This is a genomic window from uncultured Porphyromonas sp. (assembly GCF_938039215.1).
In the GTDB taxonomy this organism is placed as follows: domain Bacteria; phylum Bacteroidota; class Bacteroidia; order Bacteroidales; family Porphyromonadaceae; genus Porphyromonas.
Window position 1 is genome coordinate 1 of record NZ_CALHVI010000021.1, and the last position, 50,381, is coordinate 50,381.

The following is a 50,381-nucleotide window of genomic DNA, read 5'->3' on the forward strand; positions in this document are numbered from 1 at the left end:
GTCGAGGGATTCGCTTTCGCTCATCGGGGATATCATCAAGGGAATATAAGGGGAGGGAATCGGAGAATTAGGAGGAACAAAGATACCGATTTTGCATCAGGGGAGGAGCTTCCCCTTCGGACGAAACTTGCTGGGACTAGCAGAGCCAAGTATAGGGAAGACCAACTAGTGGCGCTACTGCTGCCTCTTGGGAAGCACTACTGTAGCCTCCGAGGAGGAAGCAGTAGTGCCTCTTGGTAGTTGAGCCTTCTCCCACGGCACTGGGGATGCTCCTTGCGGGTACTCTGAGCTACTTCGGAGGGAGAGCATGCGCTAGGTGTAGTAGAAAAGCAGTTTTCTTCGTAACTTTGTGTATTATACACCCTTTAGGGCTGGCGATGAGACCGCCCGCGATTTATTTAGATGCAAGACCTAGATATCCGAGGAGCACGAGTGCACAACCTCAAGGACATAGATGCACATATCCCCCGCTACTCACTGACCGTCTTCACAGGGCTCAGTGGGAGTGGTAAGTCTTCCCTAGCGTTCGATACGATCTATGCCGAGGGACAGCGTCGGTATATCGAGACTTTTAGTTCCTATGCACGAGGCTTCCTCGGTGGAGGGATGGAGCGTCCCGATGTGGATGAGATCCGTGGGCTTGGTCCCGTGATCTCAATTGAGCAAAAGACAACGAACCGCAACCCACGCTCCACGGTGGGTACAGTGACGGAGATCTACGACTTCTTCCGTCTGCTCTATGCCCGAGCAGGGGAGGCGATCTCCTATCTCTCGGGTCGCCCGATGGTGCGCTATACCGAGGAGCAGATCCTTGAGCTTCTGCTCCAGCGCTATGAGGGCAAGCGGGTGATGCTCCTCGCTCCCGTGGTCAAGCAGCGCAAGGGACACTACAAGGAGCTCTTCGAGCAGCTCCGCAAGAAGAGCTTCCTCACCGTGCGTGTCGATGGAGAGCTCCGAGAGATCACCTATGGCATGAAGCTCGACCGCTACAAGCTCCATAGCGTCGAAGTCCAGACCGACAAACTGACGATCACGAAGAAGAACGAAGATCGTCTCCTCGCTAGCCTTCGCCTTACGCTCAAGGAGGGGGATGGCGTGATGATGCTTCAGGATCTGGACTCAGGAGAGATCGCTTACTTCAGTCGCCATCTGATGGACCCCGAGACGGGGCTTTCCTACAATGAGCCCGCCCCCCACAACTTCTCATTCAATTCTCCCAACGGTAGCTGTCCCCGCTGTAAGGGGCTTGGGGACGTACAGGTCATTGACCTCGATAGCATTATCCCCGACCGCACCAAGAGTATTTATGCTGGGGGGATCCTTCCCCTAGGGAAGTATCGGCGCACGCTGGTCTTCGCCGAGATCGAAGCCCTCTGTGCCAAGTACGAAGTATCCATCAAAGATCCGATCCAGTCCCTCCCAGAAGATCTGCTTACAGAGATCGTCGAGGGAAGCGAGGAGGATCTAGTGATCGAGGACGAGCGCTTCTCGAGCCTCTCTGGTGTCCCCCTCTCCTACGATGGACTAGGAGCCTATCTCATGGCTCAGGCAGATGAAGAGGAGACACGTAAGGATTCGGAGAAGTGGATGGCGCAGTTTACCCGTGCTGAGGTCTGCCCCGAATGCTCGGGAGGTCGCTTGAACAAAGAAGCCCTGCACTACTTCGTCGGTGGTAAGAATATCGGGGAAGTGGCCTCGATGGAGCTTACCCACCTTGCCTCTTGGCTCGAGGGCTTGGAGGATAGGATGAATCCCCAGCAACGCACGATCGCTACCGAGGTGCTCAAGGAAATCCGCACCCGACTCTCCTTCCTTCTGGATGTCGGGCTAGGCTATCTCTCGATGAATCGTGTCTCCGCCTCACTCTCCGGAGGCGAAAGCCAGCGTATTCGCCTGGCTACTCAGATCGGGACTCAGCTCGTCGAGGTACTCTACATCCTCGACGAACCGAGTATCGGACTGCATCAGCGAGACAACGTCCGTCTCATTCACTCGCTCCAGCGCCTCAGAGATCTAGGGAATACGGTCATCGTCGTCGAGCATGACAAGGATATGATGCTCGAGGCTGACCACATCATCGATATGGGCCCCAAGGCGGGTCGTCTCGGTGGAGAAGTGGTCTTCTCGGGTACGCCTGAGCAGATGATGCGAGCAGGCACGCTGACGGCTAAGTACATCAGTGGGGTGGAGACGATCGAGATAGCTGCACTTCGCCGACCTATCACGGAGCGTGTCCTTCGCCTCACGGGGGCTCGGGGGAATAACCTCCGTGGGATCGATGTCACCTTCCCCCTAGGGATGATGATCTGTGTCGCTGGAGTCTCGGGAAGTGGCAAGAGTACCCTCATCAATGAGACGCTCCTTCCGATCCTAAGCCAGCACCTCTATGCCTCGCTCAAGGATCCCCTGCCCTATGACAAGATCGAGGGACTGGAGTATGTCGATAAGGTCGTCGCTGTAGATCAGTCACCGATCGGGCGCACTCCTCGCAGCAACCCTGCTACGTACACGGGTGTCTTCACCGATATTCGTAACCTCTTCGTAGGTCTCCCCGAGAGTAAGATGCGAGGCTACAAGCCTGGCCGCTTCTCTTTCAACGTCTCGGGAGGACGGTGTGAGACCTGTTCGGGCAACGGCTATAAGACGATCGAGATGAACTTCCTGCCCGATGTCCTTGCCCCCTGCGAAGTCTGCCATGGCCGCCGCTACAATAGAGAGACGCTCGAGGTGCGCTTCAAGGGTAAGTCTATCGCTGATGTCCTCGACATGACGATCAATGCTGCGGTGGAGTTCTTCGCCCACGTCCCTCATATCCTCAAGCGCCTACAAGTCCTGCAAGAGGTAGGCCTCGGCTATATCAAGCTCGGGCAGTCCTCTACGACACTATCGGGAGGGGAAAGTCAGCGTATCAAGCTCGCCTCAGAGCTCGCCAAGCGTGATACGGGGAAGACCGTATATATCCTCGATGAGCCCACTACGGGTCTTCACTTCGAGGATATACGTGTCCTGCTTGGCATCCTTAATCGCCTCGTCGAACGAGGAAATACCGTGATCATCATCGAGCACAACCTTGATGTACTCAAGAGTGCAGACTATATCATCGAGATCGGCCCCGAGGGAGGTAAGGACGGAGGAGCTCTCCTCTTCGAAGGAACTCCCGAGGATCTTGCCAAGGTGAAAGACAGCCCGACGGCTCCCTTCCTCGCTCACGAACTCAAGCTCGCTAAGGGAAGCAAGAAAGCAAAGAAAGAACTAAACACACATATCTAGTCTACTTAACGCCAACGCACATGAAACTAGGAAACCGCCTGTCAAACAAGATTTGCCCCGACAACATGACTATCGAGGAGTGGCAGGTAGCCCTCCGTCGAGAGAATGCCCGAGAGAGCGACTTCTCTGTCGAGCATCTAGACAAGAATCGTATCTGGGGAGATTACTTGGTCTGTAGCGCTACGGGCCGCTATCGTGTCGCCTTCCGTGGCGTACAGAGTGACCGCAACTTCTGCTCCTGCTTGGACTTCCGCACCAACGGGCTCGGCACCTGTAAGCACCTCGAGGCTGTAGCCCTCTACCTCCAACAGCATGTCCCAGGTTACCCCTGGGCAGGCCTTAGCTATGCCGCCGAATACTCCTCCATCTATGTGAGCTACAAGGGGGGGAGAAGCATCCGTATCCGTGTCGGCGATGCTTATAGAGCCGAGTACGAGCGACTCAAGGAGAAGTACTTCACGCCCGAGGGGATCTTACCCGAGACGAACTATTATCTCTTAGAGCAGATCTGCCAAGAGGCGGTAGCCATCTCCACCTCCTTCCGCTGCTACGAGGATGTGCAGGAGTTCGTCAATGAGAGCCTAGCGCTCCAGCAGTGGAAGACCGAGCTCCAGAATGCTTATCCCGAGCAGGCTATCCCTTGGGATAAGAAGGCTCTTACCCCTGCTTATGCTGATGTAGAGCGTCTCTTGTACCAGCTTTGTCTCAATGGCTTTGGCTTCATCGTCGGGCTCAAGCATCCCTTCTACATGCACCTCATCGCCCGGCTTGTCGAGGAGGTCTACCAAGGGGAGGTCGTCCGTGAGAAGGGCTACGTCATCGTCAATACCGATACTGATGTGCTGCTCTGGCAGTCCGTGCTCCTCGAATACAGTGAGTACATTCACCTGCCCGTACAAGTCATCTCTCAGCAGAACTTCCTCAAGCAGCAGATCCAGCAGGGTGCCAAGGCAACCTTCGTCTACGTCAATGATGCTGACTGCCTCAAGGAATGGAAGAATCCCCTCTCCCTTGCCATTAAGCGTCTTGAGGTGAAGCACCTCTATCTCCATGTAGAGACGCTCCAGCACTTCACCCCTGTGCAGCTATCGTCGATCCTGCAGCATATCAACCCCTTCATCATCGGGCCTTTCTATAAGTTCATCCATACGTACCGCCCGATGTTCCCGCTGAAGGAGCGTACGGACTTCCTTCCCCCCGAGATGCAGGACTTCACGATCTTCGTGACGCAGGTCCTCCTCACGGCTCCTGTCTTGCCCAAGGGGGATGGCCCTTCTACGGCTCCGATCCCAGTAGAGGAACTCCTGACTCCAGAGAATAGAGTGTCCCGATTCCTTGCCCTTCTTGGCGAGATCCTCGATGATCCAGACTCGGCAAAGCTCTTACGGGAGCGCATCGGGCAGATCTCAGGGCTCAGGTAGCTTGCCTAAGTAGTCTAATTAGATTACCTTTGCACACAATTTGTTAGGGGATTTCCCTTGAGGTCGGAGGCCCTCCTCCGATACCTACGATCAAAGCATAGTATACATTAAATAATAAAAGACGAATGGCTGTATCGATTAAGCAGACCTCCGAAGTAGCAGCTGTCATCACTGTACAGGTGAACGCAGCAGACTACCAACCCCAAGTAGATAAGGCACTGAAGAACTACCAGAAGAACGCTTCTATCCCAGGCTTCCGTAAGGGACACGCTCCTCTGGGACTTATCAAGAAGCAGTTCGGTACCTCCACCAAGGTCGACGAGATCAACCGTGCTGTCGTCAACGCTCTCTTCGGCTATATCGACCAGGAGAAGCTCCAGATCCTCGGCAGCCCTATCCCTGTAGAGAATGAGAAGGAATACGACTTCGCTACGACCGAAGACTTCGAATTCTCCTACGACGTAGCTCTCGCTCCCAAGATCGAAGCTAAGCTGGATAAGAAGGACAAGCTCACCTACTACCGCATCGTCGCTACCAAGAAGATGGAGGACGAGCAGATCCAGCGCATGCTCGACAATGCTGGTAAGCAAGTCGAAGCTGATGCTGTCGCTGACAACGATGTCGTCTACGGTCGCATGATTGAGCTTGAGAACGGTCAGCCCAAGGCTGGCGGTATCGAAGCCGAGCAGGCTCTTATCCTGCCTCGCTTCGCCAAGAACGAGGCTGAGAAGGCTAAGCTCATCGGTGCTAAGGTCGGTGACACGATCTCACTCGAGCCCTTCGCTCTCTATGGTGGCGAAGCTCCTGAGATCGCATCGCTTCTGAACATCGAGAAGGAGGCAGTCCCCGCTCTTGAAGGGGTAGCCTTCTCCTATCAGATCCACAAGATCTCTCGCCGTGAAGCTGCTGAGCTCAACGATGCCTTCTTCACCGAAGCCTTCGGCGAAGCTAGCGAGATCCGCAGCGAAGAAGCGCTACGTAAGAACATTCAGGACAGCTTCTCTGAGCAGTTTGCTACGGAGAGTGACTTCAAGTTCACCCGTGACCTCCGTGCCCTTCTCCTCAAGAAGGCTGGCAAGGTAGCCTATGACGAAGCACTCCTCAAGCGTATCTTCGTCGCTCGCAACAAGGATGTCAAGGCTGAAGAGCTTGACCGCGATATGCCTAAGATCCTCGACGATATCACCTTCGACCGCATCAAGGCTCAGATCCTCGAGGCAAACAATGTCAAGATCGAAGAGGAAGATCTCAATAAGTTCGCCCTCATCGTAGCGAAGAACCAGTTCGCTATGTACGGCATGACCAGCGTACCCGACGAACTCCTCGAGAACTATGCTCAGAGCATGCTCAAGGACGAGCGTACGAAGGAGAACCTCATTGACCGTGTAGCTGACAGCAAGCTCGCTGCTATTGCCAAGGACGCTATCAGCGTCGAGGAGAAGGAGATCTCTCCTGAGGAGTTCAATGCCCTCATGGCAGACGGTGCCGAGGCTTAGTACACGCATCTCTCATCCGATGGTCTCTCCTCAGGGTCTTAGCTCTGTGGAGAGACCTTCGTTTTGCTCCTGAGCTCGCTTTTGTAGCTCCCTCTGTCCCTCCCGATGAGGGACGATTTACCCACAAGAAACAATAGACTAGCGATATGATCACAGTTAGCGATCTCTCTGTGCAGTTCGGCAAGCGCATCCTCTTCCAGGATGTCAACCTCAAGTTCACGCCAGGGAACTGCTACGGCATCATTGGTGCTAACGGAGCTGGTAAGTCCACTCTCCTGCGCACGATCAGTGGTGCCCTTGAGCCTACCCGTGGCTCGATCACTCTAGGTCCTGGTGAGCGCCTCTCGGTACTCAGTCAGGATCACCATGCCTTCGATGCCTTCACCGTCATGGATACGGTCCTGATGGGACACAGCGTCCTCTGGGCGATCATGGAGGAGAAGAACGCCCTCTATGCTAAGCCCGACTTCAACGACGAGGACGGCAATCGTGTCGCTGAGCTTGAGGACAAGTTCGCCGAGATGGAAGGCTGGAATGCTGAGAGTGATGCAGCGATGCTCCTCAGCGGTCTTGGTATCAAGGAAGACCTTCACTATAAGCTCATGAAGGAGCTTAGCGGTAAGGAGAAGGTGCGTGTCCTACTGGCTCGTGCCCTCTACGGTAAGCCCGACAACCTCCTTCTCGACGAGCCTACCAATGACCTTGACTTAGAGACCGTCACTTGGCTGGAGAACTATCTCTCCGAGTACGAACAGACGGTGCTTGTCGTCAGCCACGACCGTCACTTCCTCGACTCCGTCTGTACACACACCGTAGACATTGACTTCGGTCGTGTCCAGCAGTTCGCAGGGAACTATAGCTTCTGGTATGAGTCTAGCCAGCTAGCTCTGCGCCAACAGCAGCAGCAGAATAAGAAGGCTGAAGAAAAGCGTAAGGAACTGGAAGAGTTCATCCGTCGCTTCAGTGCTAACGTCGCTAAGAGTAAGCAGACGACTAGCCGTAAGAAGATGCTGGAGAAGCTCAATGTCGAAGAGATCAAGGCCAGCAGTCGCCGCTATCCAGGGATCATCTTTACTCCCGATCGTGACCCAGGGAACAAGATCCTCGAGGTCAAGGGACTTACTGCTTATGCCGATGATGGTACGCTTCTCTTCCGTGATCTGAACTTCAACGTAGAGAAGGACGATAAGATCGTCTTCATCAGCCGTGACCCACGTGCGATGACTGCGCTCTTCCAGATCATCAACGGCGAAGAGAAGCCAGCAGAGGGTACCTACGAATGGGGTCAGACGATCACCGAAGCTTACCTACCTCTGGACAATACCGCCTTCTTCAACACGGATATGAACCTCGTCGAATGGCTGTCTCAGTTTGCAGCAGATACCAATGAGGTCTACCTCAAGGGCTTCCTCGGTCGCATGCTCTTCTCTGGTGAAGAGATCTTGAAGAGTGCTTCCGTCCTCTCTGGGGGTGAGAAGATGCGCTGCATGATCTCCCGTATGATGCTCAAGAATGCTAATACGCTTGTCCTCGATAGTCCGACGAACCACCTTGACCTGGAGTCCATCCAGGCCTTCAATAATACGCTGAAGACCTTCAAGGGTAATGTCCTCTTCACGAGCCATGACCACGAGTTCATTCAGACGGTGGCTAACCGCATCATCGAGCTAACGCCTGGTGGTATCATCGACAAGATCATGGACTACGATGACTACATCGTCGATCCTACGGTCGCAGAGCTCAAGGCTAAGTACTACGGTGCTTAATCAGCTCTTTAGCTAAGGGTGAAGGGACAGCTTCCCGAGCCCATACAATAGAACTAGCAGGGGTGCACTCTTTTTCGGAGTGTGCCCCTAGTAGTTTCTTCTCCCCCTAAGAGTATCCAAAAGAAACCTATGGTGGGTCGCTCTGGCGACCTACCGTAGGTCGTCGAGACGACCCACAGTAGGTTTTTAGAGCGACCTACCATAGGTCGCTTTTTTCAGTTTCCGTATAGCGTGCTCTGAGCTTGTTAGTAGAGCCTCTTATTGCTCGACGCAGGAGCTAGGAAGACGATGCCCTGAAGGGCAACCAGTATTTGGGTATTCTTACCAGAAACTTGTACCTTTGAAGTGGTCCTTGCTTATCTAGGACCTAAGTTTCATTCTTACATATAAAACACATCAACATGCTGAAAAACTTTCTTAAAACAGCTCTGCTAGGCCTCGTCTCAGTAATAGGTCTTGCTTCCTGCGACTCTTCTGCTAAGCAAGCTGAAGACTTCGATGCTCTTCGTCCTACGCTCCTCGGAGGTGTCTACTTCTACCGAGGCTATGGCGGGGTAGATGATGTCGCTAGCCAAATCAGCTCTGCGGGTGTCTCTCAGATCGATGGCTACAAGGAGCTCTTCCTCAATCCTTATGAGAATGAGTCTGTCAGCAACATCAACACCATGCTTGAGAGAGACTGGGGGATCACTGATGCTGCTGGTCTCAAGGAGAAGCTGGAGAGCCTGAAGACGGCTGCTAGCGAACACAAGGCTTGGGACTGGGCTCGTGGTGTCAATATCGCTTGGGCTGGCCTGAAGGCAGACTTCCTATCTCGTGAAGAAGTCGACACCTACCTTAAGTCGCTCGTTCCACTAGCACAGGCTAAGTTCGCAGACTGGAATGCTTATTACAAGGACTTCCTCGATGGACGTACGGCTTGGGATCCTCAAGATGAGTACGGCGGTAAGGAAGAGCTGGAAACTACGGTCAAGGATCTCCTTGATAACTCAGCTTCTATCTATAAGGTAATTCCTCTGAAGTAGTTCCCATGGGCTGAAGAAGGATATCAATCAGATTCCTTTCTTTAGATCCTTGAGATGCAAAGTCGAGGGGCAATACGATCAGCTGATCGTATTGCCCCTCGACTTTTATTGCTAGCACGCTCTATGATCACTTTGCTACTGTAGCTCTGATGCAATGTGCACACCCTTCCCGAGTAGGTGCGTACATATCTCTCTCCGCTTGCGCTCAGATCGATCTCACAGAAGGGGTGGAAGGCAGGTGGTAGGGGGGTATCATAGGACGTGCAGTAATCGAAGGACTAAGTGAGGTATCGTTCTCTAGAGAGTCTACATCACCTAGAATTGCCAGAGGGTTCCTTGGACAAGGCTATATGTATTCCTATACTCGTAGTGCTAAGGGACAAAAGCTGTGGGGCGATACGCTTGATCAAGCGCATCGCCCCACGGCTTTTAGCAAGAGTGTTATACCTTATTTAGGAGTCGTACCCTTGACCCAGTAGTTGCTGGAGTTGGCTACCGAGCTGATACGCACATAGCCATCTTCGCCTTCTATTGGCTCGACCTTGTAGGGCGAGTTGTACACGAGCGACTGGAGATACCAGTCGAAGGCACGGTGGCCAAAGAGCCAAGCGAGGTCCTTCTGGATGATCCGCGTCATGTGGAACTGATTGGGCTCCCCATAGATCGAGGTGTAGTCCACATAGTAGCTTCCCCATGAGTCGTAGAACCAATAGTTGATCAAGAATTGTAGGGTGATCTTAGGCATCTCATCATCATATGAGCCCCAATAGACATCGTTCCCGAAGGTCCCTGGATAGACATCTCCCTGCTGTGTCTGCTGAACCTGTAGGAAGAGATTATAGGCATCCTTCCCTGTCTGACCCTCTGCATAGGTGATCTGGGTCGACTTCTCCGTCAGGTCATATGTGCCAGCGAAAAGCGTGAGGGTCTGCTTACCATTGTCAGTCGTCACTGCAGTCTTATCTGCATTGAGCTCAAGGGTGCGCAGCGTGTCTGTACCGATGGCTAGCGGGGTGAGTAGACGAAGCCCCTTGTCGGTGAAGACGATGGGAAGCATACGCTTCTGGTCATCGTAGCGTACCCAGAGCTGGCGGGCATTCCCGAAGACCGAGACCGCTACTTCCTTCCCTCCGAGTTGGAGTGGAGAGAGCGCCTTTGCCTTGAGGGCAGCTTGGCTCTCACTGATCTTCTCGAAGTAACTCTTGGGATCTTCATCGATACGTAGAAGCGTCATACGGTTCTTCGTACGTCCTCCACGAAGGGTGATGGTCCGCTTGTCGTCACTGACCTTCTCGATGACGAAGTCAAAGTCCCCGTTGTATGCTTCGGGCACGCCCCACTGAGGATTCGAGTAGTGGTGCAGAGCTGCATTGAAGGTGTCGAAGGTCAGGCGTACCCCTCCATTGTGTGAGAAGTGGTAGGTCGAGCTATACTCAGTCTTGTAGACGGGCTTCTTCCCCAGCTCAGGCTTATTGGGATCGATGAGCACGGAGTCTACAAGTTCCTTATAATCCTCGGAGAAGATCTTAGCTTCGTTCTTTGAGGCGAACTTGACACAGAGGTTGTGCCCCCCATACTCACCTGAGCTAGGTATCAGGGTGAGTAGCCATCCATGTTCGCTCGAGCGCAGGAGTTCCTCTATTGCCTTGGTCTTCTCTGCGATGTATGTCGTCGGATAATTGCTGTCATCGGGCATGTCCTCATACTGTCGGCAGGAACCGAAGAGGACGGCAAGCCCGAGAGCAAGAATATGATAGTAGCGCATAGTTAGTATCCTTTAGGGTATTGGGTGAAGTCCATACTTGCGACCTTCGCAAGTCTCGTCTGAGCTTCAGCTCGGATCTTATCAAGGTCAGCCGAATATTCGGATCGAAGGTAGTCCTTCATGATCTTCAGCTTCTTCTCGATGATCTCACGTCCGGTGAAGGTGGCTTCGCTACGGTTCTTCCCTTCAGCCTTCTTCAAGAGCTCCTCCCACTCGGTATCGGAGTAGAGGACATAGTAGGCAAAGAGCTCGGCGAAGTCTTCGTCGGCATCGGTGCTGGCATAGTCACTGACGAAGCCTGCATAGTTCGCACTCTGTCCCGTACGCCACCAGTAGGAGAAGGCATCCTGCTTCTGGTACTCGAGCGAGGAGAGTTTGTCGAACTCTGTGGGGTAGGCTCGCTCCTCATGCAGGGTATGTGCCGACTCGTGGAAGAGCACGCTCACATAGGACTCGCGCACCGTGCTGGTGTATTGAGTGTTCAGCTCGTTGATGTTGTAGATCCAGATCATCCCTTGGGGAGCTGCCCCTGCCATACGACGGTCGATCGCATAGCCCGAGGAGCCGAAGAGATTGAGGTACTTCACCGTGTGGGTCTGCAGATAGCCCTCGGGTGTAGAGGCTTCGTAGACTTGGAAGAATAGGTAGTCAATGAGGTTGAGGAACTCTAGTGCCTTATTCTCCATGACGGGAGCCAAGAGGTAGCGGCGGTCCGTGACTCTATCGTCGTAGCGGTAGCTGATGTCTACGTTGTACTTCTTGGCAAAGAGCTTCTGTATATATTGGTCGAGGCGAGTCATCTCCGACATAGGCTTCTGTGTGAAGACCTGACGATTTGCCTTGACGGAATCAATGTCCGAGGAGCATCCCATGAGGCCACTCAGTGCGAGAGCTGCTAGGGGAATGAATAACTTCTTCATAGCTCGTAGTCAGATTTAGTTGGTGGGGTTCTGCACGATCTTCCCCTTGATGGCTTGGCTGGGAAGCTGGAGCGCTTGGCGAGGGTCACGAGCAGGGAGTGTACTCTGGACGACATAGCGGTAGCCATCATTCAGCCTGCGGTAGATGGGTATCCCGTATCGCTTGATATCCTGCCATCTTAGTCCTTCGTGCATGGTGAGGATACGACGGCACTGGAGGAGGTGCTGGAGGAGGGCATTCGCATCGCTGCTGGCGATGGTGAAGTGCGGATTGAACTCCTTGCGTATCGAAGCCTTCTCCTTGCTGTCTAGAGCAAGGGCGTTGTAGAAGGCGATGACCTCTGCCTTGGTGAAGCTCTTCTGACGATCATTCTTCTCCCCATCATTGAGGTAGTTCGAGGTGAAGAGATTGATGTCGTCGAGGGCAGAATCATAGTTGGCAGCACCCTGATGGATCTTTGCTTCGGCACGTACAAGTAGGGTCTCGTCAGTGGTGAAGGGAGTCTCCATCGTCTGGATACTATTGCTTGGATAGGTGGGGTACTTGGGTTGTACGGTCTTATTGATATTCCCTTCGGTATAGATGAAGGGCTGGAACCAATAAGGGTCCTTACTTCCCCAGATATTCTTAGCGAAGAGTGTCTCGGTGAGGGTCAACTCCTGCGACTGAGTGAAGCGGGTATTGTAGTAGCTTGTCCCTCCTGTGATCAGCCAAGGATAGTAGCTGTAGGTCGAGAGTGTAAGCAGATTCGCTGGGTTAGCAACATCGTAGTAAGCTAGGGCGAAGGCTGCGTCGGTACGGGGGACGTTGTAGAAGGCCTTCCAATTACGTAGCACCAGCGAAGGGTTGGATCCGAGTACCTTGTCGGCATGCTCGATGGCCTTATCCCACTTCTGATAGTAGAGGTAGAAGCGTGCTGCGAAGGCATGCCCCGAAGCCGCCGTGAAGTGGAACTTCTTGTACTTGTCGCTGTAGGTGGAGTACTTCTCTAGGAGAGGTAACCCAGCCTCAATGTCAGCGGCTATCTGCTGGTAGGTCTCAGCGAGTGTCCCTCTGGAGTAGTTGGGGAGCAGGCTCACGACACGCTCCTTGAGATAGGGTATCCCAAGATCCGTGCTACTCGTCTGTGGGTCGAAGGCAAGGCAGAATGCATTGGCCAGCTGGAAGTGTCCCCAAGCTCGAGCCAAGAGTGCTTCTCCCTCAGCAGCTCGGTATTCGTCACCATGCTCACCTGTCTCCTTGATGTCCTCAAGGGCTTCGTTGGCATGGGCGATAGCGTAGTAGGTCGTCTCCCAGATCTCATACGGTGCATCGTAGAGATTATCCGAGTTCACGATCTTCTCCCAGTAAGCAGCACCCTCACAGAACTGATTCGTATAGGGATTGCCCGTACCATCATCATGGATATTGTCCGAGGAGAGCTCGGTGAGGTAGCTGATGGAGCTCGTAGAGTAAGCGCTATTGAGTAGCTTCTGGATCTTGCTTGCGTTGTCTGGTTCGACAAGGTCCGAATAGGGGTTCTTGTCGAGGAACTTATTGCACGATGTCATCGAGAGGGCGAGGATGACACCTAGTCCGATGGATGTAAGTGGCTTCATTGTTCGTTCGTATTTCGATGACTAGATACCCACTGTGCAGGTGAAGATGATCGAGTGGGGGCTGTAAGCGTAGGGTAGGGCTCCATTGAGCTTCTTGTCTGAGTAGATCAGGAAGAGGTTCGATGCTTGGAGCTTGAGATCTACCGAGCTAAGGAAGGTCTTAGCAAGTGCAGCCTTAGGTATGGAGTAGCCCAGCGAGATGTCTCGCAGCTGGATGTAGTCACATCGGGCGATACGTACATCGGAATAGTTGTAGGTGCTGTAGGCACGGGAGAGGTTAGGATAGCTATTACGCTGACCACTCGTAGGGATGGATGGGACGTTGGTGTGCTCTTCGTCACCTGGAGCACGCCAGCGGCGGTTGAACTCATGCCCGAGGACTTGGTAGTCGTAGTAGCTGGAGCTGAACTGTGTAGGCAGACGCTTCACGCTCCCGAAGGAGTAGAGTACGTAGACACTTAGCGAGAAGTTCTTCCAGCGGAAGCTATTGTTCAGCCCGCCTTGGTCGGTAGGCTGGAGAGTACCTGAGTACTTGAGGTAGTCGAGGTTCTCCGTAGCACTGAAGTTGATATTGTCTCGCTCGATGGAGCCGTCATAGTTGTAGAAGAGGGGGAACCCTTCCTTGGATAGCTTGTAGAAGGGGATCGAGAAGATCGAAGCAAGGGGATAGCCCTCACGAGCTGCACCATTCGATGAGCTGACTAGAGTCGATACGTCGGGATGGGAGTTGAGCTTCGTGACCTTATTCGTGTTACGAGAGTAGGAGAAGGTCGTCGTCCAAGAGAACTGCTTGCTCTGGATGTTCTGTGTCGTCAGTGATAGCTCCACGCCCTTGGCTTCCATGGAGGCTACGTTGCCATAGGGCTTGAAGAAGCCACCAGTACCTTGGTTGTAAGCCACATCAACGAGGTCTCGGCCTTGGCGGGAGAAGAGGTTGAGTGAAGCGCTTATCCGTTCGTCCCACAGACCGAAGTTGAGGTTCCAGTTGAGCTCATACATCTTTTCGTAAGTCAAGTCATGGTTCGCTGGCTCACTGAGGTAGAGTCCGGGCTCGATCAGGTCATTGGGGCGGAAGGGAAGGAAGGGCTTGATGCGCTGGTAGGAGTTGTAGACGAAGGGGAGTGTCCCTGTCATCCCGTAGGAGATCTTCGTGGAGAGCGAAGAGAGGGGCTGTAGGCTTGGGAAGAAGGCTTCGCTCGAGACATCCCATCCTAGAGCAGCGTTCCAAGTGGGGATCCAGCGTACAAGGCGAGACTTACCGAAGCGGTTGGTCCCTTCGTAGCGGAGCGACCCGTCGAAGGTGTAGCGTCCGAGGAAGCTGTAGGAAGCATTACCAAGGAAGGCTACGTTGCGGTCGATCGTAGTCTTGCGTGTGTAGTACTTGCGGTTCCCTTCATGGAGCCACTTGAAGAGCAGGGGATCGAAGGTGCTGAGTTCACCGATCTCGAAGTTGACCCCGTATTCATCGTGCCAACCGCTCTTCTCTAGATAGTCGAAGAGGTCCATCCCGCCGACAAGTGTCAGAGCGTGCTTCCCATCGCCGAAGGTATCAATGTAGGTAGCACGAGCCTGCAGGTCAAAGCGTCGTGAGGAGAAGTCCTGTATGGTGCGATAGCCCCCATGAGGCATGACTACCTTGGGGACAGCGTAGACGTCATCAGCGGGCTTGTATAGGTAGCTATTGCGGTCTCGGATGAGGCGCTTGTTCATGGCACGGAAGCGCTCTGACACGTTGGACTTCTCGGTGCGGATGAATTCTGAGATCAGTCCGTAGTATTGGATCGACCCAAGGAGTGAGGCGTTGAACTTCTGTGAGGGGCGATAGGCGATCGAGGCTTGTAGGCGGAGGTTGATCGCATCGTCGTCCTGATAGTTCTGCTTCATCTCTTCCTTGAGGTTGAGGGGAGCGAACTCGTAGAGATAGTATTGATCGGGGTCGAGTGTGCGGGAGAAGCTCTTTGCAGAGGTGAGCGGATTGAAGTCTCCTCCATCATGGCTCTGGGAGTAAGAGGCATTGACGATCGAGCCGAAGGTCCAATATCTATGAGGCTTGAAGGAAGCATTGAGATTGAAGAAGTAGGTGTTCTCTGATTGGACTTTAGCCCACCCTGGATCGATCGTAGCACCGAGAGAAGCGTAGAAGTTCGAGACCTGCGTCCCAGAGGCTAGAGATACGGTGTGCTGGTGGCGGATGCTGTTCTGGAAGAGCTCCTTGAACCAGTCGGTATTTCTTCGCTCAGCAGCAGCGAGGTAGCGAGTCTGTCCTTCGATGGTATTGTCTTGGTAGTACTGATTGTTCTTGTATCTGATGGCATTGTCATACATCAGCCCATATACCCCGTAGCGTGTCTGATAGAGGACGGTCTCGGGGCTAAGGCTACCTCCCTCTTCCAGCTCCTTGAGCACGGACATCTGGTCTTGAGAGTTGAGGATGTTGAACTCTCTATAGGAGGGGATGAGGCGGTAGGTCAGCTGTGAAGTGTAGGTGAAGCGATTGATTCCTTGTCCCGCATGACGTGTGCGGACGGAGATGACCCCACCAGTAGCTTGGTTCCCATAGAGTGCTGTGGCCGAAGCGTCAGTGATGACGGTGAAGCTCTCGATATCTCGCTCTGAGAGCCCTGGGAGGGCTGCTGCGATGAGGCGCTTAGCATCGGGGGAAGCGAGGTCAGCGGTGTTGAAGTCCTTGTCCTGCTTGTAGACCACTCCATCGATGACCCAAAGCGGGTAGTACTTGGTCTGGATGGAGGTCGTCTGACGCATCGTAGTCACTGCTGCGCCCTTCTGTTGCTCCTCGGCATCTTCTAGGGTGATGGTCAGAGGATCTCTGGAGGCGGCTACCTCGAGAGTCTTCTTCCCCGTGAGGGAGAAGATGAGGGTGGACTTCTCTGCTACTTGCAGGGAGAATTTACCATCTGCGTCCGTCGTCGTGTGCTTGGTGTTGTCGAGCTTGTCTGTGACAGATACCTTAGCTAGAGGAGTACCTCTAGAGTCAAGTACCTTGCCTTGGACAAGGATCGTCTGAGCACAAACGGCTGTCGCTGAGCTGACCGCTAGGATCAAGCCCAAGATTAGGGTCCATAGTCTTGTTACCATAATCAATAGCTACGTTTGTATGTTAGTGCTTAGCTTGCCTCTCTAGCTCTTGGAAAGCCCACAGGCGAGAGATGCAGTAACAAATTTAGTAAAAAGAGGGAACGGATGTTATGAAAGGTAAGTAAGGGTATATAATATAATTTTTAAGAAAAGAATGCCCCATCATCCCTCTTTTGTTAAGTGGAAGAGGGAGGGATGTGAGTAGGCAAAGGCATGGGGTTTTTCCTCTGGAAAAGGTAGGGAAGAGTGGGTGGTCTTGGCTTAGCTCTACGGAGAGGGGCGGAAGAAACCTACGGTAGGTCGTCGAAGCGACCTACCGTGGGTCGTCAGGACGACCTACCGTAGGTTTTTCTTGCGACCTACCGTGCATCCCTTTTGACCCCTCTTGAGGTCGCTTGGGAAGCGGAAAGTAGAGCGCCCCCTCCAGCATGCGGTAGCTGGAGGGGGCGCTGTGGTGATGGATGTAGCCTAAGGCTCGGTGCTAAGAGAGGGGACCTTCGTCCTCTGTCGGCTGGTAGGCTGTGGCATCAAATGAAGGGGAGGAAGGAGTGGAAGCCTTCGGGCTAGCCCCTTGGCTTGACTGCTGATGGATACGAGCATGGGTGGCTACGATCTCTGTGACCAGAGTGCTTGTGCCCGCTCGATCTGCCTCCCGTACATACTCGATCCTCCCAGCTATGGAGAGGATGGAGCCCTCATGAGCTTGCTCCAGCATCATACCGACTCCGCCTCGAGCGACGATGCGGTGCCATAGTCGCTGGGTATAGCTCTTCCCCCCTTCACGTCCCGTGACGAGCTCCTCGGTCTTGAGGCGAAGATGCACCTCGGGGAAGTCGGGAGCGAGGTAGTGAATAGTCGGCTCTTCGGTGACTTCGCCCGTGAGGATGACTTGGTTGGTCGGTGGTAGCTGGGGCATCGGGCTTAGCGATTCAAGACCTTGTTCTTGGCGATGACAGCCACGTAATCCTTCAGATAGTTAGGAGTCCAGTAGGCGGTGTCTACGAAGTCCCCCCGCTCGAAAGCTTGGCTAGCAAGAGGGATCATCGCTGCGGCTTCGGGAGCGAAGCCTTCATCCCAAACTTCGTAGCTGTGCTGAGGCCAGAGCCCACGGGTCTTCGTAGCTCCATTCCCGACGAGAATAGGGTGCGGAGCATCTTCGAAGATAGGATGCTCCCCATCAAGGATAGCAGCATAGTCTTCGGCCAGACGCTTGCCTCGACTATCGAAGCGGGCTGCATAGACTTCCATACGACGGGCATCAAGTAGTGGGAAGATCGTAGCCTCCTGACCTTCGGGCAGGGCAGTGATCGCCTGATGAGCGAGGAGCTCCAGCGTGTCGATGGCTAGGAGTGGCAGCTGAAAGCCTAGGCAGAGGCCCTTGGCTAGAGAGGCTCCTATACGAAGCCCCGTATAGCTCCCTGGGCCAGCGCTTACAGCGATGGCGGAGAGTTTGTGCCCCTCATTCTTGGCCCAGCTGATCAGTTCGTCGACCATGGGGGCAAGGGCAGCTGCATGTCCCCCTTCGGGGGCTGCTATGGATCGGGTGGCTAAGACTTCTGTTCCACGACCGAGGGCGGCACTGCACATCGTCGTCGAGGTCTCTATACAAAGGATCATGATATCGGGTAGTTAGGGTGTAGCGGGTTAGCCGAGGATAAGCTCTACGGGACAGTGGTCGGAGCCATAGATCTCAGTGTGGATCGTCGCCGAGGAGAGTCGGGGCACGAGCCTAGAGGAGGTGACGAAGTAGTCGATACGCCAGCCGGAGTTGCGCTCACGAGCCTTGAAGCGGTAGGACCACCAAGAGTAGATGTCCCGCTGATCGGGGTGGAAGTGACGGAAGGTATCGACGAAGCCTGCATCAAGGAGCTCTTGGAACTTCCCACGCTCTTCGTCGGTGAAGCCTGCATTCTTGCGGTTGGACTTGGGGTTCTTGAGGTCAATCTCTTGGTGGGCGACATTGAGGTCTCCGCAGACGATCACGGGCTTCTTCTCATCCAGCTCCTTGAGGTAGGCTCTGAAGGCATCTTCCCAAGTGACACGATAGCCTAAGCGGCGTAGATCGTCTTGGGAGTTCGGTACATAGACGGTGACGAGATAGAAGTCGGGGTATTCCAGCGTGATGACTCGTCCCTCGGTATCATGCTCAGCGATATTGATCCCGTAGGCTACGGAGAGGGGTTCATGACGCGTGTAGATCGCCGTGCCCGAATACCCTTTCTTCTCGGCATAGTTCCAGTAGGAGGTGTAGGTCGGGAGATCTGCATCGAGCTGTCCAGCCTGCATCTTGGTCTCTTGCAGGCAGACGAAGTCAGCATCTAGTTCTTTTATGATATCGGGGAAGCCTTTACCAAAGACGGCACGAAGGCCGTTGACGTTCCAGGAGATGAATTTCATTCGTTCTTGACTATTCTTATTGCTTGTAGTGGGTGGGATCCTCGATCCCTGCTTCCTGCATCGCTTCACGGCGCTCGATGCAGGTAGCGCACGAGCCACACTGGATATCACCACCCTCGTAGCAGCTCCAGGTCTCAGCGTAATTGATGGCGAGCTGCTTGCCGTGGCGAGCGATGTCACCCTTAGATATATCGGTGTAGGGAGCTGTCACTTCGACGGCATTGCTTGTCCCCTGAAGGATCGCTTCGTGCATCGGGCGGATGAAGGAGGCACGGCAGTCGGGATAGATCGCATGGTCACCGAAGTGATTGGCTAGATAGACCTTCTGGAGTCCTCGGCTCTCAGCGAGCCCTGCGGCGATGGAGAGCATGATCCCGTTGCGGAAGGGAACGACGGTCGCCGCCATGTTCTCCTCATCGTAGCTTCCCTTGGGGATGGCTCCTCCCCCTTCAAGCAGAGCACTACGGAAGTACTGCCCGATGAAGGAGAGTGGGATGGTGAGGTGCTCGATGCCCAGTCGCTCGCAGTGGAGGCGAGCAAAGGGAAGCTCCCGTGCATTGTGCTTCGATCCGTAGTCGAAGGACACTGCTAGAGCTAAGCTATCTTGATACTCATAGAGGAGGGTGACGCTGTCCATTCCTCCTGAGAGGACGATGAGTCCGTCTTTTGTCTTCATAAGCAGGCTAGAGGAAGAAGCTCAGGATGATCTGAGCAGAGATGATACGCACGAACATACCCACAGGATATACGATCGCATAGGCTACCGAGCTGGAGCGAGACTCGTTGATCGACATGGCGTAGTCTAGGGCCATGGAGTTGGCCATCACGCCACAGAGCATCCCGACGGTCTCGGCATGTGTCTTCTTGTAGCCGAAGAGGGAGATGAGCCCTACGATCATCGTCGGCAGGACGGTGATGAGGAAGCCTAAGCCGATCCAGAGAAGGCCATCTCCATGGATGATCATCTCGAAGAAGTGCGAGCCACTAGCGAGCCCTAGACCTGCGAGGTAGAGGATGATGCCCAGCTGCTTGATCAGCTGTGTGGCGCTATTGCTCATGTAGGTGGCGATGCGGAGGCGTGCTCCGAAGGCTCCCATGAGGATGCCTATGATGATGGGACCACCAGCGAGCCCGAGCTTGATGGGCATGCTTAGCCCTGGGATCGTGAGGGGGATAGATCCGATGATGCAGCCCAGAGTAAGTCCGAAGAAGAAGCTGAAGAGCTTCGGCTTGTCTAGCGTGTTGATCGAGTCCCCGAGGAACTTAGCCGCACGCTCGACCTCCTGAGCTTCCCCGACGACCGAGAGACGGTCCCCGAGCTGGAGGTAGAGGTCGGGAGTGGCAAGGATCTCAATCCCTGCACGATCGATACGGGTGATATTGATCCCGTACTGATTGCGTAGGCGAAGGGCTCCGAGCTTAGCTCCATTGACCTTGGAGTTGGTGATGATCAGGCGCTTGCTGATGAGCTGGGAGTCGATGGCATCCCAATCGATGTCGGGACGGTTCCAGTCTCGGCTCTCGGCTCGCTTTCCAAAGAAGGCCTCCATCTCCTCTAAGTCTTCGGGGTGGATGAGTACGAGGAGATGGTCTCCCTCGGTCAAGACCGTCTGCGAAGAGGGGATGATGAGGTTGTTTCCTCGCCAGATACGAGAGATGATGAAGTGCTTGTCCTCTAGACGCACGGCCTCGAGGATTGTCTTTCCGAAGAGGGCGCTATTGGTCAGCTCCAGCTCCGTGATATAGGTATTGCGAGCGGACTTATCCTCGGCGGGTTTGCTCCGTCGTGGGTCAAGCATGTTGAGCATGATGATCGCTAAGATCATCCCGACGACACCGAGCGGGTAGGTGAGGGCACACCCTAGTGCTAGGTCGGCTACCTCGCGAGCACCACTGGGGCCGAGGGTGTCCTGCATCGTACTCTGCACGGCAGCGAGCATAGGCGTATTAGTCACAGCTCCCGACATGATCCCCAGTAGGTTCGGTATGGAGATCCCGCAGAGGAAGTGCAGGATGAGCACGAGGATCAGCCCGATAGCGATGACGAGTAGTCCGAGCGTATTGTATAGGATCCCTTGACTCTTGAGTGAAGGGAAGAAGGAAGGGCCTACTTCGACCCCAAGCGCATAAACAAAGAGAGAAAGGCCGATGGTCTGGGCAAAGCTGTTCATCTCAGGATTGACTCGGACTCCGAAGTGAGCCGCTAAGATCCCGACGAAGAAGACGAAGGTGATCCCGAGGGAGATCTTGCCTATCCGAAGCTTCCCCAGCGTCAGCCCTACAGCTGAGACGAGGGTAAGCCAAACGAGGGTCTCCAGCACCGATGGGGTGACGAAGACATCTCGTAGCCACGAATTTATTGCCTCCATTGAATGTAGTGAATGATTGGTCAGCAGGGAGTCTAAAGACTCTGCCTCGGCAAAAGTACCACTTTTGTTGCGATTTGTTAAGCAAAGAAGAGACCTTCGTGAGGCAAGTCTTTGTCTTTTACCTCTACCCATAAATGAAGGGGGAGAGTTGCCCTGTGTGCTGACCTCCGACAGACTTAGGGACTAAGCGCTCTATATAGCCTAAGCGGGCAGACTGCTGAGGGGATCATCTGGATAAGCTAGCTTTGTCTCGGAGAGGTGAGCGCCCGAGCGATGCCTTCCTATTTGCAGTGTTCCATCAAGCGAAGCGCTATTGTTGCCTCTCGGGAGGCGCTACTGGTGCCTCCTGAGAGGTACTACTGCTACCCCTTTAGGGAAAATGATCCCATGTCCTTTCTTCCGACTAGCTAAAGTCCTTGAGGCTGATAGATGCGGGTCTTCTCCGTCTATGAGCCCTTTGATCACTGAGACTCCCCACGATCTATGCATGAGGATCGGTGGAGAAGGGCTTCTTCAATCCGAGTTCCCAAAGGGGAAGCATGCTCATGGGCTGAACAAGTCGGACAATTTGTGTATTTTAGCGGTATATTGTACCTCGTGTGCATACCTATAGTAGTGTCGAATAAATGACAGAGCTTAAGCCCAAGTCTCGAGAGCGCTTCCGTGCGGCTCTCTCTGCCCTAAAGGCCTTTAGTAGTAAGCATCCTTCCCTGCGCTACATCATCACAGGTGTATTGGCTTTTGTCTTGATCTTCTTGGTTGGGGATAGCAACCTCTTCAACTATCTGAGGAACGAGCGACGTAAGGCATTTATCCAAAGTGAATACAACCGCTATCGCCCTCAGTACGAAGCCGACAGCGCCCGTCTAAGCGACATCCGAGACAATAGAGAACATATCGAGCGTATCGCTCGTGAACAATATTATATGCATATCCCTGGGGAGGAGGTCTTCATCCTCGCTCCAGATAGCTTGGATCCCTCCAGATAGAGTAGTTCCCATTATGAATAAGCAGTACAAGTACCTCTATATCGTCAGTGTCCTCCTGCTCCTCAGCGGAGCCGCTCTGGCCGTGACTGGGCACCCCTTCTTCGATGTGCTCTACGGGCTGGGTGCCTTTGGCTATGCCGCCTACTACCTCCTGACTCCCACGGATGAACTCACTGGGACGCTTCGCCGAGCAGTGCGTATGGGAGTCTTCTCGGGACTCCTCTTCCTGCTCTCTGCCGCAGCTCGCTTTGATGCTTTCGCTACCTTTGGGCAAGGACTATGGCTAGTCTTCTTGGCACTAGGTCTCATCTATATGATCTATGGGAATGTACTCCTCTATCTCGACGAACGAAAGAAACAATGAAATCTAACCCTATAGCACCTCAGGAGAAGATCCGATCGGAGCGCCTAACGGTACCTGGAGGCAAGAAGCCTCTACTTCGACTCTACGTCGATAGCCCAGAGCCGACGACCTTGCTCCCCTTCCTCATCAAGGCCTTGCCCGACAAGAGCCGCACCACCGTCAAGCAGCTCCTACATGACCGCTTCATCTCGATCGGTCTAGAGCCCACGACCCAGTTCGATGCCCCGCTAAAGCAGGGGGATGAAGTGAACATTCATCCAGCGCCTCTGCCTAAGACGTTTACTCATAAGAGCATCGAGATCCTCTATCAGGATGAATACCTCATCGTCATCCATAAGGATGCTGGCCTGCCTACTGTAGCTAGTGGCGAAGAGAAGGATAAGACAGCACTTCTCCTTCTCGCCGAGCACCAGAAGAGCTTCAACCCTCGGGCTAAGGTCTACCATATCAATCGCCTTGATAAGGACAGTGCGGGCTTTGTAGTCTTCGCCAAGAGTCGTGACCTGCAGTGTGAACTGAGTGACCACTGGGGACGCTATGTCCGTGGCCAGCACTTCGCCGCTGTGCTTGAAGGGCTACCTCAAGCGGGGAATGGGATGCTCCTGCCTCCTGCCTCCGAGGTAGATGCGAAGAAGGATCGTGCTGCGAAGAAAGGTAAGCCTGCGGTCTCCAAGAAGCCTAGCTCCGATGACGATCGTGTAGCGGGACGAGCTGAGTGGCATACGCTGATGACGGGGGCGAGCCGTGTGCTTGTCTCTGTAGCTCTCCTCACGGGGCGCAATAATCGCCTACGCCGACAGTTCGCTCAGCTTCGTCTACCGATCGTAGGAGACTGGCGCAATGGTTCGCAGGAGAAGGAGCTCGGACGAGTAGCACTCGAAGGAACGCATCTGAGCTTTGTCCATCCCGTGACGGGCAAGCTTCTAGAGTTCAGACAACCTATTCCCTCGCTCTTTAGGAAGCTCGTCAAGGGAACTAAGCCCCCAACTAAAAGTCCAAAGAAACCAGTGAGAAAATAGACTCCAATAGTTAATCGTAAAATATAATGATCACACAACAAAAACAGGAAAGGGGAGCTCTTGCTCCTGCCCGTTGGGCTTCCACGGCCATGCGAAGCCTGCTCTTCGCTCTAGGCCTTCTGCTCTCTGCTACAGGCATGAGCGCACAGATGGTACGTGATGCTGTCAGCTGGACTCGCTCTGTGGAGGATAAGTCCCCTACGGAGAAGGTCCTCGTCTTCACTGCGCAGGTCAAGGGGGAGTGGCACCTCTATGGTACCGATCTCCCTAAGGGCGGACCTACACCTACACACCTCATCGTCGACAAGATCTCTGGTGCCGAACTCGTCGGAGGCCTAGTCGCTAGCCAGAAGCCCATAGAGAAGTTTGACCCGAACTTCGAGATGACGCTTCGCTTCTATAGCGGGAAGGTATCCTTCCGTCAGAAGATCCGCATCACTGACCCTACAAAGTTCGCCCTCGTGGGAGCTGTACGCTACATGGTCTGCAACGACGAGCAGTGCCTGCCACCAACGAACTGGGAGTTTACCATCCAAACTAAGGAGCTAGGTAAGCTGGGGGAGTCCGCGCCTGCAGTGCAGGCGACCGAGCAAAACGCTGAGACCCCTGCTGGCTCTCCCGCCATGGGGGAGGCTCAGCCCTCCGATAGTCTCCCTGCAGTAGCTGAAGCCACCGCAAGCGTAGCGACTGACTCCGCTCAGATCGCTGTCTCTGACCTCTGGGCACCTGTGATCCCAGAGCTCAAGGCCTATGGCGACAAGGCGCTCAACCAAGCCGACGGATCGCTATGGATGCTGCTACTAGGAGGGTTCCTCGGAGGGCTCGTGGCTCTGGTCACCCCTTGCGTCTGGCCAATGATCCCGATGACCGTGAGCTTCTTCCTCAAGCGTACTTCCGACAGGAAGAAGAGCATCCGTGATGCCCTGCTCTACGGGGTCGGTATCATCGTCATCTACGTCTCTCTGGGTCTGATCGTCTCTGCGATCTTTGGTCCAGCGACCTTGAATGATCTAGCTACGAATGCCTACTTCAACGTAGCCTTCTTCCTGCTACTTGTCATCTTCGCTATCTCCTTCTTCGGAGCCTTTGAGCTGGTTCTTCCCTCCTCATGGACGACGAAGATGGACGAGAAGGCAGACTCTGCCTCTGGCTTCATCAGCATCTTCTTCATGGCCTTCACGCTGGCCTTGGTCTCCTTCTCTTGCACGGGTCCTATCATCGGTACGCTCCTTGTGCAGGCTGCGACTTCCTCCACGGGGATCCTTGCTCCAGCAGTAGGGATGCTTGGCTTTGCTCTAGCACTCGCCCTGCCCTTCACGCTCTTCGCTATCTTCCCCAACCTCCTGCAGTCGATGCCGAAGAGTGGGGGATGGATGAACTCCGTCAAGGTAGTGCTTGCCTTCATTGAGCTAGCTCTCGCCCTGAAGTTCCTCTCTATCGCTGACCTAGCTTATGGCTGGCGCATCCTCGACCGTGAGGTCTTCCTCTCGCTTTGGATCGTCATCTTCATCCTGCTTGGGCTTTACCTGCTTGGCAAGATCCGTTTCCCACACGACAGCCCTCAGGAGAAGACTCCTATCCCTGCGCTCTTCCTAGCTATCGTCTCCTTCTCCTTCGCTGTCTACATGATGCCTGGGCTCGTCGGTGCTCCTCTGAGAGCTATCAGTGCCTTCGCTCCTCCTCTTCGCACGCAGGATCTGAACCTGTACAACGGAGAAATACATGCCAAGTTCGATGACTACGATGCTGGTATGGCCTATGCTCGTCAGGTCGGCAAGCCTGTTGTGATTGACTTCTCTGGCTACGGCTGTGTCAACTGCCGTAAGATGGAGGCCTCCGTCTGGATCGACCCGAATGTGAAGAGCATCCTAGAGAATGACTATGTCCTCATCACCCTCATGGTCGACGAGAAGACTCCCCTGAAGGAACCTATCGAAGTCCAGGAGAACGGCGAGAAGGTCAAGCTTCGCACGGTAGGGGACAAGTGGAGCTACTTCCAGCGTATGAAGTTTGGTGCTAATGCTCAGCCCTTCTATGTACTCCTCGACCACGAGGGTAAGCCCCTCGGCCCTTCGAGAGCTTATGACGAGGATGTACCCGCCTATATCAAGTTCCTTAAGGCTGGCTTGAGCGAGTTTGAGCAGCGTAAGTAATCCCTCTACCGACCTACTACTTAAAGATGAGCGTACAGCATAGTCGAGAAGAGAAGCTAGCGGCCTTTGGTCGCCTCCTGGATGTCATGGATCGCCTCCGAGCCGAGTGCCCTTGGGATCGGGAGCAGACGACAGAGAGCCTTCGTACCAATACCATCGAGGAAGTCTATGAGCTCTCCGATGCGATCCTCTCGGGTGCTCCCCAAGAGATCAAGAAGGAGCTGGGGGATGTCCTCCTCCATGTCGTCTTCTATAGCAAGATTGGAGAAGAGCAGGGATCCTTCGATGTCGCCGATGTTGCGAATGCGCTTTGTGACAAGCTGATCTTCCGTCATCCCCATGTCTATGGCGAGACTGAGGCAGCTCCCTCTGATGTCGTCACAGAACGCTGGGAGGAGCTGAAGCAGAAGGAGAAGAACGGCAATAAGACCGTCCTCTCAGGTGTCCCAGCTTCTCTGCCTGCTCTGATCAAGGCCTACCGCATTCAGGATAAGGCTAGAGGGGTAGGCTTCGACTGGCAGCACCCAGAGGATGTCTGGACGAAGGTAGAGGAGGAGCTCTCTGAGCTCCGTGAAGCTGTCACCTCGGGCTCTGTGGAAGATACAGAGGCTGAGTTTGGCGACTTCCTCTTCAGCATCATCAATGTAGCTCGTAAGTACAAGGTCAACCCCGATAATGCTCTTGAGCGAACAAACACCAAGTTTATCCGCCGCTTTGGCCACATCGAGGCTCGGGCGAAGGAGCTGGGTCGCTCGCTTAAGGAGCTCACTTTAGAGGAGATGGATGCACTCTGGGATGAGGCTAAGGAGCTTGAAGCTAAGGCTTAAAGCCTAGCCTATGCACTAGTCCATCCTTTGTCCCATCTACTCTGTCTCTCCATTGGGCCTACTGGTCCTATTTGCCTAACCTCTAGAGGCTGATAGGGCTAGTAGGCTCAATGCTTTTCATGCGTTCACATGCCTATGTCTCACCCAGACTCACCCATTCGACTGCTTGTCCCTCCTAAGGAAGCCTCCGCCCTAGCGCTACGCTCCTCTGGATGCTGGAGCACCCAGAGGAGCGTAGCGCTAGAGAGCAAAAGGGTAGGGATCGCATAGCACGAGACTTTAGCCCCGAGAGCTGTGCCCAGCTCTTCGCTGAGCTCTTTAGAACTCTTGTTTGGTAGTCCAAACTCCGAGCACTAGACCCCAGTGATTTACTTCTAAGTCAGTACCTCCTCTTGGGTAGCTTTACTCGGGTGAGCGAAGCTACAAAGACAGGTACGACGACCGATTTATTAAATACGAGTATGACCACTACTTATACCGATGTCCATGGAGCCTCTGTGGTGCGCTTTGCGGACATTGAGATCCTCCGCTACGAGATCCCAGGCTTTGCTGCCCTCCCTTTGGAGCGGAAGCTATTCATCTATCACCTCAGTGAAGCGGCACTAGCAGGACGGGACATTACCTTCGATCAGAATGGCCGTCACGGCCTGCGTCTACGTGCCTTCTTCGAGGGGATCTACTTGACCTACTCGGGGGATAGAGACTCTGATGCTTTCCAAGCAATACAGACGTATCTCTTCCGCCTTTGGTTCTCATCGGGCATCCATCACCACTATGGCTCGGAGAAGTTCGAGCCTACGTTCTCCAAGGAATACCTTCTTGAAGTTCTTGCCGAGGTGCAGGCCCAAGGACAGCTCCTTCGCTATCGTGGGCAAGAGCTGGATGAACTACTCCAGCTGATCTTTGACCCCAAGGTCGCTCCCCGACGTACGGTGCAGAGTGGCGATGAGGATCTGGTGAAGGCTTCTTCGGCGAACTTCTATGCTTCGGGGGTAACACAAGCGGAAGCAGAAGGCTTCTATGCCCGTGCCTATGAGGAACTCTCCGAGCTCGAGCGTCAAGCTCCTCCTTCGCTTGGGCTGAATAGTCGCCTAGGGAAGAACGAAGATGGTGAGCTCTATGAGCAGGTCTACAAGCAGGGCGGACTCTATGGAGAGGCCCTCACACGCATCATCGCTTCTCTGAAGTCGGCAGCTGCCTATGCTGAGACGGATGACCAGCGTCGTACCATTCTCTCGCTCATTGACTACTATAAGACGGGCGATCTGGAGAAGTACAATGACTATTGTATCTCTTGGGTAGAGGATACGAAGCCCGAAGTAGACTTCATCAATGGCTTCACCGAAGTCTACACCGATCCTCTGGGCACGAAGGGGATGTGGGAGAGTCTCGTGCATGTCCGTGACCACGAAGCCAGTGAGCGGACGCAGAAGATCTGCTCCGAGGCAAAGTGGTTCGAGGATCATGCTCCTATTGATCCCCGCTTCAAGAAGGAGGAGCCACGAGGTGTCTCAGCTACCGTAGTCTCGGTCGCTATGCTGGCTGGTGACTCTTACCCCGCTACACCGATCGGTATCAACCTGCCCAACGCTGACTGGATACGTGCTACGCATGGCTCTAAGTCCGTGACGATCGACAACATTCATCGTGCTTACCATATCGCCTCGCAGCACAGTGGGATGGATGAGGTCTTCATCCCCGATCCTGCGGTACGTGAGCTCCTCACGAAGTACGGCGAGGTCACGGAGCATCTACATACCGACCTGCACGAATGCTTAGGGCATGGCTCGGGGAAGCTCCTCTCTGGTGTCTCGGCTGATGCCCTTGGGGCTTATCATTCGACTCTGGAGGAGGCACGTGCCGATCTCTTTGCCCTCTACTACATGGCGGACGAGTACCTCGTGGAGCTGGGCCTACTACCCGATCGGGAGGCTTACAAGGCTTGCTACTACCGCTACCTACTCAATGGGCTGGTCACTCAGCTCGTGCGCATCCGTCCTGGTCATGTGCTCGAGGAAGCGCACATGCGCAATCGTGCGCTTATCGCTCGCTACGTGCTGGAGAAGGGGAGTGCACTCGGTGCTGTCGAGCTAAAGGGGCTAGAGCTGGTCATCCATGACTACGAGGCGCTTCGTCCGATCCTCGCTGAACTCCTCGCCGAAGTACAGCGCATCAAGAGTGAAGGGGATCAGCAGGCAGGTCGTGCACTCGTCGAGCGCTATGCGATCGCTATTGACCCGAAGCTCCATACAGAAGTCCTTGCTCGCTATGAGCAGCTCCACATCGCTCCCTACAAGGGCTTTGTAAACCCCAAGCTGGAGCTAGTCTATGATGAAGAGGGTGGTATCACGGATGTTCGTGCCGACTACACCGAAGGTTATGCCGAGCAGATGCTACGCTATAGCCGAGAGTATGCTACCCTGCCTCTTGATCCTGTGACGGCGGAAGAGCTTCGTCACCCTATGCCCTCTGAGCAGGCACTCCTCGAAGCGAAGGAGCTACGGACGCAGCTACGCCATGTGATGGATGGTCAGGTAGTCTCATCTATGCGAGATAAGGGCTTGCACTACGGAATCAACTTCGGTCTGACGCTCGACTATATCCTACGCCTTGCCGAGAAGCAGCCCAAGCGTACGGAGCTAGCTGCCTATCTCCTCTCTCGAGATGTCCGAGAGCTCAAGTTGATCGGTCAGCTCATCTATCCAGCTGAGGCTGTGACGTACGAAGTGGCTACCGAGCTAGCCCGCACCTCGTTCGCTAACCCCGAGCTAAGGGATTATCTTGCGAAGCACCTCTTCGATCGCACGCCCTCTTCTCCCTACTGGGCACTGGACTGGATCTTCGCCGAAGCCGATCAGCGCTGGGAGGATGTCTTACCCGTAGCCTTTACCATCTTAGCCCGTTGGTTCTCTCGAGGCTTTGTGCTCGAGACGGAGGCTTGGAGTACTAAGCTCCTTCGGGAGAGTCTAGCCTTCCTCTCCTCGGATGAAGTCCCTTATCCTACGGCACTCCAGCGGTCCGTCCTCTTGATGCTCAAGCGTTGGGGTCGCACGGATACTGAGATGCGTACAGCTCTCTTAGCTTCGGCTGAACTTGCTGCTTGGGAAGCGGCAGACAATCCCGTCCAGCAGGAATTTGCAGCTGACCTGCGCTTTGAATTTGAAGAATATCTCTCTACTTATTAGTTCCACTCCGATGAAACGAATACTCGCTTTTCTAGCCTTTGGGATTTGTCTCAGTTCCTTCGCTTCTCAGTCGCAGGCTACGGCATCTGCTGAACTCAAGATGGAGAAGCCCCGCAAGGTACGCTTCCCCTTCTATTACTTCGAGCAGCCGGTCAATGGTAACCTTATCGGTCGAGGTGCTGACCAAGCGCTCTTTGGTATCTATACGACGCACACACGAGGCTACCAGCTCGAAGCGCTGACGATCGACCTCACAGGTACTACAGACCTCCGTGATGTCACGGCGCTCAAGATCTACCGCACGAAGAATAAGGATCGCTTCGATCCCCGTGATCCAGGTGAACTGCTTGCCCAAGTGAAGGTCGGGAAGAAGACGCTCGTCCCCTTCAAGATCTCAAGACAGCTGAAGGAAGAGGATGCCCTCTGGGTAGTCGCAGACATTGCTCCTAAGGCAAAGGAAGGTCATCATGTATCGGCCGAAGTAGCGACCATCATCGCTGACAATCTCGAGCTAGAAGGTCTCACTACGGAGCGTCATACTCAGGAGATCGTCCTGCAGCGTACGCTCGTCTGGGCACCAGGTGAGGCAGGCTCGAAGCACTACCGCATCCCAGGGATCGTCCGCCTATCGGATGGTACGCTGGTAGCGAGTATCGACCGACGCAAGGAGAAGGACGGTGACCTCCCTGCTGATATCGATGTCGAAGTCAAGCGTAGCACTGATGGTGGTCATACCTGGAGTGCTCCTATCACCGTCGCAGCGGGTACGAAGGAGCATGGCTATGGCGATGCAGCCATGGCCACTGATGGTAAGACCATCTATATGGTGATGATCGGTGGGTCAGGTCTTTGGACTTATCCCTCGATCTCCAAGGAGCCTTCACAGATGTACTTCACCAAGAGTACAGATGGAGGGAAGACTTGGGCTCCCCTAGATAATATCACCAAGCAGGTCTATCTCGCCCCCTACGCTTGGGGTGGCTTCTTTGCCTCGGGGAATGGAATCATCACCTCAAAGGGGCGCATTGTCTTCGTAGCAGCTCAGCGTACGGATCAGAGTTGGGGTGGAGCGATGGACAATATCCTCGTCTACTCGGACGACAAGGGTAAGACGTGGAAGATCTCTTCACCTGCTCGCCATGATGGTGATGAGTCTAAGGTCGTCGAGCTCTCTGATGGTTCGCTCCTCGTCTCTAGTCGCAACCGTGCCTCTGGAGCTAACGCCCGCACCTATATCCAAACACGTGATGGCGGGAAGACCTGGATGCCTGCTGGCACGTGGCCCGAACTTACGGGGAATGCTTGCAACGGTGCCTTCACCCGCTATCAGCCTATCGGCAAGGGCCGAGGAGAGCGCTCGAAGTACCTCCTGCACACCCTGCCTGCCAGCCCAACGCGTGATCATCTTCGCCTCTTCCTCAGCAAGGATGAGGGGAAGACTTGGCCTATCTCTCGCGAGATCTGCCGAGGTGAAGCAGTCTACAGCGAAGTGATGATCTTCCCTGATGGTACCATCGGGATCATCAGCGAAGAGAATGACCGCCCTGCCTTCGATATTTACTTCACTCGTGTCTCTCTAGACTGGCTCCTCTCGGGGACTCCTAGCACGAGCCGTTAGTACGAGCAAACACCCCATCTTCTCCCTCCCACTGAAGGGGAGAAATGATGCACCCTCCAAGAGGTCCTAAGAAAACCTACTGTGGGTCGCATCGACGACCCACGGTAGGTCGTCGATGCGACCCACAGTAGGTTTTTTGGGCGATGTACCGTAGGTCTCTTTTTATCCCCTCGCTATAGGCCTGTGATAGGGGCTTGTTGGATGGCTTGTCTAGGGAGCTTCTCTAGCCTTGCTCCCTAGGGCTAGTTTGCCCCCAGAAGAAGAGCTTCGACCTATATCCAAGAAGGGTGGGAGTTGATGCTTATGTGTGGCTTTCTCACTGGGGAAGAGACCTATACGTAAAGATTATTTATTAAAGTATTTAATTAGCTAAAGAGTTTTGCCTAAGTGTACTTTATTCCTTAGCTTTGTTACGCTTTAAGCAGAGCAAACGGAATGTCGGCGCAACATGTCCTCTATCACTTATCGGTACAATTCCTAGACCAGATGACTTGCCTTACTCCTGCCGAGTAAGGTCTGCGCCGGCGCACAATATTATATCAATGTAGTACTAAAAGCTATGGACGAACAGAAAGCGGTCAAAACCCTCAAGGACATCGTCATCCGCTTCTCCGGAGACTCTGGAGACGGGATGCAGCTCACGGGGACGATCTTCTCTGACCTCTCCGCCATGACGGGGAACACCATCTCTACCTTCCCCGACTTCCCAGCCGAGATCCGAGCCCCTCAGGGGACGCTCAGTGGTGTCTCGGGCTACCAAGTGCAGATAGGTTCACGGACGGTACGAACCCCAGGGGAGCAAGCAGATATCCTCGTGGCTATGAATCCTGCTGCCCTCAAGGTCAGTGTGAAGCACCTCAAGCGTGATTCGATCATCATCATTGACACCGACTCCTTCACAGCTAATGACCTAAAGAAGGCTGAATTCAAGACCGAAGAACCCTTCGAGGAGCTCGGTCTGAAGACCCAGCAGGTCATCCCCGCTCCTATCTCCTCCATCGTCAAGGAGGGGCTGAAGGACTTTGGTCTTGATGCCAAGTCTGCACTCCGATGCAAGAACATGTTTGCTCTTGGTCTTATCTGCTGGATCTGCGATCGTCCTCTCGGCCCTGCAGAGCAGTTCCTCGACCGTAAGTTCGGCAAGAAGCCTCAGCTACGTGATGCTAACATCGCCTCCCTCAACCACGGCTTCGACTTTGGTGCGAATACCCACGCTACGGCAAGTATCTTCCGCATCGAGACGCAGAAGCCTGTCCCTGGACGCTACCTCGATATCAATGGGAATAAGGCTACGGCCTACGGGCTGATCGCCGCTGCTGAGCAGGCAGGCCTCGAGCTCTTCCTCGGTAGCTACCCCATCACTCCTGCTACGGATATCCTACATGAGCTCGCTAAGCACAAGGCTCTGGGTGTGAAGACGGTGCAGGCAGAAGATGAGATCGCAGGTATTTGTACGGCTATCGGTGCTTCCTTCGCTGGAGACCTTGCCGTGACGACCACTTCTGGTCCTGGTCTTGCGCTGAAGAGTGAAGCACTTGGTCTAGCCGTCATGGCAGAGCTTCCTCTTGTACTCGTCGACGTACAGCGTGGTGGCCCATCGACGGGGCTTCCTACCAAGAGCGAACAGACCGACCTCATGCAGGCCCTCTACGGACGTAATGGTGAAGCTCCACTTCCCGTCCTCGCTGCGACGACCCCAGACACTTGCTTCTTCGCTGCCTATTGGGCTGCTAAGATCGCCATTGAGCACATGACTCCAGTGATCCTCCTGACGGATACCTTCGTGGCTAACGGCTCCTCTGCTTGGCGCATCCCCAACTTCCACGAGCTCCCCACGATCGAGCCTAACTACGTCTCTAAGCTCCCCGAAGGAGCAGCAGAGGGCTGGCGTCCTTACTTCCGCAATGAGGAAACGAAGGTGCGCTACTGGGCTGTGCCTGGTACCCCTGGCTTCGAGCACCGCCTCGGAGGTCTGGAGAAGAACTATAACACCAGTGCTATCAGCACCGATGCAGCTAACCATGCCCTCATGGTGAAGACTCGACAGGAGAAGGTAGACTACATCGCTAACGAGATCCCTCTCCTCGAGGTCGAAGGCGATCAGGATGCAGATACGCTCATCGTCGGATGGGGTGGTACCTATGGTCACCTCTTCGAAGCAGCTCATAAGCTCCGTGATCGTGGCTACAAGGTCGCTCATGCTCACTTCAGCTTCATCAATCCTCTGCCTAAGAACACGGAGGAAGTCCTTCGTCGCTTCAAGAAGGTCGTTGTCGCAGAGCAGAACAATGGTATGTTCGCTCGCCATCTGCGTGGCAAGATCGACAACTTCGTCCCACGGCAGTACAATGAGGTCACAGGTCAGCCCTTCAGCCTCTCGCACCTAGTCGAAGAATTCACCAAACTTATCGAAGAATAGCCCTATGGAAACGAATGCAAACCCAGTGAAGTTAGACGCTAAGAACTTCAAGAGTGACCAGTACGTACGCTGGTGTCCTGGCTGCGGTGACCATGGTGTCCTGGCTACTCTGCAGAAGTCCATGGCGGAGGTGGGTATCCCTACGGAGAAGACTGCTGTCATCTCAGGGATCGGATGCTCCTCTCGTCTACCATACTATGTGAATGCCTACGGCTTCCATACCATCCATGGTCGTGCAGCAGCCATCGCTACAGGGCTGAAGACCGCTCGTCCCGACCTGTGTGTCTGGATCGCTACGGGTGACGGTGACAGCCTCGCTATCGGGGGGAACCACTTCATCCACGCTATTCGCCGTAATGTGGACCTGAACTTCATCCTCTTCAACAACCGCATCTACGGGCTGACGAAGGGGCAGTACTCGCCTACATCTGCTCGTGGCTTCGTCTCTAAGAGTTCACCCTTCGGTACGGTAGAGGATCCATTCATCCCTGCTGAGCTATGCTTCGGTGCTCGTGGTCGCTTCTTCGCTCGTTCGCTCGATATCGATATGAAGCTCCTTGGGCAGTGTATGGTAGCAAGTGCCAAGCATAAAGGGGCTGCTGTCGTCGAAGTCCTCGTGAACTGTGTGATCTTCAATGACGGGATCCACAAGGGTGTTGCCCAGCGTGAAGTGCGTGACGATCGCTCGATCGTCCTGCGTCACGGCGAGAAGATGATCTTCGGTAAGGAGAAGAACAAGGGTATTGTCCTGGATGGTCTCCGACTCAAGGCCGTCACCATCGGCGAAGATGGCTATACGCTGGATGATGTGCTCACGCATGATGCTCACGAAGTAGATCCTACGCTCCACACGATGCTAGCGATGATGGGTACGAGTGATGATATGCCAGTTGCCTTCGGGATCATCCGTGAGGTAGAAGATATCTGCTACGACCAAGCTGTCACAGACCAGATCGAGGAAGTCCGAGCTCAGAAGCCTGGCATCCGTTCGCTGGAAGATGTCCTGATGAAGGATGCTTACTGGGAAGTGAAGTAGTAAGTATCTCCTTACTACCCAGCTTAGACAGCTATAAGAAAGCCACGAGGCCACCTCTCAGATGAGAGGTGGCCTCGTGGCTTTTATTTCTGTAGGTCTATGCCTTCTGTTTGGGCGACTTGGTCAAGCTTTTCTAGGGGGCTTATGATGCCCACCATCTAAAACTAATCTTGGCCACGATCACGCACAGAGCGAGAGGTAGATGTGGTAGCGGGCTTGGTTGACTTGGAGGGTAGGCGCTGACTCGGAGAACTAGATGTGTTCAGTTTCTTAAGCTTTACCTTTTTCTTCTTGACCGTAGGAGATCCGCTCTGTCGTATGCTGTCAGGGAGGTAGAGCTGGGATTGGAAGTCCGATAGCTCCCGTTCGATCCGCTTTTGTGCTTCCTTCTGGGCCTCAGGTGTGGGATATTCTTCCATCAGTGTCCGTCCAAGGAGGTCATCAGCCTTGATGATCTCACCTTCGTAGAGCCCTAGGCGGAAGAAGTCGTCCAGCGTGGAGTGGCGGACACCATTCTGAGCACTAAGGGCTATCCTCTGAGTCCGCAGGTAGGGTAGTAGATCTGAGTACTTGACCCAGAAAAGTGGCATACGTAGCTCTCCATAGTCGCCGATACCGCTGAGTATGGGGCAGAGGGCAGAGACTTCGGTCATATAAGTCGAAGTCCCTTCGTCGAAGAGGTGAACCTCCTTGAGGTAGTAGCTCTTTACGTCACTCGACGGAATATCCGAAGGACGACCTTCGATATAGTCGATATGGAAGCGCTCCAAGAAATCCTTGAAGCTGAGTAGGTGTGCTTCATCCAGTTGCTCTGCCCCGTCGATATACTCGTAGACGGGTATCTTGCCAGAGGCATAGAGCAGGAAGATTTGGGCAAAGAGATTTCCCTCCCTCTCGGTCGCTACTTGTGGCGAATAGAGCGGGGCATTGGCTCGACTTGTGAGATCAATAGATCGGTAGATACTACGAAGCCAAGAGGCATGTTCGTAGGGATCTCTATCGGTGGTGCCAAAGGTCTTAGCTCGCTCTGAGAGCTGATCGATCGAGGGCTGTAGCTTCTGCTTATTCGCTTGCCCTTGAGCCTTTGTCCCTTTACGCACTACCGGAGTACGAGGAGTATCCTGCGCCGAGAGGTCGGTGATGCCTAGGGCGAATGCTGTAGATAGAAGGAGAAGGGGTATTTGCTTCATAGCTGTAGTGTCTAGAGAGGGGCTTATCCGATGATGAGCTCTAGGGAAGGGATCTGCCGCTCAATGCCGTCTGGCCCTCGGGCAATGATCCCAGTGATATAGAGGCGACGTCCCCTAGGGGTATTCTGGATCTGTCTGATCTGTCGCTCTGAGAAGTTTGCTCCCGAGGAGGCTTCGGGAAGGGCATTGCCCATCGAATCAAAGGCAATGAGCTGGAAGCGAAGGACTGTATAGCTTACCTCCAAGAAGGAGTCATCAATCGCTGCCTTTACTCCTCCTGCTTCCAGTAGGCTACTCTTGGCTATGCGTCCTCCTTTGAAGCGAGATACTTCTCCTTTCGAGGAGGTCAGAGCTAGGTAGGGCATGGGATCTGGGAGCGAGCGTACTCTTAGCTTTGACTGGGCAACAGGCTTCGTCTCTCCACTGCTGGTACGAGCTGTGACAGATATGGTCACTTCACCGCCAGCCTTGGTAGGATGAGCTATCCATAGATCGGCCTTGCGTAGGAGAGTCCCGCTAGAGATCGTAGCTGATATATCCTGAAGTGCTATCCCTGGTACTGCGATCTTGATAGGATTATCGATCCCAGCATAGAGCACGTTCATCATCGTCGGAGCAATGGTAGCCATGGGCTCAATGACGGTATAGCTGCTCTCGAAGCTACTTCGTACAAGCGTACCATCATTGAGCTCTGTCTCGATGTGCCCCCTCAGAGGGAAGTTCCCTAGAGTAGGGGTAGAGAGGGTGAGTTTCCCATGAGAGGACGTAGGGAGAAGGGAGCCGTTGACGAAGATCTTCGGATGCTTCGTTGTATCAATGCTGCTGAGCACGATCGATGCTTGGTAGGGGGTACCACGGAGGACTACCCGACTCTCTGGGATCACTTGAGCAGTAAGCTGATTGGAGCGGTAGTCATGGGCATCGATCCCCTTGAGAAGCTCGGCAAGCGCTTCGCCTTCGATATAGCGGATGTTGCTCTGTAGGTTTGTTAGGAGTGTGACTGCTGCGATGGCAGGGATGTTCTCGAAGTGTTCCTCTTCCCAGCTCTTACCCTGCCTACCTCGAGGGGTGCTAAGTCGTTGTATGATCTTTGTCCCTTGACTTGCTTGGTCGAAGAGCTTGGATACCCAAGAGCAGTAGCCTTCGATTTGCTCTCTTAGCTGTGTGCCCTTGGGCCGTATTGGACCTAGGAGTACGACGGATGAGGCAGAGAGGTCATCTCTTCGCTGGAGCGACTCGGGATGAGCTCCTTTACCATCGGCTTCGATAGCTATCGCTTCCTTAAGACTTTGGATGTAGGTATAGAGGGAGTCTGATCGTAGCTGAAGCTCACGACTACGTTCCTGCCATAGGCGAACTTTCTCAGGGTTGGAGGTGAAGGCTGCTTGCATATCCGAGGCTAGCCGTGCATTCTGAGCTTCGCTGTGCTGGGTAGCTTGGCGCAACTCACCCTCGACAAGGGAGAACCCATCCAAAACCTCAGGAGATACATTGAGCGCCATCATTGCGATGAAGACAAGGTACATGAGGTTGATCATGCGCTGTCTATTGGGATTGCTCCCGCTACCTACTGCCATGGCTACAAAGGCTTACTTGTGGGTAAGATCACTACGCTCGGATGAGGTACTATAAGGTGTGTGTGGGCTACCTGGTATCCCCATGTTGCTTGTCAAAGCTTGGAGGATACGTGCATAGACCTCATTGAGCTGGGTGAGCTGACCGATGAGCTGGTCATTCTGCTCTCTGAAGGTGGTACTTCCTTCGAGGCTCCCTTCGTACATAGAGCGAATGTGCTGCAGACCTGCATTGATTCGGTCGATCGTCTCTACTTGTGAACTGATGCCTTTGAGTTGGAGCTCATAGATCGCATTGAGTCCAGTGACATTGCGTGCTAGGCTCTCCATCTCCCCTAAGTACTGGGTCGAATGCTGAGCCATGGTATCATAGTCAAGAGCCATGTTCTCGTAGCGCTTCTTCATCTCTCCCGAGACGCTCCCAATACGAGTGAGCTGCTCAGTAGCTTCCCCCAAGCGATCGATTGCTTCACGCAGATGAGCTAGTTCGCTTGCTGGAAGTGATGAGGATAGCTCCATGGTATTACTCTGTGAAAGCTCTCCATCAGTTGCTGACTCTTGAGCACGGCGGAGGAGTAACTCTCGGCGGGCAATCTCGTCAGCTCGGTCTCTTTCATTACCACTTCTTAGCTCAGGGAAGACCTCTTCCCATTGGTAGGTCTTCTCTGGACGCTCGAAGCCAGAGATGAAGAAGACCACGAACTCTGTGAGCATACTCACGAGGAGGATCTCATCACCGTAGCGGATATGTAGGAGCTTGAAGAGAGCCCCTAGGATGACGAAGGCAGCCCCCCACGAATAGAAGCGGTTGAGGATGCGCTTGCCTCGCTCACTAGAGAGGAAGATCTCTAAGCGACGTAGGTGTCTTACTTTTCTCTGCATGACTCGTTGTGGGTTTGGTTAGGCTATTTCTTGAACTCTACGGCAGAGCGTACACAGCGAAATCCTATGTAGGAATGAGCGGCATTTTGTGCTGCTTGTGTGCGGTTGTTCGCCTGCACATTGCGAGCAATGTCTTTCCAAGAGCCTCCCTTGACGACCTTGAAGGTCCGATCACGAGTGTCCTTGAAGTCTGCGGGATAGGAGAGCTCGGGATTGACATCACTGATTAGTCGAAGTCCAGAGCTTATCCAAGCGGTGCTGGTCCATTCAGCCACATTACCCGCCATATCAAAGAGCCCAAAGTCATTGGGTGGATAGGAAGAGACACGAGCTGTGATCAGATGACGGTCGGCAGTGTAGTCCCCATCACCTGGCTTGAAGTTGCCGAGGAAGCATCCATCGCAAGAGCGTACCTCTTCTGTCCCCCAAGGATAGACAACCTTGGAGTTCCCCATACGGGCTGCATACTCCCACTCAGCTTCGGTAGGAAGACGAAACTCTTCAACGATTTGCCCTTCAGGTAGACGCAGACCCTTCTTGTAGAAGGATGTTCTCCAAGCACAATAGGCTTGGGCTTGCTCCCAAGTCACTCCGACTACTGGATAGTCATCATAGCCTGGATGATTGAAGTACTTCGCTGTGTAGGTCGCATTGGTCGAGTTGGGGAAGTCATTGACCCACACAGTCTCATCTGGGAGTACAGGTACGATGTACGTATTGAGGAAGTCGTATTCGCTAGCTAGTGGACGTGTGATGGTCTCACGAATGATCTTACCCGAGCGATCTATATAAGCTGTATCCTTGGAGATCAAGATGGTCTCAGGGCGTTGCTTCTCCCAGCGGGTATTACCTTGGGCTGTACGGAGCTGGTTGCGCCAAAGGGCTGCTGCTCGATGATCATAGCGCTCATAGCGGTAGTAGAGCTGAGTTGGATCAAGCTTACGTTCGCCTGTGACGGGATTGGTGTAGTAGACACTCTGGATCGCTCTCACCTCCTCTTCGGAAGCATGCTTCTCGGAGGGGATAGGTCGACTCCAGTCAAGGTGAGGCTCTACGGGCTCTCCATATTTGTCTTCGGTGATCTTGTAGCTCTCATCACCACCAAAGGCAGGGTCTGCGAGGCGCTCTCGGATGATGGAGTCACGGACGTAGTAGACGAACTGACGATACTGAGCATTCGTGACTTCGGTACGATCCATCCAGAAGGCTTCAACAGAGATCCCACGGCTGACAGCAGGTGTACCCCAGAGACTATCCCTCAGCTCCGAACCTAGGATGATATGTCCCCTCGGGATGTGCACCATCCCATGAGGAGCAGGCTCATCCCACGAGGCAAGTCGGGCAGCTGTCACTTCTCCCCCTCTTGATTGATTGGAAGCTCCACAAGCAAGGAGTGAGAGGCTTAGTAGAAGCCCCCCTAGAAGAGTCTGGAGTTGGGTATATCGTGTCTTCATCATCGTCTGTGTCAAAGTTACCCTTTTCAAAGTAAGCGAATACTCTTGTAGCGAGTCTCCTCTTTGCTCCCTTGGGTAAGTGGGAGTGTGTAGCCTAGGAAAATCTCATGTCGGTAGGCTGGGCTACTCTGTGTCCGAGTCTCCCGCTCTAGGAGGTAGCCTAACCGAAGATCTCCAAGTCTAATGCTCGTATGCGCTATCCATGCACTATGGAAGCGGTAGGAAGCTCCTAGAGAGAAGCGGTCTTGGTAAGAAATAGATGCTCCAAGCTCTTTCCTCCAGCCTAAAGGCTTACTGTAGGAGGCGAAGGCTGTGGGCTGGAGGGCAAATGAGTGCCCCCAGTCGATGTGGTAGCGCAAGAATGCTACATATAGAGGGCTCGTCTGGGCTCTGTACCGCTCGCTGAGTGCTACACTAGATCTCAGTACATCCGTGACGGCGATACCCGCAGAGAGTCGTCTATCGGTATAGTATGCCCCTAGACTTAGGTCGAAGGCTTTCCCCTCGGTCTTAGTCGTCGGGAGCTCCAGATTAGTGATCCCTTCCTCTTGTGCCTTCTTCCCATCGAAGGATAGGCGATAGAGGGTAGTCTCGAGGCCTAGATGCAGGCTCTGTGTTTGCCCAAGAAAGAAGCGAAGGGCTCCTCGGGCAGAGAGAGCTGTTTGCTCCCAAAGGTCTTGCTGATGGTGTAGGAGCTGAGCTCCTACTTCGTGCTGACCTCCTACGAGATCTAGGGGCACCCCTCCTAGTATGAGGTAGTATTTGTTTCGGCTATCCTCGTGCCCATAGAGGGCTGTTATCTGTCCCCCTTCGGTAGCGATAGATGCCGCTGGGTTGTAGTAGGGTAGAGCTTCCTGCCAGAGCCGGACTTCGGGGCGAGTCTGAGCTAGGAGAGCAGAGGGGAGAAGAGCTGAAAGGGCAAGACTACCCACGCAGGCTAAGCTCTTATGCCTAGAGCCCCATGTGGCGGTAGTCTTGCCCATCAGTATGCTCTTTGATACGAACTAGTATTCCTCTTCGTCAAAGAAGAAGTCCTCCTTGCTCGGATAGTCTGGCCAAATATCTTCAATGGATTCGTAGAGTTCGCCCTCATCCTCCATCTCTTGGAGGTTCTCGATGACCTCGATAGGAGCTCCCGAGCGTTGGGCGTAGTCAATGAGTTCGTCACGGCTGGCAGGCCATGGGGCATCTTCGAGCTTGGATGCAAGTTCTAGTGTCCAGTACATAGCTGAGATTAGTTTATCAAAAAGTCGTTATGTGCTTAGAGAATATCAGGCGCAAAAGTACTAATTATTCATTAGTTAGCGAGGAGTGCTGATGCGCTAGATAGAGTAAGCCCCACCCTCGGACTCCGAGCGGAGAGGGAGGGTGGGGCTTACAAGGGTAAGACTAGCCCTCAATGGAAGGGGCAATGCAGGCGCAGAAGGCTGGGACCAGATTGCGGTCACCGAAGCCATTATCTACACGAGCGACGTTGATCCAGAACTTATTCTCGCGGAGGTATTCCAGAGGATAGGCTGCCTTCTCACGAGGATAGCTGTGTGACCAAGAGTCAGAGACGACTTCGTACTCAGGATGTGGTGCATTCTTCAGTACGTTGTCTTCTGCATCAGCCTTGCCGTCCTTGATCTCCTGCATTTCCTCCCAGATGCACTGCATGACAGCGAGGAAGCGATCCAGCTCATCCTTGCTTTCGCTCTCTGTAGGCTCGATCATCAAGGTGCCATGTACAGGGAAGGAGAGCGTAGGAGCGTGATAGCCGAAGTCCATGAGACGCTTAGCGATGTCGCTCTCATCTACACCATAGACTTCCTTGAGCTTGCGGCAGTCGAGGATGAGCTCGTGGCCGACACGACCCGTAGCGCCCGTATAGACGATGCCGTAGGTATCCTTGAGGCGAACGGCTAGATAGTTAGCATTGAGGATGGCTGTACGAGTAGCACGCTCTAGACCCTTTGCTCCGAGTAGACGGATGTAGGCATAGGAGACGACATCGATACCTGCACTACCGAGAGGCGAAGCTGCGACGACATTGCCTTGGATAGGCTCATAGTCTACACCATAGCCGTGGGTAGGCTGGTAGGGTGAGAGGGCTTCGGTCATACAGATAGGACCGCTACCAGGACCACCACCTCCATGAGGGATAGCGAAGGTCTTGTGGAGGTTGAGGTGGCAGACATCGGCGCCGATGAAGCCTGGGTTCGTGAGACCTACCTGAGCGTTCATGTTCGCCCCGTCCATATAGACTAGAGCACCACAGTCATGGATACGCTTGCAGAGGTCGATGATGTTCGTCTCGAAGATCCCGTGGGTACTTGGGTAGGTGATCATCATCGCTGCGAGTTCATCCTTGTGCTCTTCGGTCTTCTTCATGAAGTCCTCCCAATCGACGTTGCCGTACTGGTCACAAGCTACGATCACGCACTGATAGCCACACTGAGAGGCTGAGGCAGGATTGGTGCCATGCGCCGAGGCTGGGAGAAGTACCTTATTTCTGTGCCCGCCACCATGAGCTTCGTGATAGGAGCGGATGGTGCGAAGTCCTGCATACTCACCTGCAGCACCAGAGTTGGGCTGGAGCGAGACGACGGGTAGACCAGTGATCGTGGCGAGTAGCCCCTTGAGGTTCTCCAGTAGCTCAAGAGAGCCCTGTACCTGCTCTGCTGGTGCATAGGGGTGGACGTTGCAGAAGGCAGGATTGCTCAGAGGAATGACTTCGCTAGCTGCATTGAGCTTCATCGTACAAGACCCGAGGGAGATCATCGAGTGCGTCAAGGAGATATCCTTGCGCTCTAGGCGCTTGATGTAGCGCATCATCTCTGTCTCCGTATGGTACTTGTTGAAGACCTCGTAGGAGAGGAAGGGTGAGGTACGGACGAACTTGCGGTCGATGTGGATCGTATGCTCGCCTACTTCGTCATTGAAGTTGCTCTCCTTACCAAGGGCCGATGCGAAGATGTAGCAGAGTACGCTGATATCTTCGGGCAGTGTCGTCTCGTCGATGCTCAGCAGGGCAACTGTACCACATGGAGCATAGAAGAGGTTCACACGACACTCTTCGGCGATCTCACGGAGCTTGTCGGCGAAGCCTGCTTCCTCGGGGAGGATGACACAGAGCGTGTCGAAGAAGTCTTCGTGGAGCAGGCGGTAGCCTAGGTCAGTGAGCTTCTTAGCGAGGAAGCCCGCATAGGAGTGGACACGGCGAGCGATATTCTTCAGCCCTTCGGGGCCATGATAGATCGCATAGAAGCCGCTCATCGAAGCGAGAAGAGCTTGAGCGGTACAGATGTTACTCGTGGCACGTTCGCGCTTGATGTGCTGCTCACGTGTCTGTAGTGCGAGGCGATAGGCAGGCTTGCCTAGGCGGTCCTTGCTGAGCCCGATGATACGTCCTGGGAGGGTGCGCTTGTATTCGGTACGACAAGCGATGTAGCCTGCAGAAGGTCCACCGAAGTACATGGGGATACCGAAGCGTTGGGCTGAACCGAAGACTACGTCTGCGCCCCATTCTCCTGGAGGGGTCAGCAGGACAAGGCTGAGTAGATCAGCGGCGACCCCAACCTTGATATCAGCTTCATGAGCCTTCTCGACGAACTCAGAGTAGTCATTGACTCCTCCAAGCGAACCTGGATATTGTACGATGGCACCAAAGAATTCGGGGCTGAAGTCAAACTCCTTCCACTTCCCGAGGACGACCTCGATGCCTTGAGGAGCGCAGCGAGTGAGGATGACATCGCGTGTCGAGGCGAAGACTTCCTTGTCGACGAAGAGCTTATTTGCCCCAGCCTTGGCCTTAGCCTTGGAGCGCTCATTGAAGAGGAGGAAAGCCGTCTCTGCCCCTGCTGTAGCTTCGTCTAGGAGCGAGCAGTTGCTCAAGGGGAGGGCCGTCAGGTCCGTGATGACGGACTGGAAGTTGAAGAGCGCCTCCAGACGACCCTGTGAGATCTCGGCTTGATATGGGGTATAAGAGGTGTACCATACTGGACTCTCCAAGACATTGCGCTGAATGACGGGAGGTAGGACCGTGTCGTACCAGCCTTGCCCTATATAAGAGGTGTATACTTCGTTCTTGGAAGCTAGGTCAGCGATGTGCTCAGCGAACTCCCGTTCGGTCATGGGCTCTGGCAAGTCTAGGGGCTTCTCTAGTCGAATGTTCGAGGGTAGAGTCTGATCGATGAGTTCATCAAGAGACTTGACTCCGATGGTCTGAAGCATCTCCTTGGCATCATGCTGCCCCACGCCTATATGGCGGATGGAAAAGTCATTGGTGTTCATTGGCGAACCTTTAGCTTAAGTATGAGTAGTTAGTCGTACGCTGAGTTTAAATCAACAGCAGACCAAAGTTAGACATTTTGGGTATTGGTTGTACCCCCATCGGACTTATAAAATTATCTTAGGAAAGCACTCCTCTTTCATGTCCTTCTCCCCTTGGTTTCTAGCTCTGTTGGGCGCTCTCTTATAGTCTCTAGAGCTTAGACCCTATTTGCCGCGAGGGAGAGGGGAGTAAGAGAAGGGGATGAGCGGCCTACCATGGGTCATCGATACGACCCATCATGGGTCGGACGAGTGACCCATCATGGGTAACATTGGCGACCCATCATGGGTGCCTTGGGCTTTCATCAGACCCCAATTAGTAAGCGGGAAGAAGAGCACCCCTTATTTGCCGTCATCATCGGGATAAAATACATAGCCCCCCTGATCCGAAGAATCTCCGGTGTATCAGGGGGGCTTATCGATGAGAGCTATCTGGTAGCTCCTCACCGTCTCACCTCATGAGAACCCTTGTGGGGTCGGGAAGACTGCTTGCGTGTGGTCGGTTGTGGGTGAGTGAAAGGGGAGGGAGGACCAAGCTCAAAAAGGATGCCCGAAATCGATGGCCCTGTCTCCTCTAAGCCTTAGCAAGGGATGACCAATTATCATCCTAGGCATAATTAAGGAGATCTCATCGGGCACCCACTTGTGCCCCCGCCGCCCCTTGTTGTCTTTGCTAGAGAGGAGCCCATCAGCTTTCGTAACTCAGATGGTGCAGATCTCATCGTTAGATCTCTTCCCCTTACGTATAAGTAAGCGTGAGTTCGTGTCCAATCGGGGGGAAGGCTCTTTCTCTTGCTCGGATTGTGTGACTCGTATTTTAGTGTGCTACGATCTATTTGTATTGTCTGCGCTTCTTGTCCATGGATGGCTAAGAGAGCTAGATCGTTTCGGTCGGGAGGCGCTTCCTCCCTTTCTCTACTGCAAATGTATGGCCTTATTCGGTCTCTGAGGCTGTCCTAAACGGACAAGAATCTGCTGATTTCAGACATTCTTTAGTGTTAGGGACTAGTCAAATCGGACATTAATCTGTCCAAATCGGACATCTATAGTGGATGATAAGACATGTAATAGGATAGATCGTGTGTGTAATGTGTTGATAGTCAATGTGTATTTGGATTTCCTTGCTCTGGCATCTCTGATTTCTATGGTTCGGGGACAGGAATCAATGCAAGTAGCTCATTTGGGGGGAGGTAAAAGATTTTTCATCTTTGTGGTAAGCATTTATGTAGTAGGAGTGCTATAACTACTTGTATTGTAGTACGGATAGCCAAGATAGAGAATATAATAAGCTACCGATCGACCAGACGTAAGTAGGTGTGCGCAACAGACTCGCACCGATCGCTAGCCTAGGAGAAAGAGCAACACTCTATGGACGACCATAACACACTTAAGATGATAAAGTGGAATATATCACCGTGGTGCATGATCGCACATTGCTACCCCAAGGCCTCCCATTCAAAGAACCTAGGGAAGGGATGGCTTGGTAGAATCTGTATGCCCCTTATTACCTTCTTGGCTGTCATGCTCCTCGTATCATCTTGTCAAGAACGTCATCAGTCTTTCACAGCAGAGTATCGTAAGACCTTAGATAGCCTTGTCCTCGCAATACCAGATATTGCGGCACTTGCTCAGAAGCAAAAGCAGTTCGAAGGCGAAGGAAATCGTCTTGGGAGTATCGTTGCCTTGAGAGAGTGGGGGAGAGCACTGCGCAATGAGAGTAACTTCGATGAGGCTCTGCGTATCCATAGTGAGGGACTTCGACAAGCCGAAGCGCTAAAAGATACGATCGAGTGGGTGCGTGCTCTCAATGATATAGGTACCAACTACCGACGTATGGGTGTCCTTGACGTGGCCCAAGAGTACCACTATTTAGCAAGGATGCTCTCTGAAGAAAGTACTGATACTACCTATGCAACGAAGAAGAACCATGTCATCTCGCTCAATGGACTAGGGAATATCTACATGACCCTAGGGAATTATGAGCAGGCAGAGCAGGTCCTTCGCTTGGCGCTTGTCGGAGAGAAGCAGCTGCGCAGCAGGGTAGGACAAGCGATCAACTATGCTAACCTAGGCTCCATCTTCGAATCACAAGGTAAAATCGACTCCGCTTGGACCTACTATCGTCTCTCTATGGCGCTCAACCAAGAGGCGGGTAGTACCCTCGGTATCTCGCTTTGCCATACATTCTATGGCTCACTCTACCAGAAGGCCCATCAGTATGATCAGGCAGAGCGTGAGTATCAATCGGCTTACGCCTTGATGAAGGCTTCAAAGGATGAGTGGCATGCTCTTGCTTCGCTCATCGCTCTAGCTGGTATCTATAATGATACGAAGGATGATGCCCACGTAGAGGAATACCTGAGTCGAGCCAAGACGATCGCTGAGCGGATTCGCTCCAATGAGCATCTCGCAGAGATCCATTCCCTCTATTACAGCTATTATAGTCGTCTCGGTGACTATCGCCGAGCTCTAGAGAATAGGGAGATAGCAGAGTCGCTGCAGGATAGCGTGGTGAACATCGAGAAGATGAACCGCATCCAGAATATAAGCATCAATATCGAACGCAATCGACAGCGCCAGCAGATGAACGAGGTGCAACTCAAGCTGCAGGCTGAGCGAACAAAAAGGAATGTCGGCTTCGGTATCTTTGCTCTGACGGTCTTCTTCTTGATCGGTCTAGTAGTCATCCTCCTCTATGTCCAGAGGCTACGTGCTCATACGCACCGTTCACTCAAGCAAATGTCCTCGATGCGGGAGAACTTCTTCACGAACGTAACTCATGAGTTCCGTACACCTCTCACCGTGATCCTCGGTCTAAGCCATGATCTTCAGCGAGAGGATGCTGTACCCTGTGAGGTGAAGGAGAAGATCCATGTCATCGAGCGACAAGGGAAGAATCTCCTAGCTCTGATCAATCAGCTTCTAGACATCTCACGCATCAAGTCTGCAGTCGGAGATTCTGTGTGGCGCAGTGGTGACATCTCCGCCCATATACAGATGCTGGTAGAGACCTACCGAGACTATGCCGAGAGTCGCCAGATCGATCTGCAGTATCATCCCCGAGAGGCGGTAGAGATGGACTTTGTCCCCGACTATCTAGAGAAGGTACTCAATAACCTGCTCTCCAATGCTCTGAAGTTCACCCCCGAAGGTGGGCGCATCAGCGTAAAGACTTGGAAGGAGGCGGAACAGCTGTACCTTGAGGTAGCTGATACTGGTGAAGGCATTCCCCCAGAGGCAGTCCCTCATATCTTCGAGCCCTTCTACAAGGCTGAGAGCAACCTCCGAGGGATGAGCTCAGGTGTAGGTCTAGCACTAGTAAAGCAGATTATTGATGCCATATCAGGAGACATTCAGGTGAAAAGTACCCTAGGAGTCGGTACGACCTTTATGATCCGGTTACCTATACACCATGAAGGAGTGCCAGCCTTCACCCAAGCATCCCCCAGCACATCCCCCCTAGAGGTAGAGGAGCCTCTTGAGGATCAGACAGAGAATAATGATTGTCGCCTCCTCGTCATCGAGGACAATCAGGATATTGCCCGCTACATGGGTACCTTGCTCTCGGATCGCTATGCGGTCTATTATGCAGAGAATGGTAAGGATGGGCTTGAGCGAGCCCTCGAACTAGTGCCCGATCTCATCATCACAGACTTGATGATGCCCGAGATGGATGGACTAGAGGTCTGCCAAAGCGTCCGCAGCAATGAGATCATAGACCACATCCCGATCATCGTAGTGACAGCTAAGATTGATGAAGAGGAGCGTATCCGAGGGATTAAGGCGGGGGCAGATGCTTACCTAACGAAGCCCTTCAATAGCGACGAGCTACGTGCTCTCGTTGAGCTACTTCTCGAGCGTCATCGTCGACTGCATCAGAAGTCTGAGCAGGCTCCCCTTGAAAGCAACCAGAGCGAAGAGCATCAGCTTTCGGAGGCTGAGCAGCGCTTCCTCAATAAGGCCATTGATCTCATTGCGCTCTCCTTCGGTAAGCGTAAGATAGAAGTGAATGCTCTAGCCGAAGGGCTCTGTATGAGCCCCCGACAGCTTCACCGCAAGCTTGTAGCTCTGACAGGCTATACCCCTGCTGCCTATATTCTCAATGTGAAGATGCAGCATGCTAAGCAGCTCCTTGAGACACAACCCAACCTCACCATCGAGGATATTGCTGAGCGCTGTGGCTTCGAGCATGAATCGAGCTTCTACCATGCGTTCAAGAAGATGTATGGCACCACCCCTTCGGAGTATCGCCGAGGCTCTGCTCCAAGTGACTAGCGCTGCTGGTCGCTAGCCCTAGCTATCCCCTCTAGGGATAAGCCTCTTCTATCTGTTCTAGGATTTACCTTGTAGACTGTTCGGACTTTCTAGTGGAAATGGAGATGGATTACTCTTGCTTCCTCTTGAAGGGCTACAAGCTCTGGTATTCCGTCCATATCATCTAAGGGAAAGCTAAGCGAAAGGCAGTGCATCATCGAGCTAAAAGGCAAGCCCCCTCTGCAGATGACTGCAGAGGGGGCTTGCCTTTTAGCTCGATGGAGAGCGTGGTTAGCTCTTGTATATGCTACTTGTTACTCCTCGCCACTATCGTCGAGGAGATGCTGGCTATAGCTTACTAGGTGACGGAGGTTGCCGAGGATCTCGTTGGTTTCGATGAGGATATTCAAGTAGACCAGCGAAGCTCGGAGATTCTCCTTGCTCCCCTTGTGAGCACGCTTCATCTGAGTCTTACGCATATCCTTGACCTGTTCACGTAGAGCCTTCCCCATATCCTTGGCCTTCTTCGCATCCTCCATGCGTGCGCTGGAGATGAGCTGATGGACTTGGGCGATGTAGTCTACTACTTGATCTCGGATGGGTGCAAACTCATTCCGATAAGCTTCTGGGATAGGGTTGAAGTTGTTATCTACGTGTTCAGTGGATACCTCTGTAGCACGCTCTAGCGCGTAGATCATCTGAAGGCAGGCATTAGCCCCGAGGTGGAACCACATGTTGCGCTCCAGCATATCTTCGTCGGCTGCGAGCTGACGTAGGCAGATCGTTTCCTTACGACGCATCGTCTTGAAGGCACGCTTGTGTTCATCGAGATGATGGTTTGTCTTCTTCAGACGACGTAGATCTTCGCCAAAGAGCCCTTCGGTCAGGTCGAGGTAGTCACGGCTGACTCGGTCGAGTAGCGTGATCTGGTTCTCACGGACATGCTGGGAGAGCAGGCTCCACATCTTCTGAGGATCTTCGGTAGTGAGGATCTTGACGAAGAGTGCATCGTCAGCATCATCCTTCTTGCGGCGAAGTAGATGGCTATTGAAGAGGAGGAAGAGAGCTACGGCGATGAGGATCACCATGACGGGGAAGCCACCATAGTGCATCAGCGTAGCGATGATGATCGCGATGATGAAGGCAGCACCAGCGGTGACAAACCAGCCCCCGATGACGGACATTACCCCAGTTAGACGACCTACAGCACTTTCTCTACCCCAAGCACGGTCGGCCAGCGAGGTCCCCATGGCGACCATGAAGGTGACATAGGTCGTAGAGAGAGGGAGCTTAAGCGAAGTACCCAGAGCGATGAGTAGACCTGCAAGCACTAGATTCACTGAGGCACGTACTAGGTCGAAGGCAGCACCCTGCTCAATGGTAAGCTCCTGCTTATTGAAGCGGGAGTCGATCCAAGCACGAGTCTGCTTGGGGACGATGCGCTCTAGGAAGCCACCGATGGCACTACTCGTGCGTACTAGACCACGTGCAATACGAGAGGAGCCGAAGGTCTCTTCACCATCATCCTGGCGGGATAGGTTGACGGAAGTCTTGATCACATTCTGTGCGCTCTTGGAGAAGAAGAGTGCCAGCACCATGATCAGCCCCGAACCGATGAGGAAGTAGATGGGAGTCTCAGCTGGGCCATTGTTAGCCCCCATGAGGTAGGTGTCGTAAGCTCCATTTCCATTAGCCATGTAGTCCTTGTAGGCAGAGAGACCAGAGAGAGGCACCCCGATGAAGTTCACAAGGTCATTACCAGCGAAGGCCAGTGACAAAGCCAGTGTACCTGCTAGGACGATGACCTTGAAGATGTTCACCCCGATCCAGTGTAGTACCTGCATCGCAATGATGCTGATCCCTAGTGTCCACCAGATTAGTTCGGATGTGTTCTCACGGATCCAGTCCTTGTAGATGAAGCTCGATTCCTGAAGCCCCTTGATCAGCATGAAGTAGATGATCGAGGTGATGGCTATACC

The 50,381-nt window shown here is 53.6% G+C and carries 32 protein-coding genes; 15 read left to right on the forward strand and 17 right to left on the reverse strand.

Annotated features, from left to right (window positions below):
• Positions 1–402: 402 nt before the first annotated feature.
• The 5 genes from uvrA (at position 403) to Q0336_RS02880 (ending at position 8,978) form a co-directional block, all read left to right on the forward strand.
• Positions 403–3,270 carry an excinuclease ABC subunit UvrA gene (uvrA, locus tag Q0336_RS02860; protein WP_298525448.1) on the forward strand — a complete coding sequence of 956 codons (2,868 nt, stop codon included), beginning with the start codon at positions 403–405 and terminating at the stop codon, positions 3,268–3,270.
• Between the two features lie 20 nt (positions 3,271–3,290).
• Complete coding sequence (locus tag Q0336_RS02865) at positions 3,291–4,691, forward strand: SWIM zinc finger family protein (RefSeq protein ID WP_298525451.1); 1,401 nt, start codon at positions 3,291–3,293, stop codon at positions 4,689–4,691.
• Positions 4,692–4,816: 125 nt separating this feature from the next.
• The gene (tig, locus tag Q0336_RS02870) at positions 4,817–6,187 is read left to right on the forward strand and encodes a trigger factor (protein ID WP_298525454.1); all 1,371 of its coding nucleotides are present in this window, start codon (positions 4,817–4,819) and stop codon (positions 6,185–6,187) included.
• Positions 6,188–6,333: 146 nt separating this feature from the next.
• Positions 6,334–7,953, forward strand: a complete 1,620-nt coding sequence (locus Q0336_RS02875; protein ID WP_021667072.1) for an ATP-binding cassette domain-containing protein — start codon at positions 6,334–6,336, stop codon at positions 7,951–7,953.
• Between the two features lie 401 nt (positions 7,954–8,354).
• Positions 8,355–8,978, forward strand: a complete 624-nt coding sequence (locus Q0336_RS02880) for a DUF1266 domain-containing protein (protein WP_298525457.1) — start codon at positions 8,355–8,357, stop codon at positions 8,976–8,978.
• 448 nt (positions 8,979–9,426) lie between these two features.
• On the opposite strand, the gene Q0336_RS02885 is transcribed toward Q0336_RS02880, so the two are convergent.
• From Q0336_RS02885 to Q0336_RS02925, 9 genes are all read right to left on the reverse strand, one after another.
• Positions 9,427–10,743 (reverse strand): DUF4302 domain-containing protein, encoded by a 1,317-nt coding sequence (locus Q0336_RS02885; protein ID WP_298525460.1) that lies wholly within the window; start codon positions 10,741–10,743, stop codon positions 9,427–9,429.
• A 2-nt stretch (positions 10,744–10,745) separates the two neighbouring features.
• Positions 10,746–11,663: a substrate import-associated zinc metallohydrolase lipoprotein gene (locus Q0336_RS02890; RefSeq protein WP_298525463.1), complete on the reverse strand. Its 918-nt coding sequence runs from the start codon at positions 11,661–11,663 to the stop codon at positions 10,746–10,748.
• Positions 11,664–11,678: 15 nt separating this feature from the next.
• The gene (locus tag Q0336_RS02895) at positions 11,679–13,262 is read right to left on the reverse strand and encodes a RagB/SusD family nutrient uptake outer membrane protein (protein WP_298525467.1); all 1,584 of its coding nucleotides are present in this window, start codon (positions 13,260–13,262) and stop codon (positions 11,679–11,681) included.
• 21 nt (positions 13,263–13,283) lie between these two features.
• A complete protein-coding gene (locus Q0336_RS02900) occupies positions 13,284–16,358 on the reverse strand; it encodes a carboxypeptidase-like regulatory domain-containing protein (protein ID WP_298525470.1) in 3,075 nt (1,024 codons plus the stop codon).
• 481 nt (positions 16,359–16,839) lie between these two features.
• Positions 16,840–17,274, reverse strand: a complete 435-nt coding sequence (locus Q0336_RS02905) for a single-stranded DNA-binding protein (RefSeq protein WP_298525472.1) — start codon at positions 17,272–17,274, stop codon at positions 16,840–16,842.
• Between the two features lie 5 nt (positions 17,275–17,279).
• Positions 17,280–17,975: a tRNA (adenosine(37)-N6)-threonylcarbamoyltransferase complex dimerization subunit type 1 TsaB gene (gene tsaB / locus Q0336_RS02910; RefSeq protein WP_298525474.1), complete on the reverse strand. Its 696-nt coding sequence runs from the start codon at positions 17,973–17,975 to the stop codon at positions 17,280–17,282.
• Positions 17,976–18,002: 27 nt separating this feature from the next.
• Positions 18,003–18,755, reverse strand: coding sequence for an exodeoxyribonuclease III (locus tag Q0336_RS02915; protein ID WP_298525476.1), 753 nt, complete (start codon positions 18,753–18,755; stop codon positions 18,003–18,005).
• A 16-nt stretch (positions 18,756–18,771) separates the two neighbouring features.
• Positions 18,772–19,431 carry a 7-cyano-7-deazaguanine synthase QueC gene (gene queC / locus Q0336_RS02920; RefSeq protein ID WP_298525478.1) on the reverse strand — a complete coding sequence of 220 codons (660 nt, stop codon included), beginning with the start codon at positions 19,429–19,431 and terminating at the stop codon, positions 18,772–18,774.
• Between the two features lie 7 nt (positions 19,432–19,438).
• A complete protein-coding gene (locus Q0336_RS02925) occupies positions 19,439–21,124 on the reverse strand; it encodes a putative transporter (RefSeq protein ID WP_298525481.1) in 1,686 nt (561 codons plus the stop codon).
• A gap of 626 nt (positions 21,125–21,750) precedes the next feature.
• On the opposite strand from Q0336_RS02925, the gene Q0336_RS02930 reads away from it, so the two are divergent.
• From Q0336_RS02930 to Q0336_RS02970, 9 genes are all read left to right on the forward strand, one after another.
• Positions 21,751–22,113: a septum formation initiator family protein gene (locus tag Q0336_RS02930; protein WP_298525484.1), complete on the forward strand. Its 363-nt coding sequence runs from the start codon at positions 21,751–21,753 to the stop codon at positions 22,111–22,113.
• Positions 22,114–22,126: 13 nt separating this feature from the next.
• Positions 22,127–22,477, forward strand: a complete 351-nt coding sequence (locus Q0336_RS02935; RefSeq protein ID WP_298525486.1) for a hypothetical protein — start codon at positions 22,127–22,129, stop codon at positions 22,475–22,477.
• On the forward strand, positions 22,474–23,496 hold the full coding sequence (locus Q0336_RS02940) for a pseudouridine synthase (RefSeq protein ID WP_298525488.1): 1,023 nt from the start codon (positions 22,474–22,476) through the stop codon (positions 23,494–23,496). The genes Q0336_RS02935 and Q0336_RS02940 overlap by 4 nt, the downstream gene beginning before the upstream one ends.
• An 89-nt stretch (positions 23,497–23,585) precedes the next feature.
• Positions 23,586–25,649: a cytochrome c biogenesis protein CcdA gene (locus Q0336_RS02945; RefSeq protein ID WP_298525526.1), complete on the forward strand. Its 2,064-nt coding sequence runs from the start codon at positions 23,586–23,588 to the stop codon at positions 25,647–25,649.
• 26 nt (positions 25,650–25,675) lie between these two features.
• On the forward strand, positions 25,676–26,476 hold the full coding sequence (gene mazG, locus Q0336_RS02950; protein ID WP_298525490.1) for a nucleoside triphosphate pyrophosphohydrolase: 801 nt from the start codon (positions 25,676–25,678) through the stop codon (positions 26,474–26,476).
• A gap of 461 nt (positions 26,477–26,937) precedes the next feature.
• A complete protein-coding gene (locus Q0336_RS02955; protein WP_298525492.1) occupies positions 26,938–29,661 on the forward strand; it encodes a peptidase M49 in 2,724 nt (907 codons plus the stop codon).
• A gap of 10 nt (positions 29,662–29,671) precedes the next feature.
• Positions 29,672–31,279, forward strand: coding sequence for a sialidase family protein (locus Q0336_RS02960; RefSeq protein WP_298525495.1), 1,608 nt, complete (start codon positions 29,672–29,674; stop codon positions 31,277–31,279).
• Positions 31,280–31,838: 559 nt separating this feature from the next.
• Positions 31,839–33,698 (forward strand): 2-oxoacid:acceptor oxidoreductase subunit alpha, encoded by a 1,860-nt coding sequence (locus Q0336_RS02965; protein ID WP_298525497.1) that lies wholly within the window; start codon positions 31,839–31,841, stop codon positions 33,696–33,698.
• 4 nt (positions 33,699–33,702) lie between these two features.
• Complete coding sequence (locus tag Q0336_RS02970; RefSeq protein WP_298525500.1) at positions 33,703–34,734, forward strand: 2-oxoacid:ferredoxin oxidoreductase subunit beta; 1,032 nt, start codon at positions 33,703–33,705, stop codon at positions 34,732–34,734.
• 164 nt (positions 34,735–34,898) lie between these two features.
• Here the strand turns inward: Q0336_RS02970 and gldN are convergent, their stop codons facing one another.
• The 7 genes from gldN to gcvP all read right to left on the reverse strand — a co-directional run bounded on the left by gldN (position 34,899) and on the right by gcvP (position 44,109).
• Positions 34,899–35,924, reverse strand: coding sequence for a gliding motility protein GldN (gldN, locus tag Q0336_RS02975; RefSeq protein ID WP_298525503.1), 1,026 nt, complete (start codon positions 35,922–35,924; stop codon positions 34,899–34,901).
• A 23-nt stretch (positions 35,925–35,947) separates the two neighbouring features.
• A complete protein-coding gene (gene gldM, locus Q0336_RS02980; RefSeq protein ID WP_298525505.1) occupies positions 35,948–37,501 on the reverse strand; it encodes a gliding motility protein GldM in 1,554 nt (517 codons plus the stop codon).
• Positions 37,502–37,513: 12 nt separating this feature from the next.
• Positions 37,514–38,380: a gliding motility protein GldL gene (gene gldL, locus Q0336_RS02985; protein WP_298525507.1), complete on the reverse strand. Its 867-nt coding sequence runs from the start codon at positions 38,378–38,380 to the stop codon at positions 37,514–37,516.
• A gap of 23 nt (positions 38,381–38,403) precedes the next feature.
• Entirely contained in the window at positions 38,404–39,837 is a 1,434-nt protein-coding gene (locus Q0336_RS02990) for an SUMF1/EgtB/PvdO family nonheme iron enzyme (protein WP_298525510.1), read from the reverse strand.
• Positions 39,838–39,860: 23 nt separating this feature from the next.
• Entirely contained in the window at positions 39,861–40,817 is a 957-nt protein-coding gene (locus Q0336_RS02995; protein WP_298525514.1) for a PorP/SprF family type IX secretion system membrane protein, read from the reverse strand.
• A 21-nt stretch (positions 40,818–40,838) separates the two neighbouring features.
• Entirely contained in the window at positions 40,839–41,060 is a 222-nt protein-coding gene (locus Q0336_RS03000) for a DUF2795 domain-containing protein (RefSeq protein ID WP_005467333.1), read from the reverse strand.
• Between the two features lie 163 nt (positions 41,061–41,223).
• On the reverse strand, positions 41,224–44,109 hold the full coding sequence (gene gcvP / locus Q0336_RS03005; RefSeq protein WP_298525517.1) for an aminomethyl-transferring glycine dehydrogenase: 2,886 nt from the start codon (positions 44,107–44,109) through the stop codon (positions 41,224–41,226).
• A 1,533-nt stretch (positions 44,110–45,642) separates the two neighbouring features.
• On the opposite strand from gcvP, the gene Q0336_RS03010 reads away from it, so the two are divergent.
• Entirely contained in the window at positions 45,643–48,423 is a 2,781-nt protein-coding gene (locus Q0336_RS03010; RefSeq protein ID WP_298525520.1) for an ATP-binding protein, read from the forward strand.
• A gap of 293 nt (positions 48,424–48,716) precedes the next feature.
• On the opposite strand, the gene Q0336_RS03015 is transcribed toward Q0336_RS03010, so the two are convergent.
• The coding region (locus Q0336_RS03015) for an inorganic phosphate transporter (protein WP_298525523.1) at positions 48,717–50,381 on the reverse strand (1,665 nt) is incomplete at its 5' end.

What these genes read in the sequence shown, in the direction of transcription:
- uvrA (WP_298525448.1), top strand. Translation starts at nt 403, where the DNA reads ATGCAAGACCTAGATATCCGAGGAGCACGAGTGCACAACCTCAAGGAC.
- Q0336_RS02865 (WP_298525451.1), top strand. Translation starts at nt 3,291, where the DNA reads ATGAAACTAGGAAACCGCCTGTCAAACAAGATTTGCCCCGACAACATG.
- tig (WP_298525454.1), top strand. Translation starts at nt 4,817, where the DNA reads ATGGCTGTATCGATTAAGCAGACCTCCGAAGTAGCAGCTGTCATCACT.
- Q0336_RS02875 (WP_021667072.1), top strand. Translation starts at nt 6,334, where the DNA reads ATGATCACAGTTAGCGATCTCTCTGTGCAGTTCGGCAAGCGCATCCTC.
- Q0336_RS02880 (WP_298525457.1), top strand. Translation starts at nt 8,355, where the DNA reads ATGCTGAAAAACTTTCTTAAAACAGCTCTGCTAGGCCTCGTCTCAGTA.
- Q0336_RS02885 (WP_298525460.1), bottom strand. Translation starts at nt 10,743, where the DNA reads ATGCGCTACTATCATATTCTTGCTCTCGGGCTTGCCGTCCTCTTCGGT.
- Q0336_RS02890 (WP_298525463.1), bottom strand. Translation starts at nt 11,663, where the DNA reads ATGAAGAAGTTATTCATTCCCCTAGCAGCTCTCGCACTGAGTGGCCTC.
- Q0336_RS02895 (WP_298525467.1), bottom strand. Translation starts at nt 13,262, where the DNA reads ATGAAGCCACTTACATCCATCGGACTAGGTGTCATCCTCGCCCTCTCG.
- Q0336_RS02900 (WP_298525470.1), bottom strand. Translation starts at nt 16,358, where the DNA reads ATGGTAACAAGACTATGGACCCTAATCTTGGGCTTGATCCTAGCGGTC.
- Q0336_RS02905 (WP_298525472.1), bottom strand. Translation starts at nt 17,274, where the DNA reads ATGCCCCAGCTACCACCGACCAACCAAGTCATCCTCACGGGCGAAGTC.
- tsaB (WP_298525474.1), bottom strand. Translation starts at nt 17,975, where the DNA reads ATGATCCTTTGTATAGAGACCTCGACGACGATGTGCAGTGCCGCCCTC.
- Q0336_RS02915 (WP_298525476.1), bottom strand. Translation starts at nt 18,755, where the DNA reads ATGAAATTCATCTCCTGGAACGTCAACGGCCTTCGTGCCGTCTTTGGT.
- queC (WP_298525478.1), bottom strand. Translation starts at nt 19,431, where the DNA reads ATGAAGACAAAAGACGGACTCATCGTCCTCTCAGGAGGAATGGACAGC.
- Q0336_RS02925 (WP_298525481.1), bottom strand. Translation starts at nt 21,124, where the DNA reads ATGGAGGCAATAAATTCGTGGCTACGAGATGTCTTCGTCACCCCATCG.
- Q0336_RS02930 (WP_298525484.1), top strand. Translation starts at nt 21,751, where the DNA reads ATGACAGAGCTTAAGCCCAAGTCTCGAGAGCGCTTCCGTGCGGCTCTC.
- Q0336_RS02935 (WP_298525486.1), top strand. Translation starts at nt 22,127, where the DNA reads ATGAATAAGCAGTACAAGTACCTCTATATCGTCAGTGTCCTCCTGCTC.
- Q0336_RS02940 (WP_298525488.1), top strand. Translation starts at nt 22,474, where the DNA reads ATGAAATCTAACCCTATAGCACCTCAGGAGAAGATCCGATCGGAGCGC.
- Q0336_RS02945 (WP_298525526.1), top strand. Translation starts at nt 23,586, where the DNA reads ATGCGAAGCCTGCTCTTCGCTCTAGGCCTTCTGCTCTCTGCTACAGGC.
- mazG (WP_298525490.1), top strand. Translation starts at nt 25,676, where the DNA reads ATGAGCGTACAGCATAGTCGAGAAGAGAAGCTAGCGGCCTTTGGTCGC.
- Q0336_RS02955 (WP_298525492.1), top strand. Translation starts at nt 26,938, where the DNA reads ATGACCACTACTTATACCGATGTCCATGGAGCCTCTGTGGTGCGCTTT.
- Q0336_RS02960 (WP_298525495.1), top strand. Translation starts at nt 29,672, where the DNA reads ATGAAACGAATACTCGCTTTTCTAGCCTTTGGGATTTGTCTCAGTTCC.
- Q0336_RS02965 (WP_298525497.1), top strand. Translation starts at nt 31,839, where the DNA reads ATGGACGAACAGAAAGCGGTCAAAACCCTCAAGGACATCGTCATCCGC.
- Q0336_RS02970 (WP_298525500.1), top strand. Translation starts at nt 33,703, where the DNA reads ATGGAAACGAATGCAAACCCAGTGAAGTTAGACGCTAAGAACTTCAAG.
- gldN (WP_298525503.1), bottom strand. Translation starts at nt 35,924, where the DNA reads ATGAAGCAAATACCCCTTCTCCTTCTATCTACAGCATTCGCCCTAGGC.
- gldM (WP_298525505.1), bottom strand. Translation starts at nt 37,501, where the DNA reads ATGGCAGTAGGTAGCGGGAGCAATCCCAATAGACAGCGCATGATCAAC.
- gldL (WP_298525507.1), bottom strand. Translation starts at nt 38,380, where the DNA reads ATGCAGAGAAAAGTAAGACACCTACGTCGCTTAGAGATCTTCCTCTCT.
- Q0336_RS02990 (WP_298525510.1), bottom strand. Translation starts at nt 39,837, where the DNA reads ATGATGAAGACACGATATACCCAACTCCAGACTCTTCTAGGGGGGCTT.
- Q0336_RS02995 (WP_298525514.1), bottom strand. Translation starts at nt 40,817, where the DNA reads ATGGGCAAGACTACCGCCACATGGGGCTCTAGGCATAAGAGCTTAGCC.
- Q0336_RS03000 (WP_005467333.1), bottom strand. Translation starts at nt 41,060, where the DNA reads ATGTACTGGACACTAGAACTTGCATCCAAGCTCGAAGATGCCCCATGG.
- gcvP (WP_298525517.1), bottom strand. Translation starts at nt 44,109, where the DNA reads ATGAACACCAATGACTTTTCCATCCGCCATATAGGCGTGGGGCAGCAT.
- Q0336_RS03010 (WP_298525520.1), top strand. Translation starts at nt 45,643, where the DNA reads ATGCCCCTTATTACCTTCTTGGCTGTCATGCTCCTCGTATCATCTTGT.